The organism is Lederbergia wuyishanensis, assembly GCF_022900255.1.
Lineage (GTDB): Bacteria > Bacillota > Bacilli > Bacillales > Bacillaceae_C > Lederbergia > Lederbergia wuyishanensis.
Map to the genome: position 1 here is coordinate 115343 of NZ_JALIRM010000011.1, position 57671 is coordinate 173013.

The 57671-nt window shown below is 36.6% G+C and carries 60 protein-coding genes and 1 pseudogene (2 of these 61 running past the window's edge); 15 read left to right on the forward strand and 46 right to left on the reverse strand.

The annotated features are described in order from the left end of the window. A protein-coding gene (locus MT489_RS15355; protein ID WP_244682441.1) for an MATE family efflux transporter crosses the window boundary here: on the forward strand, positions 1 to 278 show its 3' portion. 1075 nt of this gene lie to the left of the window's left edge; the window shows 278 of its 1353 coding nt (coding positions 1076-1353); its start codon lies off the left edge, out of view; the stop codon is at positions 276 to 278. A 61-nt stretch (positions 279 to 339) separates the two neighbouring features. Here MT489_RS15355 and MT489_RS15360 read toward each other — a convergent pair whose 3' ends face one another. The 5 genes from MT489_RS15360 to MT489_RS15380 all read right to left on the reverse strand — a co-directional run bounded on the left by MT489_RS15360 (position 340) and on the right by MT489_RS15380 (position 6865). Continuing rightward, positions 340 to 984 carry a FusB/FusC family EF-G-binding protein gene (locus tag MT489_RS15360; RefSeq protein ID WP_244682442.1) on the reverse strand — a complete coding sequence of 215 codons (645 nt, stop codon included), beginning with the start codon at positions 982 to 984 and terminating at the stop codon, positions 340 to 342. 269 nt (positions 985 to 1253) lie between these two features. Then, the gene (locus MT489_RS15365; RefSeq protein ID WP_244682443.1) at positions 1254 to 2984 is read right to left on the reverse strand and encodes a sulfate adenylyltransferase; all 1731 of its coding nucleotides are present in this window, start codon (positions 2982 to 2984) and stop codon (positions 1254 to 1256) included. 260 nt (positions 2985 to 3244) lie between these two features. Continuing rightward, the gene (locus tag MT489_RS15370; protein ID WP_244682444.1) at positions 3245 to 4336 is read right to left on the reverse strand and encodes a tetratricopeptide repeat-containing glycosyltransferase family 2 protein; all 1092 of its coding nucleotides are present in this window, start codon (positions 4334 to 4336) and stop codon (positions 3245 to 3247) included. Positions 4337 to 4392: 56 nt separating this feature from the next. Then, the gene (locus MT489_RS15375) at positions 4393 to 6213 is read right to left on the reverse strand and encodes a hypothetical protein (RefSeq protein ID WP_244682445.1); all 1821 of its coding nucleotides are present in this window, start codon (positions 6211 to 6213) and stop codon (positions 4393 to 4395) included. Positions 6214 to 6355: 142 nt separating this feature from the next. After that, positions 6356 to 6865 carry a GNAT family N-acetyltransferase gene (locus MT489_RS15380; protein WP_244682446.1) on the reverse strand — a complete coding sequence of 170 codons (510 nt, stop codon included), beginning with the start codon at positions 6863 to 6865 and terminating at the stop codon, positions 6356 to 6358. 262 nt (positions 6866 to 7127) lie between these two features. On the opposite strand from MT489_RS15380, the gene MT489_RS15385 reads away from it, so the two are divergent. Then, positions 7128 to 7793: a hypothetical protein gene (locus tag MT489_RS15385; protein ID WP_244682447.1), complete on the forward strand. Its 666-nt coding sequence runs from the start codon at positions 7128 to 7130 to the stop codon at positions 7791 to 7793. Between the two features lie 172 nt (positions 7794 to 7965). Here the strand turns inward: MT489_RS15385 and MT489_RS15390 are convergent, their stop codons facing one another. Continuing rightward, positions 7966 to 8604: a polysaccharide deacetylase family protein gene (locus MT489_RS15390; RefSeq protein ID WP_244682448.1), complete on the reverse strand. Its 639-nt coding sequence runs from the start codon at positions 8602 to 8604 to the stop codon at positions 7966 to 7968. A gap of 152 nt (positions 8605 to 8756) precedes the next feature. On the opposite strand from MT489_RS15390, the gene MT489_RS22340 reads away from it, so the two are divergent. From MT489_RS22340 to MT489_RS15425, 7 genes and pseudogenes are all read left to right on the forward strand, one after another. Next, entirely contained in the window at positions 8757 to 9752 is a 996-nt protein-coding gene (locus tag MT489_RS22340) for a CgeB family protein (protein ID WP_244682449.1), read from the forward strand. A 143-nt stretch (positions 9753 to 9895) separates the two neighbouring features. Then, the gene (locus tag MT489_RS15400; protein WP_244682450.1) at positions 9896 to 10891 is read left to right on the forward strand and encodes a CgeB family protein; all 996 of its coding nucleotides are present in this window, start codon (positions 9896 to 9898) and stop codon (positions 10889 to 10891) included. A gap of 19 nt (positions 10892 to 10910) precedes the next feature. Next, positions 10911 to 11903 (forward strand): CgeB family protein, encoded by a 993-nt coding sequence (locus MT489_RS15405; protein WP_244682451.1) that lies wholly within the window; start codon positions 10911 to 10913, stop codon positions 11901 to 11903. A gap of 1 nt (position 11904) precedes the next feature. Beyond that, positions 11905 to 12531: a polysaccharide deacetylase family protein gene (locus tag MT489_RS15410; RefSeq protein ID WP_244682452.1), complete on the forward strand. Its 627-nt coding sequence runs from the start codon at positions 11905 to 11907 to the stop codon at positions 12529 to 12531. Positions 12532 to 12762: 231 nt separating this feature from the next. Further along, positions 12763 to 13233, forward strand: a complete 471-nt coding sequence (locus MT489_RS15415) for a DinB family protein (protein ID WP_244682453.1) — start codon at positions 12763 to 12765, stop codon at positions 13231 to 13233. Positions 13234 to 13348: 115 nt separating this feature from the next. Next, a complete protein-coding gene (locus tag MT489_RS15420) occupies positions 13349 to 14173 on the forward strand; it encodes an aldo/keto reductase (RefSeq protein WP_244682454.1) in 825 nt (274 codons plus the stop codon). Positions 14174 to 14305: 132 nt separating this feature from the next. Further along, positions 14306 to 14422, forward strand: a pseudogene (locus MT489_RS15425) (iron-sulfur cluster repair di-iron protein); the annotation flags it as partial. 181 nt (positions 14423 to 14603) lie between these two features. Here MT489_RS15425 and MT489_RS15430 read toward each other — a convergent pair. The 10 genes from MT489_RS15430 to MT489_RS15475 form a co-directional block, all read right to left on the reverse strand. After that, positions 14604 to 15866, reverse strand: a complete 1263-nt coding sequence (locus MT489_RS15430) for a mechanosensitive ion channel family protein (protein WP_370876400.1) — start codon at positions 15864 to 15866, stop codon at positions 14604 to 14606. Positions 15867 to 16405: 539 nt separating this feature from the next. Further along, positions 16406 to 17509, reverse strand: coding sequence for an anti-sigma-I factor RsgI family protein (locus MT489_RS15435; protein WP_244682455.1), 1104 nt, complete (start codon positions 17507 to 17509; stop codon positions 16406 to 16408). Then, positions 17506 to 18261 (reverse strand): RNA polymerase sigma-I factor, encoded by a 756-nt coding sequence (sigI, locus tag MT489_RS15440; RefSeq protein ID WP_244682456.1) that lies wholly within the window; start codon positions 18259 to 18261, stop codon positions 17506 to 17508. Before sigI ends, MT489_RS15435 begins: the two co-directional genes overlap by 4 nt. Before the next feature lie 82 nt (positions 18262 to 18343). Continuing rightward, positions 18344 to 19222: a hypothetical protein gene (locus MT489_RS15445; protein WP_244682457.1), complete on the reverse strand. Its 879-nt coding sequence runs from the start codon at positions 19220 to 19222 to the stop codon at positions 18344 to 18346. A 766-nt stretch (positions 19223 to 19988) separates the two neighbouring features. After that, entirely contained in the window at positions 19989 to 20855 is an 867-nt protein-coding gene (locus tag MT489_RS15450) for a DUF6612 family protein (protein ID WP_244682458.1), read from the reverse strand. Between the two features lie 553 nt (positions 20856 to 21408). Beyond that, positions 21409 to 23367, reverse strand: a complete 1959-nt coding sequence (locus MT489_RS15455; RefSeq protein ID WP_244682459.1) for a DUF2207 domain-containing protein — start codon at positions 23365 to 23367, stop codon at positions 21409 to 21411. A 31-nt stretch (positions 23368 to 23398) separates the two neighbouring features. Continuing rightward, a complete protein-coding gene (locus MT489_RS15460; RefSeq protein WP_244682460.1) occupies positions 23399 to 23917 on the reverse strand; it encodes an STM3941 family protein in 519 nt (172 codons plus the stop codon). 198 nt (positions 23918 to 24115) lie between these two features. Continuing rightward, positions 24116 to 24418 (reverse strand): Dabb family protein, encoded by a 303-nt coding sequence (locus MT489_RS15465; protein ID WP_244682461.1) that lies wholly within the window; start codon positions 24416 to 24418, stop codon positions 24116 to 24118. Positions 24419 to 24608: 190 nt separating this feature from the next. Further along, positions 24609 to 24980, reverse strand: coding sequence for an iron chaperone (locus MT489_RS15470; protein WP_244682462.1), 372 nt, complete (start codon positions 24978 to 24980; stop codon positions 24609 to 24611). A gap of 1 nt (position 24981) precedes the next feature. Beyond that, positions 24982 to 25428 carry a hypothetical protein gene (locus MT489_RS15475; RefSeq protein ID WP_244682463.1) on the reverse strand — a complete coding sequence of 149 codons (447 nt, stop codon included), beginning with the start codon at positions 25426 to 25428 and terminating at the stop codon, positions 24982 to 24984. Between the two features lie 313 nt (positions 25429 to 25741). Between MT489_RS15475 and MT489_RS15480 the strand changes: the two genes are divergently transcribed. Continuing rightward, positions 25742 to 27301, forward strand: a complete 1560-nt coding sequence (locus MT489_RS15480; RefSeq protein ID WP_244682464.1) for a carboxylesterase/lipase family protein — start codon at positions 25742 to 25744, stop codon at positions 27299 to 27301. Between the two features lie 594 nt (positions 27302 to 27895). Here MT489_RS15480 and gerQ read toward each other — a convergent pair. Both gerQ and MT489_RS15490 read right to left on the reverse strand, forming a co-directional pair. Beyond that, entirely contained in the window at positions 27896 to 28351 is a 456-nt protein-coding gene (gene gerQ / locus MT489_RS15485) for a spore coat protein GerQ (protein WP_244682465.1), read from the reverse strand. 24 nt (positions 28352 to 28375) lie between these two features. Then, positions 28376 to 28852, reverse strand: a complete 477-nt coding sequence (locus tag MT489_RS15490; protein WP_307415894.1) for a cell wall hydrolase — start codon at positions 28850 to 28852, stop codon at positions 28376 to 28378. Between the two features lie 766 nt (positions 28853 to 29618). Here MT489_RS15490 and MT489_RS15495 point away from each other — a divergent pair. Then, positions 29619 to 30884, forward strand: coding sequence for an FAD-binding protein (locus MT489_RS15495; protein ID WP_280518651.1), 1266 nt, complete (start codon positions 29619 to 29621; stop codon positions 30882 to 30884). Positions 30885 to 31019: 135 nt separating this feature from the next. Here MT489_RS15495 and MT489_RS15500 read toward each other — a convergent pair whose 3' ends face one another. The 6 genes from MT489_RS15500 to MT489_RS22475 form a co-directional block, all read right to left on the reverse strand. Further along, positions 31020 to 31769 (reverse strand): DUF6612 family protein, encoded by a 750-nt coding sequence (locus MT489_RS15500; protein WP_244682466.1) that lies wholly within the window; start codon positions 31767 to 31769, stop codon positions 31020 to 31022. Between the two features lie 107 nt (positions 31770 to 31876). Further along, complete coding sequence (gene arr / locus MT489_RS15505; RefSeq protein WP_244682467.1) at positions 31877 to 32293, reverse strand: NAD(+)--rifampin ADP-ribosyltransferase; 417 nt, start codon at positions 32291 to 32293, stop codon at positions 31877 to 31879. A gap of 718 nt (positions 32294 to 33011) precedes the next feature. Further along, a complete protein-coding gene (locus MT489_RS15510; protein ID WP_244682468.1) occupies positions 33012 to 34583 on the reverse strand; it encodes a SagB family peptide dehydrogenase in 1572 nt (523 codons plus the stop codon). A gap of 24 nt (positions 34584 to 34607) precedes the next feature. Then, entirely contained in the window at positions 34608 to 36548 is a 1941-nt protein-coding gene (locus tag MT489_RS15515; protein WP_244682469.1) for a TOMM precursor leader peptide-binding protein, read from the reverse strand. Beyond that, positions 36548 to 38509 (reverse strand): putative thiazole-containing bacteriocin maturation protein, encoded by a 1962-nt coding sequence (locus tag MT489_RS15520; protein WP_244682470.1) that lies wholly within the window; start codon positions 38507 to 38509, stop codon positions 36548 to 36550. The genes MT489_RS15515 and MT489_RS15520 overlap by 1 nt, the downstream gene beginning before the upstream one ends. A 340-nt stretch (positions 38510 to 38849) precedes the next feature. Further along, the gene (locus tag MT489_RS22475; protein ID WP_370876401.1) at positions 38850 to 39107 is read right to left on the reverse strand and encodes a heterocycloanthracin/sonorensin family bacteriocin; all 258 of its coding nucleotides are present in this window, start codon (positions 39105 to 39107) and stop codon (positions 38850 to 38852) included. Positions 39108 to 39580: 473 nt separating this feature from the next. Between MT489_RS22475 and MT489_RS22220 the strand changes: the two genes are divergently transcribed. After that, positions 39581 to 39715, forward strand: coding sequence for a hypothetical protein (locus MT489_RS22220; protein WP_280518652.1), 135 nt, complete (start codon positions 39581 to 39583; stop codon positions 39713 to 39715). A gap of 508 nt (positions 39716 to 40223) precedes the next feature. Here MT489_RS22220 and MT489_RS15530 read toward each other — a convergent pair. The 4 genes from MT489_RS15530 to MT489_RS15545 all read right to left on the reverse strand — a co-directional run bounded on the left by MT489_RS15530 (position 40224) and on the right by MT489_RS15545 (position 44069). Then, entirely contained in the window at positions 40224 to 41126 is a 903-nt protein-coding gene (locus MT489_RS15530) for an aminoglycoside phosphotransferase family protein (RefSeq protein ID WP_244682472.1), read from the reverse strand. Between the two features lie 75 nt (positions 41127 to 41201). Next, positions 41202 to 41603 carry a cytidine deaminase gene (locus MT489_RS15535; RefSeq protein ID WP_244682473.1) on the reverse strand — a complete coding sequence of 134 codons (402 nt, stop codon included), beginning with the start codon at positions 41601 to 41603 and terminating at the stop codon, positions 41202 to 41204. Between the two features lie 642 nt (positions 41604 to 42245). Continuing rightward, positions 42246 to 43184: an alpha/beta fold hydrolase gene (locus tag MT489_RS15540; RefSeq protein WP_244682474.1), complete on the reverse strand. Its 939-nt coding sequence runs from the start codon at positions 43182 to 43184 to the stop codon at positions 42246 to 42248. 105 nt (positions 43185 to 43289) lie between these two features. Further along, positions 43290 to 44069, reverse strand: a complete 780-nt coding sequence (locus MT489_RS15545; RefSeq protein WP_244682475.1) for a TetR/AcrR family transcriptional regulator — start codon at positions 44067 to 44069, stop codon at positions 43290 to 43292. A gap of 234 nt (positions 44070 to 44303) precedes the next feature. On the opposite strand from MT489_RS15545, the gene MT489_RS15550 reads away from it, so the two are divergent. After that, complete coding sequence (locus MT489_RS15550; protein WP_244682476.1) at positions 44304 to 44546, forward strand: DUF5316 domain-containing protein; 243 nt, start codon at positions 44304 to 44306, stop codon at positions 44544 to 44546. A 522-nt stretch (positions 44547 to 45068) separates the two neighbouring features. Here the strand turns inward: MT489_RS15550 and MT489_RS15555 are convergent. Together MT489_RS15555 and MT489_RS15560 are read right to left on the reverse strand one after the other, a co-directional pair. Further along, positions 45069 to 45404, reverse strand: a complete 336-nt coding sequence (locus MT489_RS15555; RefSeq protein ID WP_244682477.1) for a YolD-like family protein — start codon at positions 45402 to 45404, stop codon at positions 45069 to 45071. Further along, a complete protein-coding gene (locus MT489_RS15560; protein WP_244682478.1) occupies positions 45404 to 45616 on the reverse strand; it encodes a WYL domain-containing protein in 213 nt (70 codons plus the stop codon). The genes MT489_RS15555 and MT489_RS15560 overlap by 1 nt, the downstream gene beginning before the upstream one ends. A gap of 242 nt (positions 45617 to 45858) precedes the next feature. On the opposite strand from MT489_RS15560, the gene MT489_RS15565 reads away from it, so the two are divergent. After that, positions 45859 to 46374, forward strand: a complete 516-nt coding sequence (locus tag MT489_RS15565; protein WP_244682479.1) for a Panacea domain-containing protein — start codon at positions 45859 to 45861, stop codon at positions 46372 to 46374. Continuing rightward, positions 46364 to 46762: a hypothetical protein gene (locus MT489_RS15570; RefSeq protein WP_244682480.1), complete on the forward strand. Its 399-nt coding sequence runs from the start codon at positions 46364 to 46366 to the stop codon at positions 46760 to 46762. The genes MT489_RS15565 and MT489_RS15570 overlap by 11 nt, the downstream gene beginning before the upstream one ends. An 82-nt stretch (positions 46763 to 46844) precedes the next feature. On the opposite strand, the gene MT489_RS15575 is transcribed toward MT489_RS15570, so the two are convergent. The 16 genes from MT489_RS15575 to MT489_RS15640 form a co-directional block, all read right to left on the reverse strand. After that, positions 46845 to 47945, reverse strand: a complete 1101-nt coding sequence (locus MT489_RS15575) for a GH25 family lysozyme (RefSeq protein WP_244682481.1) — start codon at positions 47943 to 47945, stop codon at positions 46845 to 46847. Between the two features lie 51 nt (positions 47946 to 47996). Continuing rightward, complete coding sequence (locus MT489_RS15580) at positions 47997 to 48479, reverse strand: phage holin family protein (protein WP_244682482.1); 483 nt, start codon at positions 48477 to 48479, stop codon at positions 47997 to 47999. Between the two features lie 68 nt (positions 48480 to 48547). Beyond that, positions 48548 to 48901 (reverse strand): hypothetical protein, encoded by a 354-nt coding sequence (locus MT489_RS15585; RefSeq protein ID WP_244682483.1) that lies wholly within the window; start codon positions 48899 to 48901, stop codon positions 48548 to 48550. Positions 48902 to 49033: 132 nt separating this feature from the next. Continuing rightward, complete coding sequence (locus MT489_RS22225; protein WP_280518653.1) at positions 49034 to 49165, reverse strand: CD1375 family protein; 132 nt, start codon at positions 49163 to 49165, stop codon at positions 49034 to 49036. 34 nt (positions 49166 to 49199) lie between these two features. Further along, positions 49200 to 49328 (reverse strand): hypothetical protein, encoded by a 129-nt coding sequence (locus tag MT489_RS22230; protein WP_280518654.1) that lies wholly within the window; start codon positions 49326 to 49328, stop codon positions 49200 to 49202. After that, positions 49321 to 49581: a hypothetical protein gene (locus MT489_RS15590; protein WP_244682484.1), complete on the reverse strand. Its 261-nt coding sequence runs from the start codon at positions 49579 to 49581 to the stop codon at positions 49321 to 49323. The genes MT489_RS22230 and MT489_RS15590 overlap by 8 nt, the downstream gene beginning before the upstream one ends. Next, positions 49578 to 50432, reverse strand: a complete 855-nt coding sequence (locus MT489_RS15595) for a hypothetical protein (protein ID WP_244682485.1) — start codon at positions 50430 to 50432, stop codon at positions 49578 to 49580. The genes MT489_RS15590 and MT489_RS15595 overlap by 4 nt, the downstream gene beginning before the upstream one ends. Position 50433: 1 nt before the next feature. Continuing rightward, a complete protein-coding gene (locus MT489_RS15600; RefSeq protein WP_244682486.1) occupies positions 50434 to 50985 on the reverse strand; it encodes a YmfQ family protein in 552 nt (183 codons plus the stop codon). Next, positions 50982 to 52040 (reverse strand): baseplate J/gp47 family protein, encoded by a 1059-nt coding sequence (locus MT489_RS15605; RefSeq protein WP_244682487.1) that lies wholly within the window; start codon positions 52038 to 52040, stop codon positions 50982 to 50984. Before MT489_RS15605 ends, MT489_RS15600 begins: the two co-directional genes overlap by 4 nt. Further along, positions 52030 to 52443, reverse strand: a complete 414-nt coding sequence (locus MT489_RS15610; RefSeq protein WP_244682488.1) for a DUF2634 domain-containing protein — start codon at positions 52441 to 52443, stop codon at positions 52030 to 52032. Before MT489_RS15610 ends, MT489_RS15605 begins: the two co-directional genes overlap by 11 nt. Positions 52444 to 52445: 2 nt before the next feature. After that, positions 52446 to 52694 (reverse strand): DUF2577 domain-containing protein, encoded by a 249-nt coding sequence (locus MT489_RS15615; RefSeq protein WP_244682489.1) that lies wholly within the window; start codon positions 52692 to 52694, stop codon positions 52446 to 52448. Next, positions 52691 to 53653, reverse strand: coding sequence for an XkdQ/YqbQ family protein (locus MT489_RS15620; RefSeq protein WP_244682490.1), 963 nt, complete (start codon positions 53651 to 53653; stop codon positions 52691 to 52693). Before MT489_RS15620 ends, MT489_RS15615 begins: the two co-directional genes overlap by 4 nt. Positions 53654 to 53661: 8 nt before the next feature. Continuing rightward, positions 53662 to 54327 (reverse strand): LysM peptidoglycan-binding domain-containing protein, encoded by a 666-nt coding sequence (locus MT489_RS15625; protein ID WP_244682491.1) that lies wholly within the window; start codon positions 54325 to 54327, stop codon positions 53662 to 53664. Beyond that, positions 54327 to 56606 (reverse strand): tape measure protein, encoded by a 2280-nt coding sequence (locus MT489_RS15630; protein ID WP_244682492.1) that lies wholly within the window; start codon positions 56604 to 56606, stop codon positions 54327 to 54329. Before MT489_RS15630 ends, MT489_RS15625 begins: the two co-directional genes overlap by 1 nt. A gap of 61 nt (positions 56607 to 56667) precedes the next feature. Next, positions 56668 to 57381 (reverse strand): hypothetical protein, encoded by a 714-nt coding sequence (locus MT489_RS15635; protein ID WP_244682493.1) that lies wholly within the window; start codon positions 57379 to 57381, stop codon positions 56668 to 56670. Between the two features lie 282 nt (positions 57382 to 57663). Continuing rightward, positions 57664 to 57671, reverse strand: the 3' portion of a protein-coding gene (locus tag MT489_RS15640; protein ID WP_244682494.1) for a phage tail assembly chaperone. The gene runs 394 nt beyond the window's last position; the window shows 8 of its 402 coding nt (coding positions 395-402); the start codon falls outside the window, past its right edge; its stop codon occupies positions 57664 to 57666.

Here is a 57671-nt window from a genome sequence, read left to right on the forward strand (position 1 = left end):
AAAACTTATTTATTGGGGCTTCCTTCTTTCCATTTTTAGGACTCATTTGGTTCTACAACAACACATTGCGTGGGATGGGTGAGGTAGCTATACCGCTATTTTCAGGTATTGTCGAGTTAATAGCGAAAATTGAACTTTCCTATATTTTAGGTATGACGTTCGGCTATATTGGTGTTTGGTACGCTGGACCAATCGGATGGGCACTTGGATTAATTCCATCGCTTATTCAATATCATAGTGGAAGATGGAAAAGGCATGCTGAAAAAATCGCAGCATAGCTATTGCTTTTTAAAAATAGCCCCACACCTCTAGTACAGGTTGTGGGGCTATTGACTATGTTTATTTTTTAACTAACTCTATAAATTGATATAGTTTATCTAGTGTTTTAATGTTCTGATTGCATTTCTGACTATCATTGCAAATGTAATTTCCTCTATTAGTAAACGTTTCTTTCCCACTTTTTACATTCGCCATGAATAATCCTACTTCCTCGTGACCGTTGCAAAGTGAACAAATTCCTTTAGTCATATTCCTAAATGTTCCGTTTATGCCTACCAGTTTCCCATCGTAATCGAAAATAAGATATTTCCTTTCTGATCTCATATCAAACCATCCCAAATATGAAATTTCCTTTAAATCTAATTCCATTGGTGGCAGTTTCAATTTCTTTGCTTTAGGAAATAATTTCTCTATCGTCTTATCTGATACTGTTCTAAACGGAATCACATAACGTTTTAACTCATCGAGAAAATGAGTAGCTTGATTTTCACTTTTGATTTCCAGAATTTCACCGAAACTCTCTCTGCTAATCTCATATTCCGGGAATAAATTAATTATCTTATCTAGAGAACTGTACGCTATTGCTTTAAGAACATCTTGATCTTTTATAGTTGAATAAGAATGAACTAAATTTTTCAATTGATACTTTATAAAGTTATATTGGTCACTTCTGATAAAAGGTTTTATATTCATATGGCTATTCATTTTAAAAAGCTCCTTATTTAAAATTTTTATTGAAATAAGGGGCAAAGCCATTATGATTGTAGGCGATGTTTATTTAACTTTCTACCTCATGCAAAGAATCGCCTTTTCATAATAGGCTCTGCATGAGACGTTCCAACCCCCGACGCTGTTAAATTCGCCATGTGTTATCACCTCCAGCAAACTACGTAAGTATTATACAATACATCCCCTATTGCTTGTAAATACAAAAATCCGCTAATGGGAGCTCCCAAATAGCGGATTTTGTTTATTTATTCTTTCTTTTCATTCGGTTCGTCGCTCCCACGATAGCGATGATAAGGCAAAGTATTCCAGGAACGGTATGTAATATCCTCATCCCGTAATGCCTTTGGAATATCTGAAAGAATCTTTTTAGCAACTTCTAGTTCCTGCCCTGCTTCCTCTTTATCCTGATACATGAATTCATCAGAAGCTGCAGCCGGAGCTTGCTTTAATTTTTCTTCCAAATCCTCGATGACCATTTCTTGTTGATGTTTGAGTGCCTCCCTAGCATCGGCCACCCATTCAGGTTGCATATTACGATTAATATCTCCTATATTACTATACTCCTCAAAAATTTCTCGATAAATACGATCAGCATTGGAACGGACATCTAAATTAGCCATTTCTAAATCGAAATTCGTCAATTCTTCGACTGTCAAAGGAGTCGTTCGTTTCGGTCCGCCAAGTCTCGTTCTATCCAAATAGAATGGGAACATGCTTTTTATTGTTTTCCCAACAGGCGAGATAGCGTTACCAACTTCATCAAGACCTTTAGGCTGTACTCCCTGCATGGCAATCCGGGCTGATTCAGGTCGCACTATTTCTTTCGGTGGCATAATCCCATGACGGAGCATTTCGCGGATGCCAGTTCCCGAAATACTCACTCGATAACGCTCATCATGTGGACATGATTGAACAGTAGCAGGAGTATCGCAGCGTGTACAGTAAAACACTTCGTAATATAAACGCACATCTATCCCAAGTTCTTCTGGTTTAAAATCATCAAAAATTCTATGGCTCGCATACTTGTCATAATAATCACCAATCCCTGCATGGTCACGGCCGATGAGTGCATGAGTACAGCCATAGTTTTTCATAATTAATGCATGTAAAACCGTTTCTCTTGGACCAGCAAAAATATACGTCACTCGAAGCGGAGCAAGAATCGATCGACCTTTTGGATAATATGTTTCTAAGACACTTTTATAGGCAAGCATTCGAAATTCGTGGCGTGTGTACTCACGTTTTGCCATTTCTACTAACGGTTGTAAAAACAGTCCATCTACTTCTTCAAGGGCATTCTTATGAATATATTCATGCCCTCTATGTAAGGGGTTAGCTCCTGTGATAAAACCAGCTGTTGAACGAAACTTCTTTTCTTCATAAAAAATACGCCAAGTATCTTTCGGCTCTAATCGAAGCTTCTCAAATGGCCCCCAATTTACACGCTTCAATAACTTTATTGGTCCCCCTAAAGCAGTATCTCCCATTCTTCGATAAATGGCATCAACACCAGGATGATCTCGATCAGTCGTACCAAAAAGATGGGAGGCACGGAAATTCTTATCATAATCGAAAATATCATCAATTTTTAAAATAGCAACTGGTTCATTATTTTCATCAGCAAGTGTGACCTCATCACCAATTGAAAGAGACAGTATAACTTCTTTATTCCGATTACCTATTGGAGCAAAACTTAGCGGCGCAGGCCAAACTAACCCATTCTTCAATCGGCCTGTCGTGAGTACGGAATGATAGTCTTCTTTATTCATAAATCCCTCATTTGGGGATAAAACACCAGTCGCTATCATCTCAAGTGTAATAACAGCTTCCAAATCTACCATAATCGTAGGGAGCTGCTTTGCCCTAATTAATTCCTCCTCTAGTTCCTTGCCAGTTACCACTTTATTCACTAACTTTCCACCATGTGGCTGCTGTGGATAATTGGCAAACTTACTTATCTCTGTTACATCTAACATTTCTCTTCCTCCCTTGTAAAAAAGTTTTTCTGCAAGCGATGTCTGAAAAATTGTGTGTTATATTTCGAATATTAACATAACTATTCATAAACTTAAACCCTTCCTTTGTCTTATCCTAGAAGTCAGTCTTAATAAGATAGCAGAGTGAAGAATAAATGTTTCGAAAAACATCATTGCTTGTAAAATTTACATCCTTATTATTTCTTGCATTCTAAGAGAGAATTTATAGATACCGAAGCTAATTTTAAAATGGCCAATCCCTATTGTGGTTGGCCATACGTTAAGACTAATTTTCGCTCCAACAATTTCTTGTTGCTTATCATTCTTTCATCGTTTGGACGATGAGATAAGGCAATTTCATTATGTTCATAAGACTTTCTATAATCACCTGCTTTATAATAACAGGAACAGAGTTGCAGATGAGGCAGCCATGTCCAGCAAGCAACATTATATGTGCCTAAACAATCTTTCTCCCATTCCAATTCAGTAGCAAGTTTATACCAAAAAATAGCCTCTGGAATTTTATCTTCTCTTAAAAACTTAAAACCAATCCTACAACAAAAATCCGCTCGCGGCTTAGCATATATAAAAGATCGAAAAGCAGCTTCACTCTCCTTATCATATTCTTCGCGTCTATAATAACAATCTGCCAACCTGCCGCATGCAGTAATTTTATCTTCTTTCGCACCGTTTGGATTATCAAGAAATTTCTCGTATATCTCTATTGCTTTCTCATACTTTTTATGGCAACGTAACTCATTTGCATAATACAATAAGTCACGCTCCGAAAAAACTTTACCCTCATTTAATCGTTTTTCATAGATTCGTAAGTTCCGGTTTTCACGCCCCGGTTTTCCTAGGTGGGTAATATTGATATCACTATGGTAAACAGGTCCAGATACTTCAAGATATTCATGAACAGGTGATTTCCATCTATAAGTTTTACTTGTCTTCACCATTCGGTTTCTGCGTACCTTCTGATAAGGTTCTCCATTGGCTCCCAAGCTAACAATATAATCCATCGTCACAGTGTTATATGAAGGATTTAAATTTTCCTTTAAATCCTTAAGGAGCACTTGATCTTGTTCCAGTAGTATATCATCAGCATCGAGCCACATTGAGTATTCTTTAGATGCGAATTGGAACGAAAAGTTCCGAGCTGCAGCAAAATCGTCCCTCCACACAAAGTCATGTATCTTATCAGTGTATTGTGATGCTGTTTCTTTTGTTTTATCGTTTGAACCTGTATCAACAATAATAATCTCATCTACAAGATTCTTTACCGATTCAAGACATCTTCCTAACGTCTGTTCCTCATCTTTTACAATCATACATAAACTAATAGAAACCAATCCTATCAACTCCAGTAGTACAGAAAAAACTTCTATAAAATATAGAAGTTTTGCCCTTAATGTATTTTCTTGATTGCTAGAATTGCAGTACTTTCTTGAGTTGGCCAAAGAATAACTGCCGTTCCGGTTATATTTATCAATTGTAATGGCGCCGGAACTTCCTTAACATTTATAATGATTTCCCCCGTATCAATATAATGTTCGGTATCTGCACCTCTATAGTAACTTGATGGAGTAATAATTTGATTGTTAGTACGTAATGAAAAATAAGCAATTTCATCGGAAATAACAGAGTAGGAAATCCGATAATCACCTGGCTCATGTACCATTAAGTTACCAGCATAATCATATGAATAATAATTTTGATAGCCTTCTTGAGTCCAAATTTTATCAAAATGAATAGCTTCCAAATCATCTGCAAGTTGACCAATAACTCCTGTCGATAATAAGATGGCATCCGCTCCGACTAAATGATCCTTCATTTCGGGATAATTTTTCATCACAACACGATTCAATGCAATGTGCCGTAAATCCTCGTATCCTATCCTATCATCTACATTCTTTTCCTCTGTTAATTCTATATCTAAGATTGGTGCACCATCATGCGTTAGCTCAGGATCGGGTGTTAGCTCAGAATCGGGTGTTGGCTCGGGATCGGGTGTTGGCTCGGAATCATGTGTTGGCTCGGGATCATGTGTTGGCTCGGGATCGTGCGTTGGCTCGGGATCATGCGTTGGCTCGGAATCATGTGTTGGCTCGGGATCATGTGTTGGCTCGGGATCGTGCGTTGGCTCGGGATCATGCGTTGGCTCAGGATCATGCGTTGGCTCGGGATCATGCGTTGGCTCAGGATCATGCGTTGGCTCGGGATCATGTGTTGGCTCGGGATCATGTGTTGGCTCAGGATCATGCGTTGGCTCGGAATCATGCGTTGGCTCGGGATCATGCGTTGGCTCAGGCTCATGCGTTGGCTCGGGATCATGTGTTGGCTCGGGATCATGTGTTGGCTCGGGATCATGTGTTGGCTCGGAATCATGAGTTGGCTCGGAATCGTGCGTTGGCTCGGGATTATGTGTCGGCTCGGGATCGTGCGTTGGCTCGGGATCGTGCGTTGGCTCGATAACATGTGTCGGTTCGATATAATGAGTCAGTTCACTCTCATGAATGGGTTCGCTACCTTGGATTAGGTCGCTGTCTTGGATTGATTCAATAGCTTGGATTGAGTGGCTAGCATGGATTGAATCGATAACTTGGAATGTATCGCTAGATTGGTATCGATCACTAACTTGGAACCGATCACTATCTCGGACCGCTGTGCTTTCTTGATTTAAATCACTATAACCCTCTAATTCGCTACTAATCCAATATTCTGGATTTATTGTATTGGACACAATCCTACATTCTTTTGACTCTACATTCGCATGAGGAATTTTTTCAAAAATAACATTGTTTAACGTAATCTCAAAATCAGACACTAAAACTGAACATTTTGGATTTTCTTCGCTCTTTTTTATCACAAAGGTATTACAACAGAAAAGAATCTTTAACTGTTTATTTTTTCTAAAATGTTTAAATGGGATTATACGCGGAACACTAAGTTCACACTTTAATTTAGAATGAGGTGGAACAATGATTGAAATATTTTTCACCTGATGGATTTTAAACTTTTTAGACTTATAACAAGCACCTTTACTTTTCAAAAATATTTCGATGAACCCACATATAGAAACAGCTATTTGAGGATGCATTATTCCATGACTTACGTCTAATTGTTCCATTCTACATTTTAGATCCCCTTGGATACTGTATATATTTTCATTAGAATCATTTTTTCTATCTGCTTTCTCATATTCATTCATAACCTCAACCATATTCAAATTGTCACCTCCATAAGAAAGCTTAAAAACAGGCTCTTGCTCATATCTTACGAAGGCGTTTGTCAATTTGTATAGGCTGCATATCCAAAAATAAGAAATATAACTTAATTAATTTATCCTGAAAATGTTTGCAAAATTTGAATCATACTAACTCTCGTACCCATATAAGATGATGCTCCCCTTTTCCCCAATAATCTTCAAGAATGAGTGACGGTTCACCTAATACCTGTCTCCAATATTGTTGAGAACTTTGAAAACCTGCATCTAAATAGTATTTTACTTGTCCTAGACGAGCCAATTCTTTTTTTATTTGTTTAAACATAAACTTGCCTATGCCTTGCCTTTGAAAACTTGGATGTATATAAACACATGCAACTTCATAACCAGTTTGAATCGTACTAATATTTTCAGTAATGAACGGATTAGGTTTAGTTAGTGCAATGGATCCAACAATATGATTATCCATTTCTGTTACGTAAAAATGCAATTCACTATTAAGGAAACTATCTTGCACTATATAATTCAATCTATCAACTTCATCATCTATAAGTTTAAATTCCTTCTTTTCACGGATGACTAGATCCGTCAAACAGCTTTTAAATAATTGATTTAATTCTACTAAATCTCTCTTTTGAATTTTTCTAAAATGCACGGAATCCCCTCTTCTTTTGCTAGATTGAGACAAAGCTTTAACATCTTGCCTTTGCATATACAGCTTTGTCTATTGGTAACTTTATCTTTGTCTCTAGCACTTCTCCCCTAATTGTATAGTAATAAAAAGGATTAAAGTAAAAAATATCAGTCAAGCAAACTTGTCCTAGTTGAGTTAATTTTATTATATGACAATCACCTATATGGTTAGATTGCGTATATTAATAAAAAAACTTTTTATAGATTTAGGGAGAGAATATAGAATGTACTATTTTAGAAATACATTACCTACTCATACCCAACCAATTTACTGGGGCCCCATCTCACAGTACACGGCACCAGTAAGATATGTTTTAACTAAAACAGCTACAATGCCGAGCAATCAATTAATTAGAAAAAATGTCGTTGATTTTTCGAGCATGAATCGCCTGCTATGGGAAGAACACGTTAACTGGACAAGAATGACCATTATTAGCATTGTGTTCAACTTACCCGATTTACCGTATGTTCAGGAACGGTTGTTAATGAATGCAACAGATATGGGAAATTGCCTGAGACCTTTTTATGGCAATCATATCGCTGATCAATATTCGATGCTGATAAAAGAGCATTTAATTGTTGCAGCCGAATTAGTAACAGCTTCTGTTAGAGGAGATACAAAAACAGCCACTGCAAAAAATAAACAATGGTATAGAAATGCAGATGATATTGCAGCATTTTTAAGTAGTATTAATCCTTATCTAGGATTGGAAGATGTAAGAAAAATGTTTTATATGCATTTAGATTTAACAAAAGATGAAGCTGTCAAAATGATTCAAAGGGATTACAAGGCCGACGTGGCAATATTTGATGAGATTGAAGCACAAGCTCTGGGAATGGGTGATATGATAGCTGAAGCAATCGTGAAACAATTTCCAAGTAAATTCTAACAAATTGGTTTATGAAATATTTCCATCCCTTATAAAGAGTAATGTATAGAAGATTACAAAAAAAATTCAGATCTAATCTAATGTAGATCTGAATTTTTTTTTAAGTTATGACCTTTACCATAACAAAAATATAAGTAGAAATTATTGTTTTCCAAAAGGAATTTACGACCTATCAGTTTATAAGTTGAGATTCCGTAATTAATTCTGTCACTGTATTGAATTCAAATCCTTTTCTACGGAGTCCATCAATAATGCCTGGTAATGCAAGATGAGTTTGCTTTGCAGTATCACTAGCGTGCATCAAAATAATTACTCCCCGTTTTGCCTTAGAGAGAACTCTATGAGTGATTACCTCAACTCCCGGATTCATCCAATCAAATGAATCTGCAGACCAATGGATTGTAGTGTATCCAAGTTCTGATAGTTTTTTCAGTACTCTTTGATCGAAGTTCCCATTTGGCGTTCTTATGAGATTTGTCCTCACACCAGTAAGTCCAAATATTATATTCTCTGCTTTTTTTACCTGTTCTTCTATCCATTGGTCATCATACTCTGTGTAATTATAATGGTTGTGTCCATGTGAGCCGATTTCAAAACCTGCATCTTTGATACTTTTTGCTATCTCAGGGTACTCCGATATTACAGGCGATGATAAGAAAAATGTAGCTTTATTCACCTTTTTCTCGGATAAAACATGAAGCACCTTCTTATATGTTTCATTTCCATTTCCTATATCAAATGTTAAAGCAACCGCATTCCTTTCCACAGGCACATTATAATATACGCTTTTCCACTTTTTTGATTGATCCATATTTAGCTCCTTTTCTTTTTAATACTTTATGAAGTTTGATTTGAAAAGGAATCAGTTCTTTTCGAGTGAGTTCAGCCCCTGTATTATAGCCGTTCCACTTTTGATATGAATTGATAAGGTATTAGTATGACATTAAGCGGTGGAGGTGCATCGTGAGAATATTAGTTTTAGAAAGCCACCCTATGTGGATCCATGGCCTTCCAAATGGTTTTAAGGATTTAGGCCACAGTGTAAAAATCTCTGGACCTTTGAGTGACCAGGTACTAAAAGAATTGTTGAAAGAATTTCAACCAGAACTGATACTCTCGATGGGGTGGGGTCCGGAAAATGATTCACCATTTAAACAGGAGCGGATATTCAAATGGGTTAATGCTTCTGGAATTCCTCATGTTTATTGGGCAACGGAAGATCCCACACATACTACAACATTTACTCTTCCTTTTATTAAAATCGTTCAGCCAGACTTCATATTTACAATCTCGGATTTGAGAGTTGAAGAATATAAGCAAATGGGAATAGGTGCCGCCCATATGGATTTTGGATTTCATCACTCTGTCCATCATCCTGTCATGCCACTAACCAAATACGAGAGCGATCTCGCTGTTGTTGCTAATGCCTACCCTACAAAGCTAGCACAATACCCAAATCATTTTCGTCACGAATCATTAAAAATACTAATATCCCCACTTTTAAAAAATAACGTTAAAATGGATTTTTACGGAGCTTTTTGGGACAAAATGGGGACCTATTTCGGTAAGGATATTCCAAAAAGTTGGCAACATGGCTACCTTGATTATACAGAAGCTAATAAAGTATATAACTCAGCTAAAATTGTCCTTGGACTGCAAAACCACCCTACTCAACTGACGCAAAGAACCTATGAAATATTAGGCTCTGGAGGATTTCTAATTACTCAGGATACACCTGAAATTCGTAGACTTTTCACTCCAAATCAGGATTTGGTTGTATCTTCATCACCCGATGAAACAATAAAGCTTGTTAATTTTTATTTGTCTCACCCAAAAGAAAGAGAGCGAATAAGAAAAGACGGACTTAAAACTGTTCAGAAGCACTCCTACAAAGCAAGAGCAGAATATTTGTTGGAAGTTTTAAGATTTTATCAAGTGATTCCTGATTATTTATGTTAATACACTGTATAGTTGAATATTGAACTTGAGGCTCGCAAGTAGAGCTCCTGTAATATGCAACAGGAATCATGCATTTTACTAGAAAGCAAAAACAGCTATGGGTTTATCAAACCTATTTTAAAAGAATAAAGGATTGAGAGATTATGAGAATTCTCTTTCTTGAAACTCACCCTATGTGGATACATGGTCTTCCAAATGGATTTAAAGATCTTGGTCATTCAATAAAATTAGTCAATCCAAATGATGAAGCCCTACTGTTATCTGCCATCAAACAGTTTCAGCCGAATCTAATTATTACAATAGGATGGACTGATGCTAATGACACTCTGGAAAAGCAGTCAAAAATCGGACATTATACACAATCCTCTGGTATCCCTCATATATATTGGGCAACGGAAGATCCCGGTTATACCGAGTCATTTACTTTGCCTCTAATCGAAAGAGCGAAACCTGACATGGTCTTTACAATTTGCAAAGAAAAATTGCCTTTTTATCAAGCTCTTGGGATAGAAGCTGGATATATGGACTTTGGTTACCATTCAAGCACCCATTTTCCTGTCAAACCGGTAAGACATTATAAAAGCCATGCTGCTCTCGTTGCAAATGGCTATCCGCAGCTATATGAAAAAATGCCTGATCACCTACGTTTTACATCATTAGTTTCATTAGTCGATCCAATTCTTGAAAGAAAACTGTCTATCTTTTTTTACGGGAGATATTGGGATGAGATGAAAAAGATTTTTATTAATGAGGTACCCAGCAATTACCTTAAAGGATACTTACATTATACTTTGGCTAATCAGGTATACAGTTCTGCTGATATCGTCATTGGTGTTCAAAATAAAAAGTTTCAGGTTACACAACGAACATATGAAATTCTTGCATCAGGTGGATTACTCCTTGCTACGGATACACCAGCTATACGTGAACATTTTACTCCACATCGTGACTTAATTGTTTCATCTTCTGCAGAGGAGACCTCTAACTTACTCGACTTCTATTTTAATAAACCTGAAGTAATGAATAAAATTAAGCAAAATGGCATCAAGGCTGTTGAAAGGCATTCATATACTGCTAGAGCGGAGAACATGATTAAACAATTGCGAAATAAACAAATCATCCCTTGGTACATCGACTAAAATCGAAAGGAGAAAAATCATGAAGATTCTATGTTTAGACAGCAGTCCAATTTGGCTGAACGGTCTTCCAAATGGTTTTAGGGATCTTGGCCATGAAATCAAAGCTTCTGGGCCTTTAACAAAAGATAACATACCTAGAATTATAGCTGAATTCGAGCCTGATTTAATTTATTCAGTTGGCTGGGGTCCAGAACATACAAAAATTAAACAAGATTGGATTAGAGAAAATGTACTTAAAGCGAAAATACCTCATATTTACTGGGCAGTAGAGGACCCCCATTTTACTGAGACGTATACCCTTCCATTGCTCATGAGGATGCAGCCTGACTTCGTGTTTACTTTATCAAAAGAGATGGTTTCTTTCTACCAAAGTTTAGATATTCCCGCTGCTCACTTAGACTTTGGCTTCCATTCAAGTATTCATAGGCAACATTCTAGGACCGACTCTAAATATGAGGGAAACATATCATTAGTGGCAAACGCATATCCTCTTGTTCTTCAGGATGCTCCTAACCATTATAGAAACCAATCATTGCAAATTCTATTGAAACCACTTCTTAGACTAAATCAACAGATTAATATTTGGGGACGCAATTGGGAGCAGATGGAAGCTATTTTAGGTGAATCCATTCCTCAAGAGTGGATCAAAGGTTATTTAAGTTATACCGACGCTTCAAAAGTATATAGCTCTTCCTCTATTATGATAGGATTACAAAATTATGAAACACAAGTCACTCAGCGAACCTATGAAATTTTAGCATCTGGTGGATTTTTGTTAACTTCAGATATACCTGCTGTAAGAGAGCTTTTTACCCCTGGTAAAGATCTAGTTGTTTCATCTTCACCAAAAGAAACTCTTGAACTCCTTAACTATTACTTAATAAATCACGAAGAAAGAGAAACAATTCGAAAACAAGGGAAAGCCTCGGTTCAGCCGCACTCATATAAAAACCGGGCAGCCTATGTATTGGAATGCCTTTATAAGGAAGGTATTTTAAAAAGGGGATTATAATATGAGTGAAATTAATTACAATTCCAGAAAAATTGCATATTTGACCTTTGATGACGGCCCTTCCGATAACACAGTAAAAATTCTTCAATTATTGGATTTTTATAAAGTAAGAGCTACCTTTTTTGTTATCGGTGATGTTCCTAATCGTCATCTTTCGCTTTATAATGAAATTCTAAAAAAAGGACATGGAATAGGCATGCACACTTTTACACATGATTACTCCACCATGTATGCCTCACTCGCAAATTTCAAAGCAGATTTAGAGCGCCTAGAAAATATATTAATGAGATATATAGGTTTTATTCCATCAATCTATCGGTTCCCCGGAGGATCCTCAAACAAAATGAGCACAAGATATGGCGGTATAAATTTAATGGAAAAACTTAAGAAAGAGATTGAAAAGCGTGGCTACAAGTATTTTGATTGGGATGTGGATTGCGGAGACACAAAAAGCTATCTAGTTAGTGCTGATCAGATTATTGAAAACGTGTTAAATAATACTATGAACAAAGAAAAGGCAATCATTCTATTGCATGATTCTCCTGTCAAAACTACAACAGTCCAAGCATTGCCCGAAATAATAATTGGGTTGAAAAGACAAGGATTTGAATTCAAGATTCTTTCATAATAAAAATCTAATATTCCTTAGTTAAACACTACTTTTTCTTAATCTAAAAAGGCTAAGGATTTTTTATATTTCCAAATTTTAACTTGTGCGAATTTAGATTATGCCTAGATTTTCACTCTCCTATTTTCATAAATATCCTTCAAACGACCTAGCTTTACGAATTATTTCTATTTGTATACCCAATAAACTATTAGATATAATGAAACTAATAAACAAAAGGAAGGTGTTAGCGTGTATAGGAAAGTAGAAGATTTCGTAAGAGATTGGAATGTTTCTTCAGCGGGAACTTTGAATGTATTTAAGGCAATGACTAATGACAAGCTAGATCAAGCCATTGTTGAGGGTCATAATAGCCTTGGATGGTTAGCTTGGCATTTAGTTGGTGCGGCAGGTGGATTGGGTCATTTTGCTGGACTTAACATTCCAGGTCCTAGTCGAGAAGAGCCTGTTCCTACTGATGTAGCAGAGATTGTAGAGGCATATGAAAAAATTATCAATTCCTATCAAGAAGAAACTGCTAAGTTAACAGATGAGTCTTTACTTGAAGAGGTAACTGGATTCGCTGGACCTACACCACGCGGAACACTTTTACGAGCTTTAATCGATCATCAAACACATCACCGTGGTCAAATGACTGTCCTACTTCGTCAAGCTGGACTTTCAGTGCCTCCGATAATGGGACCAACAAAAGAAAGGCAATAACTTGAATCCACCTCAAAGCAGGTGGTTTTTCACTTCCATGTTGAGTACCAGATATTTCATCTTTTCAAAGGTCTGTGATAGACTTTTACTATATTTAAAGAAAGGAAGCGATTTCATGCAATACATAACATTAAACAATGGAATTCGTACTCCTCAGTTAGGATATGGGGTATGGAAAGTACCTAATGAAGAAGCTGCCAATGCAGTAGAACAAGCAATTCAAGCGGGCTATCGTTTAATCGATACAGCTATGATTTATAAAAATGAGGTCGGTGTGGGAGAAGCACTAGCCAAAAACATTGTCCCTAGAGAGGAACTATTCATCACAACAAAAGTTTGGAATGCAGACCAAGGGTATGAGAATACATTAAAAGCATTTGATGAAAGTCTTGAAAAACTTGGAATTGATTACGTTGACCTCTATTTAATCCATTGGCCAACACCAAACTTTGATCAATATGTAGATACTTACAAAGCATTGGAAAAAATCTATAAAGATGGACGAGCAAAAGCGATTGGTGTTTGTAATTTTGAGATTGAACATCTCGAGCGAATCTTAAATGAATGTGAAGTAGTGCCTGCGGTCAACCAAGTCGAGTGCCACCCATATTTACAGCAAAATGAATTAAAGGATTTCTGTAAAAAACATGGCATCTATATTGAAGCATACAGTCCGTTAATGAACGGAACAAAAGTATTAGAAGATCCGGTTATCAAAGAACTAGCGGAACAACACGGTAAAACACCTGCACAAGTTATTCTTCGCTGGCAGCTACAAACCGATGTCATTGTCATCCCAAAAACAGTCACACCTTCACGCATGAAAGAAAATATCGATATTTTCGATTTTGAACTGAGTGAAGGGGACATGGAAAAAATAGCTGCATTGGATCGTGGCGAGCGTCATAATGCGGATCCTAATGAAATGCATTTTCGCTAAATATTCTGCTTAATATGCGAACAGTGGTTAAGATACAAATACAAAAACATATATTTGATAAGAAAAAAAAACGATTCTCTTTTAGTCAGAATCGTTTTTTTCTTCTTTTAGTTATAAATGTGACTTTCATTAGCTTGTGCAACATATAGCCTTGTTTATGCGCGTCTAGAGCAGCTTGAAAAAGACACTTTTAATCATGTTCATCTTGAAAATAACATTTTATTTGATCGTGTACGAAAATTGATCTAGTAGAATGGTGTTACTGTAAAATCCCCTCAATTGAGGGGATTTTTGATTGAAATTATAGGTTTCAGTTAATTCCCTAAGTTTAGCAATCTTCAGCTACAATAGAAGATTCAATACAATTCCTCAATCACTTTAACCCTTCCCACAAATTATGATTAAATCATGGGGAATGGCGTAGTTAATGTTACGAAGTACTTTCACCTTTTTTATTTACTTTATCCTCTAGTGCATTTCTCAAATCATACCCAGTTGGATTTTGGAAAACTCTTAACCCAAACTCAGGTGCAACAGCAAAGAGGTGATCAAAAATATCAGATTGTACAGATTCATACACTGCCCACCTGACATCATTCGAAAAAGCATAAATTTCTAGTGGTAGACCATGGTCAGTTGGTTCTAGTTGTCTAACCATTTGTGTCATTTGCTGGTTTATCCCAGGATGGTTCTTTAAGTATTTGGTGATATAAGCCCTGAAGACACCGATATTCGTCATGGCTCTTCCGTTTACCTTATTCATTCTATTGATTTCATTTTTTTTATTATATTCTTCAATTTCGCTTTCCTTCTGAATAATATAATCGCTAAGATAATGGATATTTTTAAATTTCTCAATCATGTCCTCGGTACAAAAAGTTATACTGTTTGTATCGATAAAAATCGGTCGCTTCATCCGTCGTCCACCAGACGTTTGCATTGCTCTCCAGTTTTTAAATGAATCAGATATTAGGGCGTAGCTAGGTACCGTCGTTATTGTTTTATCAAAGTTTTGCACTTTTACCGTGTTCAAAGAAATTTCTATAATATCCCCATCGGCACCATATTTAGGCATTTCAATCCAGTCCCCAACTCGAACCATATCATTCGCAGTCAACTGAATGCCAGCTACAAGACCTAGTAAAGAATCTTTAAAAATTAACATAATAACAGCTGATAATGCTCCAATACCACTGAGGAGAATAACAGGACTCTCACCCATTAAACTCGAAATTATGATGATTCCACCAATAATGAAAACAACAATTTTTACTACCTGAATGTATCCCTTTATTGGTTTAATCTTGGATATTTCATAGGTTCTATAAATATCATCAACTGCATTCAAAAAGCTATCTATTATCATCAGTATGACAATGATGATATATGTAACAGCTGCCTTTACGATCCAATGTTGATGGCTCGGAAAAGTCTCAGAAAAGTTATAAATAATGAGAGCAGGAACTATATGGGATAATTTACGAAAAATCTTCCTTTGTAATATAATATTGCCCCATTTGAAGTTTGTTTTCGTAACGTAATGATTAATGATCCTAATAACAATCTTTTTAGTAATAAAATTAGCGATGATACAGAGTAAAGCAATAATACCGATTTGAATCATAACAGAAACATAATCAGCAACTTTCGTATTCATACCATATTCAACGAGCAGTTTGTGAATTGATTCCACGTTTTCCACCTTCGATTTTTGTAGTTCTTTACTCTTAGCATATCATAGGGCATTTTTCTATTCACTTAACTTTTACTTTAAAAAAAGGTTACGATTAGTGTAGCAGCAAATTCGTTTCTTTTACAAAGGTATAATGATAATGGGATTTTCATTTACATATATAAAGGTAGAACTTCCTGAAGATAGGTTATGAGGAAAAAAGTTTATAAATGATTTTAGCCAAACAAGCTCCCGCGGAAAATGATAAGCACGAAGAGATTAATAGAAGATAGATAGCAAAATCATCAAGAGTTAAGGTAAAGCCTCCTGTACATTTTGCTCGCAAATTGTCATTGGTCGGGAATTCCCTTGTAAGGTATTACATGAAATTTCATAAAGAGACAATACGAATATAAACAATATATTGGGGACTGTCATTAGTAACAAATGTTTTAACACATTGGAGAACAGTCCCCCCATCTTTTATTCTCACTTTCCATTAAAAATCAAATAAACTCAACAAAGCCCCATTCCTATTTAGGGAGCTTCACTATAATGAATCACGGTTTTTTATCTTTACTTGAATTATTTTCTTTTCCTCTAGATGATGAATCCTGTTTTTTCTTATTTCCATTATTTGTAGAAGGATTATTAGACTGCTCCTTCTTTTTCGAAGGCTGCTCGAAATCTTTTGCTTTATCCTTTTGAAGACTATTCTCTTTTTCTTTTGTAATCATTGAACTATTAGGTTTCTTATTTTCAATTTGATTTTCACTTGCTGGATTACGAACATCTGATTTCTTATTCGGTAGTTCAGGTAGTTCTTGATTTTTCTGCTGTTTTATTTGCTGAAACGTCTTTTCTTGTTCATTTTCTTGATTTTTAGAATTTGATATTTGCTCTTGTTCTTCCTTTTGTTGTAAAGGATTATGATCTTTGCTCTGATTTTTAGTATCTAAATTTGTCTCTTTTTCAACTTCTTGTATAGATTCCTCTATTTCTGGCTTAGGAATTTGTTGGTTACTTTTCTTATATTCATGAACGGACATTTGCTGCTCATTGGCTGTCAATCTGTCCTCAAATGTACTTTCGGTAACTTCTAAGGTCATTTTTTTATATGTCTTTTGAACATCACTTACAGCGTTTTCCACAATTTCATGCATTAAAGGTTTTTTCTCACCGTTCGGAAAAATTGTTGTAATCATAACTTGTACTTCACTAGGATTCGTTGATAAATCCTTTATTACACTATCTAATACCAAACGTAAAGGTTGTCCTTTCCATCTATCATAGCTATTCTCTAATTCTGAAGTCGAATCTTTCAACTGGCGTAAGGATACAACATTACCTTTCTTATCGACCCCAAATTCCATTGCATCTTCTATATCTAGCTGTACATAAGCCATCACAGTATTCGTATTTGGAAACAAGAGTGAAGCGGAAAAAAAGAGAAGCATGACTGCAATCAAAACGGCTCCAATAACTGCTGGCTTAACCTTTATATTGAATAGAAATGGCCAATGAACCTTATGAAATTCAGCTTCATCTCCAATCTCTATTTTATCTTTCAACGGAATCCCACGTAGAAATTCTCCTTTTTCCGTTAGAAAGATAGAATAATATTTTTTATTTTCGCAAACAATGCCTCTCTTCTTCCGCATCATAAAAGTTCCTCTCTAATGTATTCCTTTAGATATACAAAGTTACTGTTTATTAGCAGCGTAACCGCCACAATATATTTTCTATGTCGTTCAATCGTCTTTCTCGACAAATTGGTGATGGATGTAAGTTCTTTTATAGGCAGCCTTCTCTTTTCAATAAGATAGCTATAAAAATCAGGTGTTGAAGAAATAATTTGTGCAATATTAAAAGCTATTTTTCTTGAATCATCATGTTTAGGTGAGGATACTACTAACTCTTGAAATGACAAGCCAAATTCCTTAAGAACCTGTGAATATTCCTTAATCTCTTCACGCCGTTCTAGAGCTTGCTGTTCTTGCAAAAATGAGGATATCGATATTTCGTTGAATACATAATGTTGAGGATTTGCACTAGTTTCCTTATCTTCATCATTTAATACAATTAGTTCTTCATTTCTTTTTGATTCTTTACGCATATAATCAATGAGTCGTCTTTTTATAATTAAATGTGAAAAAGTCTTCAATGAAGTCTTCTCTTCAGGGCTATATTGTAATATTGCTTCATAGAAACCTTTTAAAGCTACGCTAAATTCATCATCATGCTCATTAATGAATCGTTTACAGACTACTGATGCAGTTTTTTTCATAAACGGAGTATAAGCGACGAGAAGTTCGTTCAAGATCTTCTCATCGCCTTTTTTTGCCTTCAATACAAGCTCTTTCAATTCTGTATCGGACTTATTATTGAATACCCCTTGTATGATAGACAAAAGCATTAGTATCTCTCCGTTCTTACCGAATCAACATTCCTATTAACTGTAAAGGGTGCATCGAAGATTTAAAAGCGTTTTTCTGGAATTAGTTCTTTTTTCCATTATTTTGCTTTTGTTCTTTTCCCGCTTTTCGTTCTGTTTTTTGCGCTTCACGCTCTGCTTTTTGAGTATCTCTTAACTCTTTTCTCTGTTCAGCATGCTTTGCATTTAATTGAGCTTGTGGAGCTTTCACTTTATTTTCCTTAGTAACTTTTTCTTGTTTGACTTGCGTTTCAGCTTTTACAGTTTCTTCTTTTACTTCAGTTTGCTCTGTTTCTGTTGTTTGCTTTGACTCTTCAGCTTTCGATTGCTTGTTTTCCCATCTTTCAACTGAGCGTTCCATATTACGCTTAATAGCAGCTTTTGCTGTTGGATTTTTCACATTTTCGTAGGCTTTTCCAAGAGCAGCTAGATTACCAGCCTTATAACCTTCTGGAGTAGCCGGAAGTGTACTTTCTTCCGTTTCCGTTGCTCCATCCTCTACTTCGCCTTCCTCTTGATCAACTTCATCTTCGCCAACTTCGTCCTCTACTTCCCCTTTATCAGAGTCTTCTACTGATGATTCGTCATCATTCTCTGCTTCTTCTTTATCTGCATCATCCACTGTTTCATCTTCACTTTCATGATCAGCGTCATTCACAGCGTCGCCTGCTTCATTCTCTACTTCTTCTTGATTAACATCTTCTGCTGTTTCATCCGCTTCATTCTCAATTTCTTCGTTAACAGCTTCATCATCTGCATGTATTTCTTCAAACTCTACATTTTCTTCTGTTGTAACTTCTACTTCTTGTGATTCATTAGCTACATACTCTGTAGAATCCTTCTCAAAAGAATCTAATCCATTTGCCCATGCATAGCCTGTTCCTGTTACTGTAAAACCTGCGATAAGGAGGGCTGCTCCAGTTTTCTTCAATTTGTCTTTCATTTTTCATCACCTCGTCAATTTTTGTCCTTTTTTGTAGACATCTAGTTATTCGAAAAAACTATCAATTTTTATAGGGTCGATAGAAAAATAGATCTTTTTAACTAGTCATTAAAATGAAAAATAACAAGACTTGAACTTCTAACGGAGCATAAATCTCGTAAATTGGATTTTTGTTTTTGCTTTAAAAAAATGTTAACACTTATCTGCAAAAGCAATATAGGTCTTTGGAACTTTTTTATTTTCTTAGAGAATTCATTTTTTTCGTTTGAACCTCAATAATCATTATTGTGAAAATCTTCATTAGAATGCAAAGTGTCAGCCGCTTCACTTTCTAGTGATATCAATGCATGATAATGAATGTCTATATTTATATCCGTTCCAACAAATTGATAGGAATTGACTACTTAAAAGGGTATTTTATTTATGTAGAAAAGTGTTGCTTAATGCTTTGTCATATATGGAAAGAATCAAAACTCATGCAAATTCTAGACAATCTTGTATCTTGCATAAAGATATCACCAATGTTGTATAATCGACAATGGATGAAAGTTCCTTTGATTGGAGGATAAAAATACAAACTCAATCAAAAAATCACTCAAGAAATCACTCAAGAAATCACTCAAGAAAAAACGCTAGAATATAACTCTAGCTGAGTGTGCAAAAATAAGATCAAAATTTATACTTAAAACAGTAAAAGTATTCAACTTATATTAATCCAATAAAAAAAAGGAAGCCTAAGCTTCCCATCTAATCTACGTAGATTATTCTAATTAATTTCCTGTGCATTCTCCAATGCTTCTTTTGGGATTTCAATGTTTTCCACCTTATTATAGTTGCTGTAAGTAGATTGCATATCAATCTTCATATTCATTTTTTCATCTTCAATTTGAGTATCTGTATCTAATACCATGTTCAACGTATTTAAATAGAAAGTCTCTTTATCAATATGCAATTCATATTTTACTTCGTTGAACTTCATGTCACCCATCATATTATCCGCCTGCATTTCAGCTGGTAAAACATTCTTAACATTATCCTTTAAAAACTGATCAAACTTTTCGCCTGACGCTTTTAACGTCAAAATAAAATTCTTGTCGTCTTGTTGAAATTCAAATTCATCAACAAATTCTTTTAGTTGTTCTAGTTGACCAGACGGATTTGTTTGGCCCTCAGACATTTGAAGAATTTGTGTAGAAAATTCTTCAGGAAGTTTAAACCACATTTTTTCATTCGGCTCATACATATAAAACCCTTCTTTAGTAAGGTAAGCGTCAACTTCTTGCTTTTCTCCAGCTAATGACATTGTCATCTTTTGGTGCAGTGCCATTGGTTCCAATATAAATTCCATTTCAATATCTGATTGGAATTCCTGCTTTTCTCCGGAGACCTCAATATTCTGCTTCATGTTCATTTGACTTGCAAAGCTATTAATATCTTTATTGGCTTCTTCTGTCTTCTTGAATACCTCTTCCAAAGTAAGTTTACTTTCTTTTTCCTTGTTCGCTTGCTCCTTCCCTGCAGAAACAGCATTCTTCGATTCTGCCTCTGTTTTTACCGGTTCTGCTGTCTGACCGCAGGCTGCAAGCATCAATATCATGAAGCCTCCAAGAATAATAGATATTATTTTTTTCATCCGTTCATCATCTCCTTTAATTTTGAAAAGCAATAGGGCGATTGAATATATTTACGGTTTCATATCCTTATAGTTTCGATTTTTCATAGTTTCGTTCAAAAGTCCCGTCTAAATATTCTTTTTCGCTAAAATTTATGGTTCCTCTTTCATAAACGCCATCTTAACGATTTCATTTAAAATGTGCAAAGGAAGTTTCCAATAATAACTTATGGCGAGATGAAAGAGAAATTCTTAACAAGAAAAAAGTATTCTCACCTTTAAAATATCAATAAGGCAAGAATACTTTTTTATTATTACAGTGAATATCGATCATAATCAATTTCCCACAAAGAACTTTATATGAAAAATTCTCAAACGATTTTTTATTTTGAAACCGATAGCATTAACTTCTTACATATTCACTTATTTTTCGGTATTCCATGTCCTAATCTAATGAAAATTACTTTACTTATTTTATGTTCTCTACCGTTTCAACAATTGAATCATTAACTATCTTAGGTTGATCTAAATAGATACAAGTGAGGTGCATCCTTTGCCAACCTCACTTTTTATCTTAATCAGCCCCTGCACCTCCACCGGAGTCACCGCCTGCACTGCCTCCCCCTGAGCCGCTATCAACAAAAGAACCTCCGTTGTCGCTCTGAGACTTTTTCGTTTTATAAAAAGCACGCGGTGGTTTGCTTAATTTCCATGTTTTCAATAAATAGTCCATCGGGCTACCTTCAGAAAGAATAAATGCCGATAGTGGAGCAGCCTTCATGAATTCCTCAGATTCATTTATTTCTATCGTGAATCTCTTTGCCCTTAAAATGAGAGCCCTTCCCATCAACTGATCAAGCTGTGCACCGGCCTCAGCGGAAGGCATGCCTTCTTGTTTTAGCCGTTTTCTAAACGTGCGGATATCAGCTCGAATATTAGCCGCCTCACTTGAAAGTATATATTTCGGCAAAGCTGCAAAAAGTAGTGCCGCTGATAATATGAACAGAATGTAAGGCAAACGTATATAAGGATCTATGAAAAGTAGAGCTGAGAGCAGTGATACGGACCAAAACCAAAGCATTGGAGAATGCTCATCTGTCGTCCAGCCCTTTTTCAGCAAATAGCCTGATACGGCTAAATACAATAAAATTCCAAAGCCCGGAGCCGAAGCCATGAAGTATGTGAGAACAATCCCTATCATTACAGTGATCATTAAAATTCTACCTGCAGAGCGAGTAAACACATCATGGAAGAATCCTGAGTCTTTCATATCCTGAATAATGCAGTCAAACCAACGCCTCTCCATTTGCATGAAGCGGAACCGCCTCAAATAGTAGCCATGCATCGATTTTCCTTCTTGTTTCTCTGCTTTTGTTGCTCCATATATATTATTCATAGAAAAAATCCGGATCCCGCCTCTGACTCTTCGCGTAAACAGCCAGTCCAGAAACATATTCTCACATTCTGACAACTGCCCAAATCTCGTACGGTATGTAAAGTTGAGGGTTTTCTCTGGTGCTTCCCCATCCCGTGCGAATCGTGTCAAAGTCTTCGTATCGCTGATGGTGACAAGTCCTTTTTCAACAAGGGAAAGAACGCCGGCCAAAAATGCAAAATGATCCCTTTTCCCTGCACGGTCGATTACATATAGTTGTAGCGGGTCGTAAGAGAGTAAGCCACTGTAATTACCACTTCCCCGCCAAAAACGTTGAGGCAGAAACACTAGTCCTAGTGCTGCCAAAGTGAAAATGACCGTGGCTGTATATAAAAAGGTAGTAATTCTTGATTGTGTTTCCGTCTTTGTAAACTCAGCATGTGCGAGCTTATTCTCCTCTTCAAGAACTTTTTCGAGGCTGACGGGAGCAGACATTTTGCTTAGATCCCTCATAATGGCGGATGGAAACAACAGCCTTACTTCCGTTAGTTCCCCTCTTTGAGAGATGGGTGTGTGAAATCTAACCACTTCCTCATTTCTTTCCATAAGCTTGCCATCCTGCTCGTGAATGAATGCATGGTAATCAGCAAGTTTTACAAGTTCGGGAAAAACGAAGTCAATCGTCACGTTGTGTAAATCGGAATCATGGTTTTTCCCTGTACCGAAAAACGGAACGGTCAAATCACTATATGTATCATAAGAACGTACTGCGTTTTTCAATTCATATAAAAAGAAGACGGTTTTTGTTTCGTTGCTTGCGGGAAGACTTGCAATAAAGTCATTGCCCTTCTGTTCCACTTCAAGTGTGCGCAGCTCGCTCATGTCAATGAATCCCGGCACCCCGTTCTGGTTCAACAGCTCATACGCCTCGAATTTTCCAATGCCATCATGGCCATCCAGATGAACCGATCTCCTCACCGTACTGTATTCGCCATCAAAGGTATAGGCAAAAACTTCATTGACAAGCAGATCTCCGTTTGGCTGAATCCACGCCCTGATATGAACTTTATCAATAGAAAAAGAGCGGGCATCTGCTGGAAAGGCATTCAATAAAGAAATAATAAAAATAATAATAGGAATCACATAAATTCTTTTCAAAACAGCTCCCTCCAATTTTTATTCTTTTTACTCAAATTTGATATTCATCTTTCTTATTCGCCTGTTCCCAACGTTCATTAATTGCATCAACCAGTTCATCCATGGAACAGTTTAGATTTTTAACCGGGATATTAACTTGTGTTTCTAATAAGCCTTTGTTTATTTGATTGAACACTTTTTTTATTCCGCTCATCCGATTGATTACCAAATCCCTATCAATTGTATAAATGCCAAGATATAACTGTCCTGAAAAATTGATGAATTCAAAAGATTCTATTTCGTCCCATCTAACAAGACCCGGTCCAATATAACTAGATTTGTCGATAATTCCTTCATTAGAGATAATAATGGCTGGCTCTCTTTTTATGAGTACAATAACATAATATATAAAACAAAGACCAAAAATGATTATTGTAAGAGCCCCTATAATCAAAGGTCCTATCGAACTTCCACTCGCTAATATGAAAATCCCTACCATTACAAAAACTAAAGAAAAAAATGCCAGCGTAACCATCCTTTTAGTTTTTGGCATTATCATATACTCACTCATACAAGCGGTCCCCCTAGGCCTAAAATATGTCTTATATAGCTTAAAGGCTTTCAATAATAAAATAAATCCTCCGAATGACCTACGGAGGATAAGAATAAATACAGATTTCAATTAAAATAATACTTTGCAAAACCATCCAATCTACTTATCTGCTTTTTTATAATGACCTTAAGGCATTATTTCATGGATAATCGGACATTAAACTATTGGGTAATCCACTACAACTACATTTTCAATTACACCATCCAAAGATTTCACAAAGTCTTGATGAACAGGATGTGGGCCGTATAGATTAAGAGCTTCTTTATTTTCGAATGTTACGCGTAAACCTAAACCGTAACCTTGCTTACGTTCTTCCTCTTCCGTAACGTTAAATCCTGCAGAGAGTTCGACAATGCCGGGAATTTTCCCTTTAAAACTTAGCAGCTTATCTAAAAGTTCCTGTTCTTTTTCTGAAGTAATCGTTTCATTAAATTTAAAAAATACCATATGTTCAAACATACTTTTTCATCCTTTCAATTCGTTTCTAGTATAATCTTAGATTCTACAAAAACTTGTATTCTCCTTCTAGTGATGAAGATACGGTGACAATTTATGCATGCGACTTTTAAACTATATGTGTTTTTCTTGAGTTGCAAAAACGCATGACATTTTATTAATGTCATGCGTTTGTTCGATAAGGCACAATATATTATTTCCTCCAAAAATTCGTATGCTCTGCCTTGTCCTTAATATTGAATTCAATCATTTTCTCAAGTAATTCGTAATTCACCGGCTCTTTCCATGGAATTCGAAACAAACCTTTAGTAGCACTGTAACCTGCTTGTGCTATATCATCAGCAAAACGTTCAATGCCTACTTCTTCAGGTGAAACGCTCAAATGATGTTTCGCTGTTGAAAAACCAATAATAAATGTACCATGATCGGTAAACATTGGAGTATTCCACTTGATTTGCGGTTCCAAATTTGGAAATTTATTAGCTATCCATTCAAAAATTTCACCTGTTCGGTCACGGTGGTCGAGGTTATCAATACCAGCTAAATATTTCGCAAAAATGTCCATTTCATCCTCCTTTGATTTTATGCCTCTTTGATTTATTTTCCTTAGAAGCAGCATTATAATTTCTCAATCTTGAGGGCAGTTTTTTCTTTTTTAAGTATTTATCGTTAAGGACAATCACTTTCTTGTTGTCAGTAGTTTCGTATGGCCAGTATTTTAATTTATATTTTTCAAATGCTAAGTGACCTACAAAATAAATGGGAAAGATCATGAACAGGAGAATGATTAATTGTAGTAGGAAATTAAATTCATTCCTAGCGATATAAATTGTCATGACCGTATGTGCCCCAAAAGAAACCATTAATGTAATTAGCACATTACATATATGAAAAGGAAGCACATTCCTTTTTTCTCGAAACATCTTCTCTAATTCATATTTAAATAAAAGTGAAATAAAGACTGATATCACTATTACAAAAAGGGTAACAAAATATGTAAAAACAATATACATTTTTTCGCCCCCACAAATAAAAATGATACGTTCATTGTAACACAACAACAAAAAAAAGAAGCTTCACACAAGATTGGACAACTTATGGGAAGCCTGCTTTCATTTACCACAATGATACCAAAAAGTTGTTAACTAAATCCTAGGTTAGGATTATCACATCATCCTACCCATTGGGGAGTGCAGTAGATACTGAATTTAACTACTTTAAATATACCGCTTACATTAATTGTTCTATTCGTTTATGATTGATTTAATAGGATAAATCTACCTAAAAGTGATTGATTGAGCTGGGAAAAATAAGGGGGAACATGATATGTCGAGAACATTTATTTGTAGCAAAACAGAGCCAATAGTAGAAATAAAAGCTGGAAAATTAAGAGGTTATAAGATTGATAGTACATATACTTTCCAAGGCATCAAATATGCAGACGCTAAACGATTTCAGATGCCTACTGAAGTTCAGCCGTGGGAAGGTGTGAAGGAAGCAACATCTTACGGGTATGTAAGTCCTTTGTTGAAACAGGAGCACCCTTCAGGTGAGCTACTTGTTCCCCATCGTTATTGGCCAATGGATGAAAATTGTCAGTATTTGAACATTTGGACCCAAAGTATCGATGAAAACGCTAAAAAACCGGTTCTCGTTTGGCTGCATGGCGGTGGTTTTTCAGCTGGTTCCTCTATTGAGCAAGTAGCTTATGATGGGGAAAATATGAGTAAATTTGGTGATGTCGTCGTAGTAAGCTTAAATCACCGTTTAAATATTTTAGGTTATTTAGATTTATCACCATTCGGGGAGAAATATAACAATTCTGGCAATGCAGGGAATGCCGATATGGTTGCTGCGTTAAAGTGGATTCAAGATAATATTGAAAACTTTGGTGGGGATCCTAGCAATATAACTTTATTTGGACAGTCTGGAGGCGGGATGAAAGTATGGACATTGATGCAGACTCCAGAAGCAGATGGTTTATTTCATAAAGGAATCATACAGAGTGGATTGATCGATGGCTTTGTAGCAACAGAAAAAGTAGATGGAACAGAGATTGTAAAAGCCTTGCTAAATGAACTTGGCTACGGAGAGGGAGAAGTCGAAAAGCTAGAAACTATTCCATATCCACTTTTGGCTGAAGCCTATAACAAGGTCTCTGAAAAACTGTCGAAAGAAGGCCATTATGTTGGTTGTACCCCAATTCATAATGATTTTTATGTAGGCGATCCACGAGTTGTTGGGTTTACTGATCATGCGAAAACTATACCTGTTATGGTAGGCACCGTTTTCGCTGAATTTCCAGCATTTGGACCAGGAATTGCCGACAAAGAAAAGCTATCCAGTGACCAAATGGAAGAATTCATTACAATAAGATACGGAGAAAATAGTGAAAAACTAATAAGCCTCTTTAAAGAAGCTTATCCTGAGAAAAATTTGACAGACTTATTATTTATCGATTCCTTATTCCGTGCACCTTCTATTGATTTTATCGCTAAGAAAGCGGAGCATCAGGAGGCTCCTACGTATTCGTATATGTTTAGTTTAGAGTTTCCTTACGATGGCGGAAGGACTGCTTGGCATTGCAGCGAAATTCCATTTGTCTTCCGTAATACGGATAAGGTTCCAGTATGTAATATTCATGGTGTTTCAGATTTGTTGGAGAAGCAGATGTTTGATGCATGGGTCAGTTTTGCAAAGAATGGCACGCCAACTTCAAACGATCTACCGGAATGGCCAGCCTGTAAACCAGGAGATGAGGCGACGATGATTTTTGATAGAGCGTGCGAAGTAAAGCATAATTATGATCATGAATTAATTGCCCTGCATTCAAGTATAGAGCCATCATTTGAATCCATTGTAAAAAACGAAGACATCCAACATTGAGTAAAACAGAAAAAATATAACATTTTATTTATTTGCAATAAATAGAGCCACGTTTTCCCTTTTTGATGGGTTTAGTGGCTCACTTTTTGTTTCATCATAACCTCGGTATTTAATTTACTGCTTTATGGAGTTCTCTCTACCCTAATCTGAGTTAAAAACCTTATATCATGTTTTTTGTGCTTTATTTCTCATGCTGTTATGTAGAGGCCGGATCTTTATATATTATTATTGCGATAGATCCAATTCCGACTCCTTTTATATATAAAGGAATAATTTTCCTGTAGCTTATTTTATTGCTCATTTCTTTGTTATAATTTTTCATCCTTTATAAAGTAACCGTAAGGAAGATTAGAGTCTTTATGCTTTTTCTTTAGTGAAAGGTGTTTTTATACGGGTAGAGATTCTTTGACTCTTTTCCTCGCAAAACAAGCATACAGACCGAATTTATCATCTGTACTATCCTTTATTGTATCAATAGCATCAACGAAAAACGTTCGCTTCAATCTATTGCCGAATTTACATTCTATATGTGGTCAGAACTAAAAAACCGCTCATCCTCCAAAAGAAGTAAGCGGGTTTCAAGCATTCTATAACTCATTCTGTTGTCGTCAGGGTCGCCTGGACATTCGGACTGATTTTCGGGAAAGGATAGTTAATTTTTTCATCAAATTCCACCCAGTCGAGATTTGCCATCATTAGCAGGTAGCGTTTGCCGCTGGACGGGTCGCTAATGATGATGTGGTCACGACCGGCTGTTTCTATACGTCCGTGGTAAACCATTGAATTCCATTTGGTGTTACCTTGATAAGTAAAGTAGAATGTACCTACCTTACCTTTGTTAATGCGAATGATATTTTCAATAAATGATTCTTCCATAGTGCCTGCAAGAAGTTGCTGCGTGGTCCCCATTGGGACCACTGGGGCAGCATACGAGGGGCCAGAAGGTATAGCCATCGGAGCAGGTTGTGCGCGACTGGTCCGCATCATGGAAGAGGGATAAAAACCAGGATAATAATTCATTGGATGATGACCAGATTCTCCACTAGTCATGGGAAGATCAGCTCCTTAATTAATTTATCTATAAAACTCTGGGCAATAGCCCGGCACCGCGACATAGAAGCAATGGTTCCTGTGCGCAAAATCGAACTTCGTCATGGGGGATCTTGGCATTGTTTCGGTACATGGAGCTCGGAACTTTTTCCCCGGACTGGGGTTAAAAAACCACAAATTCATTCTTGCACGAGGTTCTCTATCACCGTGTAACAAATTCCTAGCCCTCTGGAGGTCAGCTTCTGTGGGACGTTGTGTATACAATGTTCCATTTAAGACAGGCTCGAAGTGAGGAATATTGGTTCCAGGTATTGTTTGATAGATCGCATGTCTGATATTGCGCAACCCTTTGAAGTCAGGAGCACAGTCTGCCTCGACTCGATTAGCCACAACCGAGCCTACCATGTTCATCCCTTGAACGCCTTCACCGATTGCTTCCGCAAGCATGAGCCTCGCTAACTCCTCCACGTCACGTGAAGTATGTTTTATTCGTCGACCCATTTTCTCACCACCTTCGGTATATACAAGTAACTTATTACCTAAAGCTGGTTTTGGTAACTTGCCTATCAGCCCAAATACTTTGCTTCTGAAAGTTCATAATATTAGGACATATGTTTGCCCATTTTACCGAAAGGGCGAACATTGCACTTAACATTAACCTACCTGTATGAATAACCTCGATTAAACCCATATTTAAGACATGAACTTTATTACCCCGTCCAGATAAATTTTTAATTGTAGTGATACCTTATGCTGCTAGCCTAGCAAATCTATCTAACTTCGTACTCCTACGGTATCACACAAAATATGACATTTAGAAAGCAAGATAATGATGCCTGGTTGCAAACTTTATTTTTTATTATGGTTAAGTACAGAGACTTTCGTAGCCTTTTTATCTTAAGACTTTCGCTTTCTAGTGAAGGTCTTTTTATGTATTACGTAAAGTCTGCCTTGAAAATGTTAATAGCTGAAGGTTTACAATTTGATTAATCAGAAGTTCACCTTGAACATTAAAGGATATAATCGGTGTAAATAGAATAATAAATATATGAAATCGTTAAAAAATAGTGCGAAATTATTTCATATTTTTTCATTATGGATTACTACCATTGTTTTTTGATTTATTTCTTCAATAAAAATTTTCCTTCACTTCGTTTCTTTTATAAAAGAGATAAAATTCATTAGAATAATTAGCATTTATTCATAGATCTTTTGCAATTGCTCTTAAAAACTTTACTACATCAATAAAGGAGTAGGATTAATTGATATGATAAGCAATTGGGCAGGAAATTTTCAATATAGTACGACTAACTGGCATGAACCTGAATCTGTTGAAGAGGTTAAACTATTAGTCTCAAGGTTAACAAAGCTACGTGTGATTGGAACACGTCACTCGTTTAATAGCATTGCAGATTCGAAAGATAATATAGTATCCTTGCAAAAAATCAACAAAGTCCTATCTATTGATTGTGATAATAAAACCGTAACCGTGCAAGCAGGAATCAAGTATGGTGATCTTTGTCATGCGCTCCAGCTACATGGTTATTCTTTACATAATCTTGCTTCCCTTCCACATATTTCAGTTGCTGGAGCTTGTGCAACAGCAACACATGGTTCAGGTAAAGGCAATCAAAATTTAGCAGCAGCTGTACGTGCTATGGAAGTTGTCACCGCTGATGGAAGTATTGTAACTTTTTCAAGAGAGAAATCGGAAGATGAATTACATGGCACGATTGTTGGGCTAGGTGGATTAGGTGTCGTCACAAAACTAACATTAGATGTCCTACCAAGTTATCAAATGAGGCAGGACGTTTACGAAAATCTTCCTTTAGCACAACTAGCTCACAATTTTGATACTATTTTTTCCAGTGCCTATAGCGTAAGTCTGTTTACAGATTGGCAGGACGAAATGTTTAATCAGGTGTGGCTGAAAAGCAAACTGACTAATGATCCGACTTTTGAGTTAGAAAAAGAATTTTACGGAGCAAAAGCGGCTAAAGAAAATCTCCATCCTGTACAAGGAGTTGGAGCCGAGAATTGTACAGCGCAGTTAGGAGTTCCCGGGGATTGGCTAGATCGCTTGCCACACTTCCGAATGGATTTTACCCCAAGTAAAGGTCAAGAACTTCAAAGTGAATATATTTTTTCCCGCGAGCATGCCTATGAAGCACTGTGTGCTATTAGTGACATTCGTAAACAAATTGCTCCACATCTACTTATATCAGAAGTGCGGACTATTGCGAAGGACGAGCTATGGATGAGCCCATGCTATAAGCAGGATTCAGTCGCCATTCACTTTACCTGGCAGGATAAATGGGCGGAAGTTCAGCAGGTGCTGCCGCTCATCGAAGCACAGCTTGAACCTTTTCAAGCAAAGCCACATTGGGGTAAGCTGTTTACTACTTCACCTGCAAAAATACAATCACTTTATGAAAAGATGCCTGCTTTCCAGCAACTGCTTATGAAGTATGATCCGAATGGTAAGTTTCGTAATAACTTCTTGAATAAATATATATTTAATGAGGTAAAGTGAGGTTGTTGTGCGAAATAGATCTTTATTGCTAGAATTGCACGTAAAATGAAGGGTGAACAATAGAAACCCTGAAATTAAAGCACATAACAAAAGGAATTGCCTCTCTTAGACAATTCCTTTTGTTAATTTCGGACATTATTTAAAGACCTTATCTGTTATCTCTTTGGGAATAGAAATATCTTTAATTTCATTGAAATTTGCAAAGATTAATTTAGAATTCAGGACAACTTTTTGATTCATATTCTCTGCGGCTGCGCTATAGTTCAAATTCGTTAGGCGCATGGATTTTTTATCCACAGTAAATTTCAAATCAGACTTGATAGCCGATGTGTCGACCCCTGTGAACTTGATATTCAAGGGAGTCTCAAATGCAGCAAAGATCTCGGAGCTTTCCCCTTTGTAGGTGAATGTATAATGGTCTGTTTCTTCCTTCATCTCCAGTTCATCCTTGATGCTTTCGATTTTATCCACCAAGACATGATAGGTGGCTTCGAGCAGCTTATCAGAACCTAACTCTTGTTTGGCATCTCTCCAATCTGCACCATTTTCTTTAGCGACAAGCTGATCTCCAACCTTATAAAATTCGAATTCTATCTCTCCTGTGTTTGGGCTTTTGTTTTTCGAAAAATACTTTGCGTGCATATCAGGATCATCTTTTTCAATGTATTGGGCTTCCCCGCTCAATTCCTGCTCTTGCTGGGTGGCTCCTGCCACTACCACTGTTACTTTAAGGGACGGCTGGATTTCATAATTTTCAATGGCTTTTTTCTCCTTAACAAGCTTTTCCATCACTTCATTTTTGGATAAATTTTTATTCCCCCCGCAGGCCGACAGAATCAGGACAGCTGCAAGAGCAAAGAAAAAACTCCAACGTTTCAAGGTCATTGAAATCCCCCTTTTAATTATTGGTATGGCCGGGATATAAGAAGAGCCATTCAGCAGTCCAATGGGGCTCACACGCCGTCTACGGAAAAGTTTATAAATTTTAAGGCTTAATCGTCTATTGCAGCTTTTCCTTGTTCACGTAACTTTTTTAAAGATGTAATCATATGATTTATTTCTTCATCAGAATGCCTTTCCCATGAACCTAATTCAGCTATTATTTTCAAAGGAGACTTAGACCTGTAGGAACGCGTTGGGTTTCCAGGAAACCTTTTGTCGGTTAAGTTCGGATCATTTTCAAATTCACCTAATGGTTCTACCATGTAAATTCTTTCTTTTGATTTAGATGTTGCTAATTCAGCACCCCATTTAGCAGCTTCTAATGTTGCAGTAAAATATATATAGTTAGATTTTTTATCTTGGTAATTTGATAAGTGCTGTGGTTCTAATAAATCTCCAATTTTTAGTTCTGCTTTAGTACCATGAAAAAAAGGACCTTTATCTAAGACATCTTTTTTGTCATTCATACAGATACACCTCTTATATTTTTAGATTTATGTATAACATTGTAGTATAGAAATTACAAAAAAAGCACCTATAAATAATAGTATAATGTAAGTAATCCTATTCGAAGATAGAAACACCTCTGGAATATTATTTCCAAAACCATGCAAACTTGAATCCAATCTAACTCTGATTCTAATTCCTTTTCCGTGCGATGCGAACTATGTGTAACTCTTAATATTTTTGCTTATCAAAGAAGTTGAAAAAACTTAAGGCCCTATAACTATAGGTTAAAAAAAGGCCCCTCACAATTTCATGAATTGATGAAAGACCTTCTTGATTTAAAATGAATTTATGGTCCTTATGGCCAATGAATTGACCGCGGTTTGATGAAAGGTGCTCTAACCCTTGATATATCAGGGGCAGAGTTTTTTACATCATGCCGCCCGTAAGATGAGAGTTTGTAATATCTTTAATGTTGTATGAAAACAGTGCGCGATATTCATCAAAAAAACCCGTTAGGCGCTTAATGAAGCCAACAAAAGTTTTTAAGATGTAATCCTTTTTATGGTTATTGAGGTGCAAGAAATTTTAACAATAACTTTTTGATGCAAAAATTAAAAAAGTTCAATCAAAATCTCCAACTAGGCATGGATAATCTCCTTATTTTCACCAGTCCAATCCTTAAAGTTTTAAAATTCAATTGAATCAATTCCAAAATACTTACTACTCCTTTCTATCCTAGCTATTCAAACTTCCTTTTAGCCAGAGACGGGGACGGTATGGACCGACAGGGATTTGTATAAGGCTCGTTTTTTCTGTTGAATTGACTCCGTAAAGTTCATCAATTTGGATCGAATCGAATCCTAATAGTGGGTGACCTCCCATCTCTAGAGCACATGCTGTTAAGAGCAGCCTCTGCACGAGTATACCTGCTTCCATCTGTTGAATTCTGTATCCTCTATAGCCCAGTTCCTTTTTGAAGTGGTCTTTGTCTCCAACAACATGCAGACAGAGCGGAACCTGAAATAGATTTAGATTAGGCACTGTTAAACCGTTTTGCATATACTCCCGGAAATCCCCCAAAGATATTCTCCGAAGTGCATGAACGTTTTTGTCATAGGCGTAAGCACCATCTTGAATACCTTCAACATTATAAAAACTGCCATACAAATTTAGACCAGTCTCAGCATCCCTATTTTTGTCGTCAAGGTCATTTTGGTACGATAATGCAAAGGTCTCTTTTAACAATGTGGATATTTTTGTTTGACTGACTTTCCCTATCATAAAATCAGTATCAGGAGAGTGCCTCTCTCTGCAAACGGATGCCAGATCGTATGACAATTCCTCCGTAAATGGCAGTATGATTAACTCTGTACCTAATGCATTGTTAAGAGGAACATCTTTTTTTTTGTTCACAAATGAATGTGTTGTTTCCAACATCGAAGCTTCATTGATCTCTTTCAGCACAGGGTAATCAATGACTCTCTTTGAACGGTTATATGTTACATGCTTGAGCAACGGAAGTTCCCGTGACAATTCCGTTGCAGAAATATTTTTTTCTAAATTAATTTGGTCAACATTATAAATAGATAATGGGATTACAGCATATACACTTTCATCCTGTTCAGATAGCCCAAGCAAATGATTGATAGAACGATCTAGAAATTGGTAACATACCCTTGTTGAGAATCCCATCCTACCCGCAACTTCCAACGATTGCCCAATTAGCACGCCTGCATCCAACCCTTGTAACCTGTAAGAGAAATTATTGTATTTATAAAAATTTTTCCAAAAAACTGTCGATACAAAAACAGTGCAAAAACAATCTGAAAGATTATAACGATTTCCAAGACTTCGGGATAGGTAGGAATCGTAGTTGCCTTCTCGCAGCAATAAAAGGCGATGGTGTGCAACATCGTAGTGGTAAACTCCCTCTGGTACATCCTCCAACTTTAAGTACACATATAATTCATTGGGATACAACGCTCCACCAGAGGGAACAAATCTGCGAAACAACTGGGCGTAGCTTACAGTAGGTTTCTCCTCGGTGCCGTCAATGGAAGCAACTTGAGAGTAACGAGTAAGACCATATACATACCATAAGTAATGACCAAACTCCTCTAGGCTTGGTATTGAATGAACTTCTCTCCCTTTCAGAGTTAACGGTGCATCTGAGGTAAGTGGGACCTCTGGTAAGCCACGGTATAGTTTATAAGGAAGTGGTGCGTTTTCCCAATCTGGTTGCCAATCCGACGGAAGAAGTTTATCAGTATCAAAATGCAGATTGTATAGGAATGTATCTAGTTCCAACCTGAAACCCTCCTACTCTTACAGTTATGGAAAAGGATGGGGATTTGGATTCAACTGTTCATAAGTTAACGGGTGCTTTTTAAATCCGAGTTTCACAGGTACGGTGAGTACCCGTTCAAGACCTTTTATACGTGTAAGGTGATGCCCAAAGGTCATTGGCAGCATTCCAGGAATCAATACCTTTACACAAAATAAGCCGTTCCTTTTGGTTATTGGTGATGTTTGGTCAACCACAATGACTTCCATATCTAACTTTCGGAACTTATTTAGAATATCCTCAACATCATCTTTCAAATCAGCATTCACCGGCGGACATTTAAATTCCGCATCAAATGTACTTAAAGGACGATTTTCATTCAATAGAAAACTTAAATTCTCCTCTGCTTCTTTTAGCCCGTAAAGCATGCCATGGTCCTCCATGGTACGTACAGCAAACGGATTCTGTAACATTTCTTCATATTTCTGTCTATTTTTGTCCAAGATTTCGTCATGCCTAAACATCATTCCTGCAAGCTCGTAAATCGCACTTTTTACTGCCTTTACAGGATCAGGATTAGCTCCAGCTGCACAAATGAGGTTTGCACCCTTGGATCCCCTGTTTTTTGCCACTGCCCAAACGGACGGAATCTCATGTTCCATTGTCGCATTGTAAAAAAGCAGGTCATAATTAGCGACTTCACGAATCCGGCTAACCATCAACTGCAATTCTTTATCGTTCGCAGAACTAAGGTCAAGGCGGGGAAGAGGGAGTTGTGCATACCAGGTTAATAAGAATGAGTCTCGCTCAACGACCTCCATAATGGCATGGAAAATAGCCTCCTCTAGACTCCCCCCTAATGCACAGCCGTTGGAAGTCTCATAAACAAATCCTTCTCCATATCCCAAACTGTAATAGGCCAGTAACTCCGGAACGAGAATAGGGCGTTCTTGTAAAAATGAATATCCCCAGACCCAATTCATTGGTTGATCAGGATGAAATGGTTTAAATGGAAATTGTGGTTTTGCATACTGCTCCTCTTCATGCAAACCTACCTTTGCAGGATTTAATGCTTTATCCGCCAAATTGTGATAGCTATCACGAACTACCTTCCTTTTGCCTCGAGGTTCGATTCCGCAATATCTCTCCAAACCCTCTAAAATAGCAGTTAGCTCACTCATTTCATAAGAATTAGTTCTACCCGCTACTCCCTCATCCCCAACAAGCAACGGCATGTTCACTACAACGTCAGCGAACGGCAGCCTAAAATCCTGCATTTTCCCATTCATGATCCCAGTACGATAATCCAGATAATCTTTGACTAGCACGTCTTTTAAATCATCCATCGAACGGCATCGGTAACCAGCAGGATTCAATTTAGGGTTAGGTTCTAACTTAATGTAAGCCAATTCAGGTATGTCTTTAGGTATTAGACTGCATATAGGGCACAACGAATCTGGTAAGAAAAAGTGGCTGGAGATCGTTAACGTTTTCAGATTTGTAATGAACATCCTTTCTCCTAAGGAGCTTTGTTCTCCTTGAAGAATCTTTATCACTTCGTTGCTAATCAAGTTCGCCATTTGCGATAGTCCGGTTCGTGATACCCATGCATCACGGAGTAAACCTTCACTTGCTGCCAATTTCATACGCAACCCCAAACTTTCTTGGCGATCAGGTCCAGCTAACAAAAGTCGTATATCAGCACAGCGAGAACATCCCGGTACATCAGGTCGTACAAATGGACCAATGATTCCTTCACCAAACGAAACGAAGCCTCGAAGCCACGGAATACCTAGTGTCCTTAACCTCTCTTCGGCTTTTTGATGAACGTTTGGTTTCCAGGTATCGTGCAGTACAAGAACTAATTTTGTATTTTCGGGAACCTCTTCAAGAATACTTTGGCGTCCAACAAAATAGCTTGGAGACAATTGATCATCAACATAATCCGCTAATAACCCCTCACCATCTATAAGTATATGAGCAGCCATTAGGATCCCTCCTCTTGTACCTTAACACCAAACACCCCAGCCAGTTCTTGTTTTAAAAAAGGCTCAGAGGCAAGGTCATAGATTACTAGCCGCATGCGATTCCGCTTCAATACCTGAATTGACGATTGTAATAGCTCCCTAGACGTCATTTCATCACAAGATGGGATATCCAATTTGTTTTCGTTGTTTTCCAGAATAACAGCTGGCCCCATCTCTTGCTCTACTGTAGAATTCACTTGGTTTTGAGCATCCAAAAGTGCTTGTTCCAATGCATTTCGTAATGCCAATGTGGTATTTAAACCTGAGCAGGTGTACCAACGGTGATTCGACCTTACCCATACCACAGGGAAGCCTAGAACATCCTCTTTTAAACCAATTATTGGAGCGCCATTTAAGGTAGTCAGGGCATTAAAATAAAATCTGCATCGCTTATCTTCTACGGTTCCCAACTTAATTCGATAAACCCTACTCTGCTGATCGACCTTTCTTTTTTGCAATTCTTCACCTAAATATACTTGAAGGCCTCTGCAAACAGCCTCTGCGATTGTTTCTCCAGCACCGATGCCTATAAATTCCTCAGGTATGTTCGTACCTACCTTATTTTTCTGATGTTTGTATCCCATATCAGGCAAATTTATCATTTGTGAAACATACATTTCAATGCCAGTCAGCCCGGCCTCTTTTTTTGCTTCCTCATGTGATAGTCCTCCACAGACAACCTCAGGAAGTAGTTCTGCAGGTCCCTCTGATATGGGGTTAACTGCTTGAACATAGCACTGTGCAAGTGGAAGTTGGGGTAAATCTCTTTCCTCCCAGGTATGAAAAATCCCTATTTCTTCTGACGTTAACCGATTGAAATACTCTAAGAGGTTACTCGTTGATTCATTTCTGTCCTTTTCCTGTTCGAGGCGTAAATCAAAATCTTCCACCAGTCTTGGAGTTTCACGTTTGGACGTACCCAATGGATGCGGGATGAAGTAAAGCCAGTCTCCTTCAAGGGTTTCAAGATCAAGCATGTAAATTTGATGACTCTCATTGGAATCTGCAATCCCTGTAGCCCTTTTGAATAATTCGAATACGGAAACATTTGCCAAAATCGATCCTGCTGTTGAAGAGAAGGATTGAGACGGCCGATCTTTTTTTAGTACTGAGTGATGGATTCTGCGCCATGCGGTCTCCCAATATCTATCTGTATCCGGTTGTTCAAATGGACCAGATAGCCCCACCTGGTCTAAATAGATGGCTGGCATAAATGCCTTCTTTTCTTCTTTGCAAACCAGATTAAGATCCCTTAGCTCATTTATATTGCCATCCTGCGAGACGTATAGAATCCAATCATAAGGCTGAACTGCTTGCTTCCAGAAACTGCTCCCCGCGTCTTTATGAAAGGGTACATTCTTGATTTCAACTTCAGAATCGGTCTTACGAGCATTTTGCACCAGTTCATTTAGCCTCTGCCAATTGGTAGGAATGGAATCTGTGACCATAACATTTAATTTGGCAAGACCTGATTCGATTAAAGCGGAAGCCAATGAAACCATAAAGGGGCCAGAGCCAACAGCCAGGACTTTCGCCTTACGGTATTCTTGAAAATGGTACGCACCAGATTCCATAAAATTCTCTATAAATTCGATTTGTGAAGCATATTTTTCAAGAACATTTTGATTTAATTGATGGGGAGAATCTTTACTTAGATCCCGAACAAAACCATTGCTGTACAACGTTTCTCCAATTTCGTACACCCTATCGCGATAAGGGGCAGTTAATCCCATTGTTAATTCCCCCATCGTATACTCACCATTGAACATTGGAAGCAATTTTTCAATCCACTGATAGATTGTATTACCCTCCATCCGGAATGAGTTTAAGTTGTTTCTAAAATACACACCGCCATTTGAATCTGGAAGAAAAAAAGTATCCCTTTTGAGCTTTATACGTGAGGACGAGTTAAGTTTTGTCATTCAGCTCCTCCTTATTCATAATCGTACAAATTATGCACTATCAGTTTATGTCCGATTTTTTGTCCAATATGATAAAAAGAAAAGCGGAAGCGCCCTGTTCAGCGGAATATGGCCTAGAGGCACCAACTGAGATAATGGAAACACGAAGAGCCGGTGGCGATTCAATGTAGACTTATCATAGGACGGAGAGCGGAGCTGGACAATTCTCAAAGTAATATACTTTCTTTAAATTTAAGAAGTGCCCCTGCGAGAAATTACGCAAGGGCATTTTTGATTTACAGTATTTAATGTTTCCTTAAGGGAATTACACGGCGCCAAACAGCTCAAACTGCCAAAACCATTAAATAAAACCGAAACAGCCAAAACCGAAGCCAATGCCGAAACAGCTGAAACCAAAGCAGCCTCCACAGCCTCCACAGCCTCCACATCGGAAGCCGAAACAGCCACCGCATCGGAAGCCAAAGCCTCCACATCGGAAGCCACAGCCTCCACAACGCCTGCTCATCATATACGGGTCTTGGCTTTGAAGATCCAGAGGAACTAACTGACCAACTTGGTAAGGGTCGATTCCCAACCCTTGTAGCTCATTTTGTAACATTTTATTACTTACCTCCCCATTGGATTATATTATTTAGGTTAAACATGAATAGAGAGTGGAAAAGTCAATGCCAGTTTTGTCTATAGAATTCATTAGTTATGATGAATACTCTCTTCAACAAATTATGTTTACTTTTAGGTCTCTGTCACTAAACATAGAGCCTATTCTTTCCCCTTCCAATATTTATCTACTGTTTTTTTCCGTGGAATCCTTTCTGTTGGTGGATAAATACTGAAACAAAATAAAACTTCAGGAGAAACGTACAACATGAAAACAGCAAAAACCAATACACCTTCAAATAAAATTCGCATCAATACCGAGAGGGAAATTAAACGGTTAAAGGAAAGAAGGCTTGTGTCATGAGTACAAAGCAACCACAGTACATCAAGAAACCGACAAACCATTTAAACAGGAACTTTATCACTATTTATTTTCAATAGCCTCCTAGAATAAGAAACTAAAGAGGGAGCGAAATGCGTGTAGAATTTCAAAAAGCCTACATCCAAGAATTTGCACGGCGTAAAGAAATGGTGGTCCTGATGACTTTATTTTTATTGAAGATGTTAATTGTGCTTTTTCAAAACGGGCCGGCAAACGCAAAGAACTGATACACAAGTAACAATTTAAAATCTTGATTAGCAAATTTCAACAACATAAAAAAGACTACCTCCTTGTTTTTAGGAAGTAGTATATACTTTAGAGAAAAATCATTTACGTGAGTAGTCTCAGAATGGATGAAAAATGGTAATAACCACTTCTCAAATGTAAGCTCTTAAAATCCTTACATCATGCCGCCCATTATTTTGTACTATAAATCTAACAAAATAAGAATAAAAACACTTAATATATTTATGTTTTATTTTGATTCCTTTAAACGTATTTTATCTTGATGAAAACTTTAAGAGGACATACACGAGGACAAACAATAATTCATCGTATTATTAGGTATAGTTCTGGATATTAATGGACTCAACTCTTTATTAACCACAATTCAATAACAAATATAAAAACTCCATTTTAAAAAAGTGTGATTAAAATGGAGTTACTCCTTTATATTTAAGATTGGAATATATATATAAGGTTAATTATCCTTATTTGATTAAAGCGCTGTTTAAGTTAAAAAGTATACCACTTAGGTTTTATTCTACTAAAGTAATCATGATCTTCCAAAAACATGTAAACTTTATCTAACATGTCATTTATGTCGTCAGGAATAGTTTTTATAGTCCAAATTACAGTAGAGAATACACACATTGCTAGGTATAGTGAATATAACCTCCAAAAATATTCATCGGGCTCAATATTATTGTAATAACCTCTAATTTGACCTATTGAAAAAGGAATGCTTACTTTCCGACTGAAAATGCCGATTTTAAGGAATTCATGAATTGGATCTCCCCAATCATACCTGTTAAAATCTATAACTCCAGCGAATTTTTTATTATTGACGATGATATTCCCAACATGGAAATCATCATGTTGAAATATATTGGGACGTTGTTTCATAAGGTGAATGTTCTCTTCAATAAAATCCATTATTTTTTTGTCATTCTTAATTTTTATCTCACATGTTAAGTAAGCATCTAAATATTTCTTATGCTTTTCCTTTTTTCTTAAATACCAAGAAGTGACATGGTTTGGAGCAGTATATTGATGCATTTTTCTTAGTTCTTTCCCAGCCTCAATACCGATATTAAATTGTTCTTGGTCTGAGTATTGAGGTAGTTCATCCTCAGCATCTTTTCCTTCAATGTAAGTTGTAATTATATACCCTTGATTATTAACCGTACCAATAGAAATTGGTTGAGAACAAGTAACATTATAATCCTGCATTTTTTCTAGAATTGAATATTCCATCTTTTTAGAATTTAACTCATCATGATTAAACACTCGAAGAAGGACCTTTTTGTTTTCAAGATTTATTAAATATTTTTCATCTGAAGAAGCCCCCTTTTTAATCTGAATAATTTCCTTACAATTGCTTATTAATGGAATCTGATTGGTTAGTGTTTCAATCATGCTCTCACCCCTGTTATTAAACTTTGAGAACTAATAAATAACCTTAAATAATAATCTTTCTATGAAAAATTAAAATTAATCTTTATAGGCTTTATACCAATGATAGGGTTGTATTTCTTTTAATGTTTTAAATTCTAATTTACCATTTGGATTTGTTACAGCTGCTTTTATATTTTCCCCCCAGTAAAAAAGCCTTTCTTGACATACTCCACAAGGAGTTAAAACGGTAAATTTAGAATGCTCATCCTCTTTTACAACACAAATAGTATGAGTAACCTTAGTATTTAGTTTATGTGCTTCAAGAATTGCACCAGTTTCAATACACAATTCAGTTGAAGCATTGATAACATCTGGTGCTACACTTGTTAAAATTTGACCGTCTTCCGTATACATTGCTGCAGCTCCACCCCAACCAGAAGAATATCTCTTTTCCAGTAAATCTATTGCTGCTTGATAAAGTTTTTGTTCAATGTCCATTTTTTTATTCCCCTAATTTTTTCTATATTGATACCTTAACGGAATTTAGTTTCTTGCAATATCCTGCTTCAAAAGTTCAATACCTTACGTTTCTATTTCTATAATCTAAGCAATAGTTCCTCTAATATAACCGAATAGAAGGCAATAATTTTTATTATCAAAAGCCTGGAAATTATATAAATCGGGAAAAAGATTGAATGATTTTCTCCTCAGACATTAAGCTCCAATCTAAGCTACTTATCCAATACTTTAAGTATGTGAATATGAATTATTACGACTGATCAGCTTAAGGGATACTTATCTAGTGATCACCTGACATAAAAACACGGAAAAATTTGCATTTAACAAACAAAATGCAAAAAGATGCCTCCAATAAAGTCGAAGGACTCTATAGAGGCATCTTACGAAATGCGATCCTATAAAAATGCATTTTTTAAAAGAATGTGATATTTTCACGGAAATATAACTTTTTTATTATCTAGAATTGCATCATGCTGTCCGTGAACTGAAAGTGTGTAGTATCGTTAATGAGAGGTGCAAAAAGTGTGGTAATTCATGGTGTTATATATTGCTTATTGTAATATCCTTAACGGCGATTTACTGTTTTTTAGGGGATGGCGATAGCTAAATGGTAGCACTCGGTTAAAAAGTTTTCAAGAGTTCTATAGCATCTAATACTTTCACTGGATGGTTTTCTGGAATCATATGACCTACATTGGGTAACTTTAAAATCATTGAATTTGAAAGGTCCCTATGAAGCCTTTCACCCATTGAGATAGTACCAAATGGGTCTTTGTCTCCTACTACAATAATAGTCGGTTGTTTTATTTTAGGATAATGTGGGCTGAGCTCTTTCGAGGTTTTTGGGAACACCCGAATATCCTCTCTGTTTGCTTTAAATTGCCCCGGTCTTCCCCACATGGCAAGAAGCTTTTCCTCATAGCCATCAGGTGGTTCTTCGGGTGAAAAGGTTTGCTTTGTTGATACTTTCCCCATGTTTTTCCCAAGTGGTGTTGCTAATAAAGTATTCATAATAATATCACCCACAACAGGTGTCGTAACTATTTTTGAAAGGATATCACCATTTTCAGCAGGATATCCTTCTTTATACATAGCACCCCCTAAGATAACAAGACCAGAAACATCTTCGGGAAATTGCAGAGCATATGACAAAGTCATTGTTCCACTCCAAGAATGACCTACGAGAATAATTGGTTCTGTTATATTCAATTCTTTTAATGCAAGATGAATGTACCGAGCTTGAGTAACAGGTGTAACTTCCTCATTTGATGGCCTTTCACTGTATCCGTAACCCGGACGATCAAATGCAATAGCTTTATACCCACTTGCTGCCGCCAATTCTATTACCTCATAGAAATCCTCGCTTGAAAGGACACCTCCATGTAAGAAAACAGCTGGCTTTCCTGAGCCTTTACTTAGATAATGAAGCTTTATTCCATCAACTTCAATAAAATCTCCCTTTGGAGGATAAGCTGTTTTGGCCTTGTTAAACTGGTACTGATTATAAAAATACAAACCTATTAAGCTTAGAAGAATTAAAATCCCAATAGTAATAAACATTTTCTTCCACCTCAACTTCATAATTATAATAACTTCTTCAAAGTATTTTATTACCATACTTATAGGTATGTTACATTGCAAAAGATTACCCGATTGAATCGGGTATTAGTTTGGCTTAATTCCTTCCCATATAACTTTTGAAATAGAATCTACCAATTGGGTAAGGGGAGCTGCTCTCGGCGAAACAGTCCACATAAGCACCATTCCATTTATCAATCCATGCAGAGTAACCGATAAAGCTTCAGAATCTACATTTTCTGAAATCAAACCTCTTTTTTGCAGCTTCCTTAAAATTTTTGCTGTCTCAGCAAATAAATTTGCAAAAGCTTCATTTAATTTTTCTTTTACTTCCGTATCTCGCCTTTGCGAAATGAATTCAAAAAATAAGGTTGGCTGGTCGTCATTTTCTTCTTCACAAACTTGAAATTGGCTCTTAAGAAGTGAATTTAGAGCAGTTTCAGGTTCCGGGAACTGAAATACTGCTTCTAATTGTGACGGGAGTTCACTTATTAAATCTCTCAGGCTTTTGTTTATTAACTCAATAAATAAATCACCTTTGCTAGAAAAATGCCAGTAAACCGCTCCTTTTGTCATTCCTGCGTCTTCGGCAATTAAATCTAGAGTAGCACCTTCGTAGCCATATTTTCCAAATACCTTGTTTGCTGAATCCAATATTTTTGTTTTAGTATCTAGAAAAGTTTTTTGGCTAGATACTTGAAAGTTGATGATTTTTTCCCTCATCGTTTCTTTACTCCCAAAGTGACGTCTCACTGTAGTCCAATGAACCCCTGCACTTTTAGCTATGTCAGCAAAGGTAATTTTATCAGCTGGACTCTTATCGGCTATCTCCTTTACTGCAGCCATAATTCTATCGTGTGGCTTCATTCATTTCACCTCGAATACTTCAAAAAGATACCCATAAGTATGTATTTATTATATATTTATTCTTTTTCAATTGTATACCTTGTTTTCAAAATTTCAACTATAAAATCTGGAAAAGTGAGGCAACTTAAGATTGCAGGTAGATACGCTAATTATATCAAAAATGACTGGATATTTATGGTAACATTTATAAATAAGTATTGAGTTGTAACATAATTCGGTAGAGGAGGAATAACCTTGAAGTATTTTCTTTTTGGGATTGAAAAAGCATATTTAGTCACGGGAAGTATAGGATTCATCTTTGTAGGGATTTCAATAATAACGTCGGGTTCAATGGTAAGTGGAGACAGAATGAGAGCAAATTTTGCAACTGAATCAAAAGAAGACAGAACGGAAAGAAATAGGAGAACATTAATTACCCTCCTTATTGGTTTGCCTAACATAATCACTTCTGGTTTACTTTATTATGTATTTCCTTAAAGATTGAGAATACCATTTCTGCTACCTAATAATAAGATCTTCTTACATATCAGTACAGGTGTTATGGAACAATTTATCACTTGTGGAAAAATCACTTCTAAGATCATATACGGAAGAAAAGGCCCCCCAACAGTTTAGGAAACTGAATGAAAGACCTTCTCTATTTAATTGCCTTCTTATCCCGGCTAACTTAGAGATAAATAACGAGGACAAGAAAAGCATATTATCGTTTTAGACGTTGATATAACAAGGTTTTACACCTTATTACATCATGCCGCCCATATCACTATCACTTTTTACTCCTTATATATTCTTATATAAGAAGTACTAAAACGTTAATCTTCATTTATTAATTGATGTTTTTTATATACAAATATATTAATTTTTATTTTTTATGTGGTCATTTAATGGTCTCTTTTATTAAAGCTTTGACCTATGCTGCTACTTAAGTTATACTTCATCTCGATTTGAAGTTATTATACATTAATTAATATGAAATAGAAACCTCTCATGATAGAAGGTTCAATCTTTAAATTCTACACCAACAACATTATCCATATTTATCTTTTGTAAATCTCCGTTCCATTCAGTGATCCAAACGACTTTATTAAGATTATCTACATTTTGCACTCTGCCCTCTGCATCTTCGAAAAATCCATCTATCCACAATTCAAAAATAACTGGAAGATTAAACTCTTGAGCTACAGCTAACTTTTCGTCAATTTCCCTAAGTTGGAAGTCATCCAGGATTGGCTTTTTCTCTTTTTCGTAGTCTTCATACATTTGATGTAATTCTCCGATATGTTCAGGCATCATAAAACCATGCCATTTTTTCATGCCTCTGTCTTTTATACCCATTATGCAGACCTCCTTTTGATTGGTCCAACCGAAAGGATATTTTCTAATTTGAATGTACGGAAATGTCGTTTCGTGTAGCAATAAGCTTTTATCGCCTGATCCGTGACAGAAAGCACTTTGATTATTCTTTTAGATAATTGATTATTTTTGTTTATGTAGATTAGTTCTATTCTTTGATCAGTTCCAGCTGCACGGTTTAATATCCCATTCATAGCAATCACCCCGAACGTATGTTTTTATTTATTGTATGCAAACATACGTTTGATATGCAAGTGGAAAATAATTGAGGGGAAATCAGTTTATGTTTATTTTAATTAGGTTTTTATACGATTATATGCAAAAATTTAGTCATTTTGTTAACATTTAGTTACTTTATGTATCATTTAGGAACCATTAGGTGTATATTGTGTATAACAAAGTTAAACGTAAATTTTTTTCATAAGGAGGGAATTTTATGTCAGAGATTAGGAAACTTGCTCAATATCTTGTCTATGCCTATGAAAAATATACAAGTTCACATTTTGAGAATAGCGAATTAAAACTCCAAAAGATGTTGTATCTTGCACAACGAGAATCATTGGCGTTATATGGGGAAACTTTGTATGATGAGGATATCCAAGGTTGGGTTCATGGTCCTGTAATCCCTGAAATAAGGTTTTTCTTTGAAGATGACTACTCACCAATCTCCACTGAGGAAATAGAGGTTTTACCTGAATTCAAAAAATATATCATTGACAATGTTATTGATCAATATGCAAAGTATGAAACATGGTCTTTGAGAGATCTTACACATGAGGAATATTGCTGGAAGAAAAGCCGCGAAGGATTACAAGATAATGAACCTGGTGATAAAGTGATTTCAGTTGACGATATCAAAGTAGATGCTGAGAAGGTTCGTCAATATGATCATCAGTGGGGAATGTTCCTCGACGAATTCGAAGATGATGAGGGGGACGTGCATGTCCAATAAATCTCATCATCTAATTGGAAAAATTTATAAATCTAGATTTAGTTATTTCGATCCAAGAACAAGAGGTTATAAGTTTAAAAGAAGACCATTATTAATAGTCGGTGCAGAAAAAGAAACACTCCCCTGCGATTTAACCGTTTTACCCATTTCCAAGATAAGTGTTTCTTCTAATATCCACGATGCGTTTGACATTAAATTAACAAAACAAGATCATGAGAATCTTAATTTAACTCATGACCCTTCATATGTAAGGACACATAAGATGACAACTATCTATTCTCTTGATTTGATACATAACGGCGAAATATCGTCATTAAAAGATTTATATCCAAAAGTATACGAGGAAATAAAAGAGAAGTTTGAAGGTTTTGCAATCTCACTTTTTTAACATTTAAAAATAAACCCTTGAATCTGTCGAAAATGACCTATGATCCAAGGGTTTATTTTTGTACCAATTTTTACAGAACAATCTATTTAACAATCTCTACATACTGAGTATTAGCTGTAATGTAGTTACCAGATATAAGCTTGTACATTTTGGATCTATTCACCGATAAAGTATCAACCACTGTTAAGACTTCACCCTTTTTAACTGTAGCTTTCTTTGCGTTCCAGTCTGGGTGATTGTAATACCACAATTCCGCAGCCTTTACACGAATACGGAAAGTTTTGTTCTTTGTGGATTCTGCTGCCTTGTTGTCTGCAGGATTTATCCAAGAACCAGGTGTTCCGTTTCTAGGTGTGACATTTATCATGTCGTCTTTAGTGTTATAGACAAAGTAATTACCCGCCTTAACAGTGTTCTTGCGGTTTTTCCCTGCTTTTGCATCTGCAGCAGTTACATAACCTGCAGTATCTTTTGCAACTGGGTAAGTGGTACCGGATATAGGTAAGTTTGCATAATTCTGTTGATTCGATTGATTAGGTGCTGGTTGTTTTGTTGGCTCAACAGGCTTTGTCACAGGTTTTATTTCAGCTTTTCCAGTAAAAAACTCCAACTTTTTGTTAGAGATAATCCTGTTTAAATCAAGATAACCACCATAACCATCTAATTTTCCTTTATCAGTATATTGGTGAATGTCACAAGGATAAGCAGGTTTACTGTTAACAGTTCCATTGTTTTTACCATAGTGAGGAATCCACACAGCATCAGCTTCCGACAAATCAAGATTAAAAGATTTGTAAAGGTGGTGGCCAACATAAATACCTACTTTTTTAGCACCAAGAGAACGTAATTTCTTTAAGAACGCACTAGTACCTTTACGCATATCAGCCATTGTTTTTTCTTCAACATCAAGGAACCAAAAACAAGGATTAAACTCCTTTGTTCGATTATAGAAGTCAGTCGCTTCCTTCTCCATGTCAGCAACGTTTTTACCACGAATCCACGCATAAGCAGCAGTTGGAACACCACGTTTTTGAAATTCCTTATGGTGCGTCTTATAGTGCCTGTCCAATGTATTAGATCCATACTGTGTACGTATGATAACTAAGTCCACTTGCTTCGCTAATTTATCATAGTTGATTGAGCTAGGTGGTTGATGGTGAGATATATCAATAATTACTCCCATTTTTTAGTTTCCTCCTCATATTTTTATATAAAAAAAGAGCAACACTTTGCGTCACCCTGCTTTGTTTTCTCTTTCTTTCGATCTTTTTACTTTTGCTTCAATTTCACTTGCTACCCAATCAATCGCCCATAAGGGAATCCACCTATCCCATCCTGCACGTTTGGAATTTGCGGTCATGGACGTTAATGTGTGAAATAGAATTCCGCCCCAAAATACGAAGAAAAATACTCCTGGTGCTCTAAAAATAATATCTAACATGCTACCAAATGCGGGTAAAGAAAGTAGGACCGCTGTCCGCATAATGCCCTGAATCCCATAAGCACTTGCATATGTCCCGTCTTTTTTAGCTGCAGCACTCCCTGCAATCCAGTCGTACGCAATGGCAAACACTAGCACTAGTACAAACCAGATATGAAGATCTCCACCGTACACTCTGTTTAAAGTAGTGCCTACAAACCCGCTAGAGAATGCAGCGACTCCATTTCTAATGTTCATTACGCTACTTAAATCGAATATTCCAAGATCAATTTTCAATACATCCAACCCCTTTTATTTGAAATATAAAAAAAAGCACCTCGCCCGAGATGCTTTCTGATTAATCGCTATTCATCTTTCAATAATGTGATCTTATATGCCCCTTTATCCAATTCCAACGGCAATTCTGTACCCTTTATATTTGACTCTGTCATATAATAAATATTTGTTTTTACGTTGGACTGAAGAAAAGCATATCCTTTTGTTCTTTCCTTATCTTTAAATCTAATTATATTTCCGATACCGAGCGAATCTAGTTCTTCTCCGAAATTTTCTTTTACCATTCTAAGTAATTGGAGTTTAACTTCATCATTAAAGTTTTCAAATGATGAAGTTATCTCCTTTATACAATTACTAGATAAACAATCCCAAAACACATTTACATTTTCAGCCTTTAGGGATTCTAAAAAGTTAGCAAGCATACTTAGTTCCGAGTTTTTTAGTTTTCTATGTTCTATGTTAATCCCCTCCCCTTTCACCATCATACGACAAAAAAGGGAATATTTGCTACTAAACTACTATTGAACTATTGCGCTTAATGATCCTAATGGTTATCAGGAAGTTAGTATTTGTTCTACGACTTCACGTAAATTACCGACATTCGGAACATCATCCATTGTATATTTACCCGCCAAGATTAAGACAGCATATGATTTTGCGATTGAACTATCAGTAGTAAATGTCATTTTCAGCAACTCCTTTATGAATGTATAAAATAGTTTAATTATCAAGAACACTTGAAACGACCTCACGTAGATTATGGAAGTTCGGTACGTCGTCAATTGTTTTTAATCCATTTTGAATTAGCAACACATAATCTTGTACAATTTTACTATTCTCGTTAAACATTAGGGGACATGCCTCCAGTCAGCATTAACATCATCTCAAAAAGTTCGGCATTGGCTTGAGCTTGATCTAACCGCATTCGTTCGATTTCATCAATATCCCATTTTTGCCCTTTATCAAGTTGAAATTGTGAAAAATCACTAATGCCACGAAAAGCAAATACTTCCGAATTACCTATATATCCAATAATAGAAGTATCGGATTTAACTATTTTTTCAGCTTCGAATACCTCACCATAAGCAATTAAATTCTTCATCGTATAGCACCCCCATTATCTATTCTTTCTGCTGTTGTACCAGAGGGTTGACCTGTCCTTTTCGAGATAACACCGCCCTCAGTAGCATATAAAGCTACTTGGTTTTGACTTCCACTACTAGCCGCGGAATAGACGTGTGCGCTACGCCTTGACGATATGGCAAAGGCTTTATTACTTAAACTACAACCATGGTTTTCCACCCGACTAGCACTTGCAAAAATACCATCTCGACTAGCTGAAACGGAATCCATACAAGACATGAATAATACGCGGGCACTTGAGTCCACGCCTAAACCAAAAGCATAGTCAGTATTAGTAGGGTAAAATGACGATACCGAAACGGTAGCATGACAATTTGTAACTCTTATTGCATATACTTTATAATTAATCGCTTTAGCTATATCTGTTATTTCAACATCTCCATCAAATGCGATTATTTTAAAATCATTAACTGATGATAAAAGACTTCTCATGGAACGAAATCCGTGAACTTCGATAATTCCTTGTGATGAATAATCACCAGGTAACACCCTAATTCGTACATCATGCATAATATTTTTAGGTAATTTATCAATCGCTGTCTGTATGTTTTTAAAAGCAGTATCTTTTGTTAAACCATTATTATTGTCATTACCTTTTACTGCATCGACATAATAAATGATATTTTGAGTAGTCGCTAATCCATGCACTCCGTCCTGCAATCTTTCCGCCAAGTGTTCATCAACCGTCTTTGCAAAATCGTCTACTTTATCCCAGTTTTCATTCAACATGGTCTCGATATTGAACGTATCATTTGCATCTACAACAGGATCTTTCTTTAATAATCCTAACTGTTCTGTGTTACTTGCCAAACTAAGCACCTCCTGCGAATTTATCGAGTGTGAGAGTTTCCATTTCTGCTAGAGTCTTAACATTGTGAATTTCCCCTATTAAAAAATACTTATACAGGAATTCGACGAACAAATGAGCAGGAAGGATTTCTCTTAAAGCCGACTGAACATCTGGTAAGTTTGATGGTACACCGTAATTGGAATTGAACTTAATGGACACTTTTGAAGGTTCTTCAATCACTTCGACTTCCCCGTTATACCAGGATTCCGCAACTTCCTTCACCAATTCAACATTGGTCACTCCCGCACCGCGAATCTTCGACTTTACAAATGACCTGCGCTGATCAAGAGGCTTCGATTCGTCAGTTATAATACCAAAGACCTTTTCCCACCTAGCCAATCCCCAAGTAGACGTTTCAATGAACAGTTGATCAACCGCATCATCGATTAAGTTATTAAGATTGGCTAATTCCTTTCCTTCTACCTTTATCAATTCTTGGAAATCTTTAATCCCTTCATAAAACCGAGGAAGCTCCTTCTTTAGTTCATCTTTCATCTCTTCGAGAGTAATCATGTAAACACCACGTTTCCGACAATCCCTACTTGTTCTGCTGTCGGCTGAATGTTTGCAGTGCCACCGTTAACAAACAGATTTGTATAATCGATTATTGGAGGAACATCCAAAAGCAAATTAGCGATACGAGTATATCGAATCAGTTCAGGTTGTTTCGTGCTTCCATTTGTGACAAACGCAATAGATTGAAGATATTCCGCAAGACTTGCTTTAAATTGATTTGTAACATCTTCAATCGTTGCTCCCGCTGCCAATGTGAGCTTAGCAGACACATTAATAGGGAGTTCAGTTGAAGACACAACCGTTACAATAGCTCCAATCGGTCTTTCTTGATCAATGTATTGAGCTGTTTCATCAACTACACTCGGAGTAACCGGCTTCTTATCTGTGCTCAATAGAACCACTTTCACTGTGTTAGGACCATTCCAAGTAGGAATCACTTTCGCACCGCCTACACCGGGTACTGAAAGAGCCCATTGCTCATAATGATACGCATTCCCACTTGTGGCTTGTTTTTGGGTACGGATTTTATAGCGATTGTATAAACTATCATCGGTTTCATCATCAGTACCAGGTATTAGAACGTCTGAAATTTCCGCAGTTCCTAAGTTGTCAATCGGTTCGATAGGAAGAATAGTTCCACTTCCGATGTTTCCAATAATTCCAGGTGTTTCTGCTTGTAGCTTGTATTCACCGGATGTGATCTTTTCAATTGTTTCGAACGTCAAATTTCCAAAAGAAAAACGACATCCAATTGGAATGTCCATTGGTAAGCCGTTAGAATCTTTGAAAATTCCTTTTCTAATAGAAGGAGTGGCAAACTTTTTATAGACTCCAAGTTCAGCTGCTCTTCTTTCGAGAAAATCGCCATCCGCTGTATCGGCAAATACTAGATCCAAAAAGACATTCAAATTACTGTACATTTCAGCAAGTTTTAAGGCGGCCGGGGCAATTGCGTCATAAATGATAGAACCTTCACGTTTATCTACATCATCTGAGACAGCCTCCAACATTTCGTCCCGTATGGCTTCGAACGTTCGATCTTCAAACAACATTGCTCACCTCTCTTAACACTGCCACATCACCATAATTGGTTATGGCTGTAAATTCTACATAAACCGTATCGCCTTTAAAATCTAAAGACATATCCTCAATTGAGGCAATGCGCTCATCCTGCAGTAATGCTTCTTCTATTCGCCTAGGTAGATCCATCTGAACGAATATTCTTTCTTGCCCAAATATAGGTTCAAAACCATAGTCATCTGAATATATAAGATGTTCAAATCGAATGGTATTGAGTATCTTATAAATGGACTGTTCCATCGCTTTTAAACCATCCACCGTACCTAGACATTGTCCTTTTTCAAAGTCTAAATAATATGTTTTGGTTGGGAGTTCTTCATCATCAATGATGTCTATTTCGTCATCGATAACGATTTCCCCAGTTGGAAGCACCATGCTTACACCACCTTGTCCATAACTACGAATTGATGGCCACCTTGTACTCTAAGAAGTACTACACGATCTCCACCTTTTAACTCTTTTGTAGACTCTGTCATTATCAAGAATTCATCCGTTAAGATCAATTTCTGATGGACTTCTATTTCAATCGGCCCTGTTTTTCTGACAGTCCCGAATAATACATTCACGGGATTTTGAGCATTTACAGCACCAACGGCCGTCGCTTTCACAATGTCAAGCATACTCATTTAATCACCTTCACTTCTAGAGTCATCGTGTGGATTCCTTGGTTCCATTTATGGGTGCATTCATCCACTAGAAAATACTCTTTAATTCCTAGCTTTTCGATATACACCAAAACAAAGCTACCAGCTCTCACCTTCCAATTTCCAAGACAATTAAGAGTTAGGGTTTTCATCTCTCGGTTATGAAATTTGATCAACCGATCGAGCAAGTCTTTAATCTGAGAGGATTTCATGTTTTCATCAACTTTTTTGAACAACTGCAACCTTCCCCATTTGGCGATATTAGCACTGTCTTGGGCGATATAAACCTCTCGTTTTCCACTATTTTTATTGTCGTGTACAAGCTTTATGCGATTGAATGTCTCACTGTCGATGGTCTTTTTATAATCAAAATCAAAAAGCAGACTATTTTCACCAATGTAAAAGTCGTCTGCTGCTATTTTCATATTATTAATGTTTTTGAGCGTAAGAGAGCCGTATTGATCAAAGAGTACGTAGTTTCGGTTTGTTGCTATTAGAGTAGAATCTAAAAACTTTGAAACCACATCAAGTGCCTTTTTATCATCCTCAACAATTCCAGGCACTTTATAGCTTGTATTTTCGAAAGTACCGATTTTTAATTTTGCATCAGTTGCTATTTTCTTAATGGCAACAGTGGCCGTTGAACTCGGGATAACAAAAGTATCATTGTACATTAGATATTTTAGTTGATCAAAAGCTTTTATGGTTACATCGCTTGTATGCTTTATCCCTGACTCAAACACATACCCGTAGAATATCTTTGAACTGCCATCCTTTACAGCGATGACATCACCACTGTTAACCGGATGTTTCAATGGATCTTTTAATATTAGTTTTGCATCTAAAGATCCTGCTTTTCCTATCCTACTTGTCTTCCATTCAACGGAAGAAACAGGCATATCCCATACAGTTCCGTTTCGATTATCAATCATAACTTCCATACTATCCCTCACTTTGGCGGGATTTTTACTTTCAATCCAATAGGTAACCTTCTATATTGACTAGGTTTAATACCATTTAGTTTTGCGATTTCTGGATATCTTGTACCACTCCCCAAAAACTTTTGTGCAACTTTCCACAGACTATCTCCTTTAACCAAGGAATAGGTTTTGGGTTGCGGCTTCTTAGTTTGTCTAGGTGGAGTTTTTTTTGTTACTACTTTCGCTTTATTTGTGGTTTTTGGTTTTACAACCTTCATTTTAGCAGGACTAAAATCTTTATACTGCTTTAATTGAAGGGTAAAATTTACATCCGCACTCCCGCCAGTTTCGTCATACTTAAAACTCTCAACAGTCACAAGTTCGTTAATTTTGAAAGACCCATCCATATAAATAAAACGGACGGGCCATTTGTTTTCTTTCCACTTTTCTATTCGGTCAACGTAATAATCAGGATTTTTAGCTTTTGTAACCACAAAAGAATACTGCTGGGAAGGGAAGAAACTTTCAATTTCATAGGTTTTAAGTTTACCATCTTTAGGAACATTGACATTCCCGATCTTTGCAATTGTAAACTCTTCACCATCTCCATCATTTGTTACGCCTACTTTTTCAGGATTGACAGGAAGTTGAAACCCTTCTTTGTCGTTATTTACACTAAAATAAATGCCATGCATTATGAGAAAACCCCCTCTGCAGAACGTGCCACATCATCAGTCAATGTCTTCTCGATTTTCTTAATGATTTCATCAACATCTGCTTCTTCGGATAGATTCATATCACCTGTTAGAGTCACAGTAGGGGTCAGAGTCACAAAGTTTTGGATCGATTTTTTTTCAGCCAAATCTCTCATTAGTTTAATATCCTCGTCGGCTATATTAATGTCATCATTTATCTTCCCGATGGAATCTAATTTTCCTCCAGTAGGATTATTCTTTGCTGCTTTTCCTCCTGGAGATGAATCGCTAGCATTTAATGGTGTGTCCATTAGGTTAGATATGTCATTAATATCAGAATTAGGAGTATTTTTATCACCGAATAATCCCGTGACTTTATTCATTGCGCCGGTTAGTTTATCAGTAGCTGCCAAAGATGCTGATTTTCCGAATTTATTCCCTGCATCAAATGCTTTACCGTATTCAAATCTGTCCAGCTTCATTGAGCCTGGATCGAGTCTTGGTATTTTAACCTTCGCTTCCCCTACAAGATCAATAACCTTTCCTGATAATGATGATCTCCAACCGCTGACTGCATTTGCTAGATTAGAACCAAAAAGTGAATCTATAGCACTTGCAATTCCTTCTAGAATAGAAAGCACTGAATCTGCCATTCCGGCAAATAATCGAACAACTGAACCGATTGGATCATTAAATACATTTGCGAAGAACTCTGCAAAATTTGCAAAATGATTCCATAGGACGGCTATGATATCAATAACCAAATTAATTAGTGTTACAAATAGATTCCCGATAAATGCTACTGCAACCATGAATATACCGGCAATGAATCCCATGACCGCAGCTGTTTGTTCGCCCCAATTAACCATTGCGTATATGACTAAGGCTATAACCGCGACAATCGCTAGAATAATCCAAACAATCGGGTTTGTAAGAAAAGCTTTGTTTACTTCCATTTGTGCAAAAGCCCAAGCTAAAGTTGCTAGTCTAATAATTCCTAATACAGAATAATAAGTGATTAGAAGTGTAATGAAAGTTGCAAGAACGCTACCTATAACCGTTACAATGGGAGCAATCCATGACCAATTATCCGCAAAAATTCCAGCAACCCATAAAGCTAATTGACCAAACCATGAAAGTACATTTGCTGTAAATGTTATCGATGCTCCAATTGCAGATAAAATACCATCAAAACGATTCCCTGAAAAGGTATTATTGAACATTTCGATCAACGGTAGAAATGCAGAAACAGCTGGACCAATATAAATAGGTATTTTCTTTAAGAATTCAGTAACATTGTTTACAAGAGTGACTAAAGGTCCCTCTGCTTCCATAAAGTCTTGCATTAGTTTTACGCCTACATTCCTTCTTGCAGAGTTCATTGAGTCAATTGCTCCTGACCAAGTTCCCTTAACACCTTCCATTAAGCCACCGAATCTTTGGTTTATCCCCTCAACTAGTCCTGCTATAGCTTGTCCTGCTCCAACAGCTCCAGACGAGATTTGCTTTTTCATCTCGTTTGCGGAAACTCCTGCAGCTTTTCCTAAAATCTCGTAGGCGTTGACACCATAGCTACTAAGCCTATTGACTTCCATTGCTGTAATTCTGCCTTGCGCCTGTATTATACCGAATATATCAGCCATATTCTGCATTTCAGCATTACTTCCCCCAACAGCAGCAACTGCATCACCGATTGCTTGCATAATAGGAAAAGTTTTTTCGGCTTCAATTCCGAATGCAATTAGATTTCTACTCGATGCCAGCAAATCAGGGTAAGCAAAGGGTGTTTTTAATGCAAAGGCGTACATATCATCCATGTATTTTTTTGCTTTTTCTGCATCACCTAAAAATGTCGTGAATGCTATCTCCGAAGATTGCTTAAATGCATGGAATTCTACTCCTCTCGAAAAAGTATCCGTAAAGAAGTTCTTGGCCGCATTAAACATCTTATAAGCCCCGACAGCGGAAAGTATACCTACTGTTAATTTTCCGATGCCGGGTAAACCTTGATTGACTGCATTATTAAATCGATCTTGTTGACTTGCGGCTTTGTTCGCACTATTCCCTGCATTTTGCGAGGCAGTGGATAAACGCTCTAGGTCTGCAGATGCATTAGATATGTTCCTTCTTGCACTAGCAAGACTTTTTTGGTCAAGGTTACTTGTGGCAGCATCCATTTTCTCCATTACACGAACGGTGCTATCTAATGCCCGCATCATTTTCATGAGTGGACCAGTTAGTTTATCTTGAAGTGCTAATGTAGTTTGTACTCCAGCCAATTAGATCACCTGCCTCTCAGACAAAATAAAAAGCACCCAAAATAAATGAGTGCTTTAGAAATTATTTTTTTGGCTCAAAATCCATTTGTTCTTCTGTACCATCATCGTAGTATATTGTGATAGTTTTTTCTTTGTTAGAACCGAAATAAAGTGCTACAGGAGACGCATCAGTCAATTCACCATCAACCAATTTAACAGAATTATCATAGAAACTTAAGTTAATAAGATTATCACCATGCAAAGAATACATCTCTGTTGTTACTTCAATAATATTTTCTTTATTTGCCTTTTCAATTTGTATATTGAATGATCTGTCAGACTCTGTTTTAAAAACAGTATAGTCTACATTACTTTTATAACTTTTATCTGATAACTCACCAACTACACTATAGCGATATTCGTCTTCTGGATGTTCAATGTACTTCTCTTTAATTTGTCTTGTTATTTCTTGATCTGGAGCTAAATTTTCTACTTCGATTTTCCAGTATTTAAAAGAGGAGTGATATATGGAGACTTCACCTGAATATGTTTTATCTGTTGTGTTCGTGATTGTTGCGATAACTATCGCTTCATCTATAAACATGTTATTGGAATCGATACTCATTTTTACATCAATTCCTTGAACCTCTTTTGGTTTCACTTTGTCTTCTTTTGATACAAATTGAGATATCAGAAAACCAATTAACATCAGTATAATTAATCCTCCACATCCAATAGAACATCCCTTTGCTAATGCTCTTTCCTTCTTCTTTTTCTCTTCTTTTTCTAAGGTCATAAGAATACCCCCACTTTTTATTACAATATAACACAATTATTGGGGATAATTACCTATTTTCGATGTTATAACTTATATTTTTCGGGAATAGATAAGATTACTTTTTTGGAATCTTGTTAGCTTCATCCTTTTCCTTTGCTAACTGAATCTTAATACTAGCAATAATAAATGCCTTTTCCTTTCGTTCCATATTAAGGAATTGGAGTGGAAGAATATTAAATCTATGGAGGGCAACATGAGCATAGATAGCTTCACCATCTATCTCATCTTCCCCTCCCTCGATTAGTTTT

What these genes read in the sequence shown, in the direction of transcription:
- MT489_RS15620 (WP_244682490.1), bottom strand. Translation starts at nt 53,653, where the DNA reads ATGGAAGTTATGATTGATAATCGAAACGGAACTGTATGGGATATGCCT.
- MT489_RS15500 (WP_244682466.1), bottom strand. Translation starts at nt 31,769, where the DNA reads ATGACCTTGAAACGTTGGAGTTTTTTCTTTGCTCTTGCAGCTGTCCTG.
- MT489_RS15515 (WP_244682469.1), bottom strand. Translation starts at nt 36,548, where the DNA reads ATGGCTGCTCATATACTTATAGATGGTGAGGGGTTATTAGCGGATTAT.
- MT489_RS15600 (WP_244682486.1), bottom strand. Translation starts at nt 50,985, where the DNA reads ATGATTACTCTCGAAGAGATGAAAGATGAACTAAAGAAGGAGCTTCCT.
- MT489_RS15560 (WP_244682478.1), bottom strand. Translation starts at nt 45,616, where the DNA reads ATGAATGGGATATTAAACCGTGCAGCTGGAACTGATCAAAGAATAGAA.
- MT489_RS15365 (WP_244682443.1), bottom strand. Translation starts at nt 2,984, where the DNA reads ATGTTAGATGTAACAGAGATAAGTAAGTTTGCCAATTATCCACAGCAG.
- sigI (WP_244682456.1), bottom strand. Translation starts at nt 18,261, where the DNA reads ATGCTTTTGTCTATCATACAAGGGGTATTCAATAATAAGTCCGATACA.
- MT489_RS15625 (WP_244682491.1), bottom strand. Translation starts at nt 54,327, where the DNA reads ATGCATGGCATTTATTTTAGTGTAAATAACGACAAAGAAGGGTTTCAA.
- MT489_RS15570 (WP_244682480.1), top strand. Translation starts at nt 46,364, where the DNA reads ATGTCCAATAAATCTCATCATCTAATTGGAAAAATTTATAAATCTAGA.
- MT489_RS15480 (WP_244682464.1), top strand. Translation starts at nt 25,742, where the DNA reads ATGTCGAGAACATTTATTTGTAGCAAAACAGAGCCAATAGTAGAAATA.
- MT489_RS15475 (WP_244682463.1), bottom strand. Translation starts at nt 25,428, where the DNA reads ATGTATATTGTTTTTACATATTTTGTTACCCTTTTTGTAATAGTGATA.
- MT489_RS15470 (WP_244682462.1), bottom strand. Translation starts at nt 24,980, where the DNA reads ATGGACATTTTTGCGAAATATTTAGCTGGTATTGATAACCTCGACCAC.
- MT489_RS15420 (WP_244682454.1), top strand. Translation starts at nt 13,349, where the DNA reads ATGCAATACATAACATTAAACAATGGAATTCGTACTCCTCAGTTAGGA.
- MT489_RS15445 (WP_244682457.1), bottom strand. Translation starts at nt 19,222, where the DNA reads ATGAAAGACAAATTGAAGAAAACTGGAGCAGCCCTCCTTATCGCAGGT.
- MT489_RS22225 (WP_280518653.1), bottom strand. Translation starts at nt 49,165, where the DNA reads ATGACATTTACTACTGATAGTTCAATCGCAAAATCATATGCTGTCTTA.
- MT489_RS15385 (WP_244682447.1), top strand. Translation starts at nt 7,128, where the DNA reads ATGTACTATTTTAGAAATACATTACCTACTCATACCCAACCAATTTAC.
- MT489_RS15615 (WP_244682489.1), bottom strand. Translation starts at nt 52,694, where the DNA reads ATGAGTATGCTTGACATTGTGAAAGCGACGGCCGTTGGTGCTGTAAAT.
- MT489_RS22230 (WP_280518654.1), bottom strand. Translation starts at nt 49,328, where the DNA reads ATGTTTAACGAGAATAGTAAAATTGTACAAGATTATGTGTTGCTAATT.
- MT489_RS15555 (WP_244682477.1), bottom strand. Translation starts at nt 45,404, where the DNA reads ATGGGTATAAAAGACAGAGGCATGAAAAAATGGCATGGTTTTATGATG.
- MT489_RS15490 (WP_307415894.1), bottom strand. Translation starts at nt 28,852, where the DNA reads ATGGGTCGACGAATAAAACATACTTCACGTGACGTGGAGGAGTTAGCG.
- MT489_RS15495 (WP_280518651.1), top strand. Translation starts at nt 29,619, where the DNA reads ATGATAAGCAATTGGGCAGGAAATTTTCAATATAGTACGACTAACTGG.
- MT489_RS15565 (WP_244682479.1), top strand. Translation starts at nt 45,859, where the DNA reads ATGTCAGAGATTAGGAAACTTGCTCAATATCTTGTCTATGCCTATGAA.
- MT489_RS15390 (WP_244682448.1), bottom strand. Translation starts at nt 8,604, where the DNA reads ATGGATCAATCAAAAAAGTGGAAAAGCGTATATTATAATGTGCCTGTG.
- MT489_RS22475 (WP_370876401.1), bottom strand. Translation starts at nt 39,107, where the DNA reads ATGTTACAAAATGAGCTACAAGGGTTGGGAATCGACCCTTACCAAGTT.
- MT489_RS15610 (WP_244682488.1), bottom strand. Translation starts at nt 52,443, where the DNA reads ATGGTGCTTCCAACTGGGGAAATCGTTATCGATGACGAAATAGACATC.
- MT489_RS15400 (WP_244682450.1), top strand. Translation starts at nt 9,896, where the DNA reads ATGAGAATTCTCTTTCTTGAAACTCACCCTATGTGGATACATGGTCTT.
- MT489_RS15465 (WP_244682461.1), bottom strand. Translation starts at nt 24,418, where the DNA reads ATGTTTGAACATATGGTATTTTTTAAATTTAATGAAACGATTACTTCA.
- MT489_RS15450 (WP_244682458.1), bottom strand. Translation starts at nt 20,855, where the DNA reads ATGAAAAAAATAATATCTATTATTCTTGGAGGCTTCATGATATTGATG.
- MT489_RS15435 (WP_244682455.1), bottom strand. Translation starts at nt 17,509, where the DNA reads ATGATGCGGAAGAAGAGAGGCATTGTTTGCGAAAATAAAAAATATTAT.
- MT489_RS15635 (WP_244682493.1), bottom strand. Translation starts at nt 57,381, where the DNA reads ATGACCTTAGAAAAAGAAGAGAAAAAGAAGAAGGAAAGAGCATTAGCA.
- MT489_RS22220 (WP_280518652.1), top strand. Translation starts at nt 39,581, where the DNA reads ATGCGTGTAGAATTTCAAAAAGCCTACATCCAAGAATTTGCACGGCGT.
- gerQ (WP_244682465.1), bottom strand. Translation starts at nt 28,351, where the DNA reads ATGACTAGTGGAGAATCTGGTCATCATCCAATGAATTATTATCCTGGT.
- MT489_RS15520 (WP_244682470.1), bottom strand. Translation starts at nt 38,509, where the DNA reads ATGACAAAACTTAACTCGTCCTCACGTATAAAGCTCAAAAGGGATACT.
- MT489_RS15460 (WP_244682460.1), bottom strand. Translation starts at nt 23,917, where the DNA reads ATGAGTGAGTATATGATAATGCCAAAAACTAAAAGGATGGTTACGCTG.
- arr (WP_244682467.1), bottom strand. Translation starts at nt 32,293, where the DNA reads ATGAATGACAAAAAAGATGTCTTAGATAAAGGTCCTTTTTTTCATGGT.
- MT489_RS15405 (WP_244682451.1), top strand. Translation starts at nt 10,911, where the DNA reads ATGAAGATTCTATGTTTAGACAGCAGTCCAATTTGGCTGAACGGTCTT.
- MT489_RS15360 (WP_244682442.1), bottom strand. Translation starts at nt 984, where the DNA reads ATGAATAGCCATATGAATATAAAACCTTTTATCAGAAGTGACCAATAT.
- MT489_RS15410 (WP_244682452.1), top strand. Translation starts at nt 11,905, where the DNA reads ATGAGTGAAATTAATTACAATTCCAGAAAAATTGCATATTTGACCTTT.
- MT489_RS15540 (WP_244682474.1), bottom strand. Translation starts at nt 43,184, where the DNA reads ATGTTTATTACTATTGGGATTTTAATTCTTCTAAGCTTAATAGGTTTG.
- MT489_RS15605 (WP_244682487.1), bottom strand. Translation starts at nt 52,040, where the DNA reads ATGTTGTTTGAAGATCGAACGTTCGAAGCCATACGGGACGAAATGTTG.
- MT489_RS15545 (WP_244682475.1), bottom strand. Translation starts at nt 44,069, where the DNA reads ATGAAGCCACACGATAGAATTATGGCTGCAGTAAAGGAGATAGCCGAT.
- MT489_RS15530 (WP_244682472.1), bottom strand. Translation starts at nt 41,126, where the DNA reads ATGATTGAAACACTAACCAATCAGATTCCATTAATAAGCAATTGTAAG.
- MT489_RS15535 (WP_244682473.1), bottom strand. Translation starts at nt 41,603, where the DNA reads ATGGACATTGAACAAAAACTTTATCAAGCAGCAATAGATTTACTGGAA.
- MT489_RS15575 (WP_244682481.1), bottom strand. Translation starts at nt 47,945, where the DNA reads ATGGGAGTAATTATTGATATATCTCACCATCAACCACCTAGCTCAATC.
- MT489_RS15590 (WP_244682484.1), bottom strand. Translation starts at nt 49,581, where the DNA reads ATGAAGAATTTAATTGCTTATGGTGAGGTATTCGAAGCTGAAAAAATA.
- MT489_RS15585 (WP_244682483.1), bottom strand. Translation starts at nt 48,901, where the DNA reads ATGCTTGCTAACTTTTTAGAATCCCTAAAGGCTGAAAATGTAAATGTG.